This is a genomic window from Micromonospora sp. GCM10011542, from assembly GCF_042650685.1.
Taxonomy (GTDB): Bacteria; Actinomycetota; Actinomycetes; order Mycobacteriales; family Micromonosporaceae; genus Micromonospora.
On the sequence record NZ_JBHSBO010000016.1, the window covers coordinates 111,695 to 166,191 of the forward strand.

Genomic DNA, 54,497 nt, shown 5'->3' on the forward strand with positions numbered 1-54,497 from the left:
TATCGGCCGTCTCCGTCGTCCATCGCGGCGAGCAGGCGGGTGCCGTCGGCCAGGATCACCGTCCACAGTCCTGCCGGTTCCGTGTCGCCGTACAACACGTAGGCGTCGAAGTGGGCGGCGAACCGCTCGGCGAACTCGCGGCGGCCGACTCGGGCGGCCAGTCGGCCCTCGATGCCGACGCTGAAGCCCATCGCGAAGTGACCGCCGACCTGGCGGTAGGTGCAGAAGGCGGCGAACACCACGTGCGCCGGGACGTTCGCCAACTCCTCGGCGATCAGGTCCTCATGGGCCACGAACACCTCGCGCTCGCCGATCTCGAAGCAGTCCAGGAGGAACGCCCGCAGCTCGGTCGCCGGAACCAGGCGGGACGACAGGCCGTCGTAGCCCGTGGCCTCCGCTCGCGTCACGATCACCTCCCCGTGCGGCGCATCGACAGGTCAACGACCGTAGCAGTGCGCACGTCGGCTGGCACCGACGCCGCGTCCGCCTGGCATCAGGTCCGCGCGCCACCCAGGCCGAGCAGGACGGCGAGCCCCAGGGCGCTGCGCGGCGCGTACGGCAGACGCCACAGGCCGCCGTGCGCCGCGCCGTACGCCTCGTCCTGCCACGGTTGGGCCTGTGGGGGGCCACCGGCGCGCAGGTCGTGCACGAGCATCGCGGCCATGAGGGTGTTGCTCGTCGCCGGGTCGAACACCTCGACGCCGAAGCGGTGCGCCCCGGCGTACGCGGCGGCGAGCGCACGGTTGCGTAGCACGGAGCGGGTCCGGGTGGGTGGCGCCACGGTGAACGACACGGTGGCGCCCTCCTCCCGGGCGACGGTGGCCCGCCAGCGTTGCAGCCGCTTGGCCAACGCGTAGTTCGGGCCCTGCTGCGGAACGAGGCTGTCGTTGATGCCCGGGTCGGCGCCCGGCGGATAGTTGCGGTGCAGGAGCCGACCGGCGGAGGCGACCCGTAGCGCCTTGCGGGCGACTCCCCGGCGGGCGTAGCCCTGCTCGGCGTGGAGTACCGCGTCGGCGGGCACGGCGAAGACGTCGGTGGGCGTGGCCAGGAACGCCAGCGCCACGCCGTCGCGGCGCTGCTGAAGGTGTCGGGTGAGGGCGTCGACCGCCATGGCGACCCGCACGTTGGTCGCCCCGTCGGCGTAGACGTAGTTGCCCAGCACGAGCCGTCCGTCGACGCCGAGCAACCACTGGGCGACCTGTGGGAGCCGGTGCAGCAGGTCCGCGCCGGCGTGGGCGGCCAACGCCTGGTCGTCGCCGGCTGTCGTGCCGGGCCGAACCGGCAGGTGCAGTCGGCCGGCGTGGCGGCGGGTGGTGTGCAGCAGGCGTCGCCAGATCTCCGGTCGGGGCAGGTCGACGGCCACGACGTCGCCGCCCCAGCGCAGCAGCGACGGCAGCGGCCCCATCTCGGCGCCCGCGCCGAGCACGACGACCCGCTGGTCGCGCAGGTCCAGCCAGTCCGGGTTCGCGATCACCGCGCCGACCGCCTCGGCGCAGGAGGGCTCGATGACACCGGCGGTGACCCAGGCGTCGAGTCGCCGGCGCAGGTCGTCGCCGCGCAGCCGCCGTCCCCGGTAGGGCAGCGAGAGTTCCCGTTCGGCCTGCCCGGCGCCGGTGACCGTCGCGGTGGCCAGCGGCTCGTGGCCGTCGGGGGACGAGAATGCCTCGCCCAGGCCGGTTTCCCGGCCGTCGTCAGCGACCACCGTCATCCGGGAGTGCAGGGATGCCAGCCCGTCGCGGGCGATGGTGAGCGCGGCGTCGCGGGAGAGCAGCCCCGCCTCGATGAGCCGCCGGAAGTGCCCGAGGTAGCCGTGCCGCCAGTTCGTCTCGTGCTCGGCCGCGCGGGCGCCGACCGGGTCGACGCCACGCAGGGCGTCGGCGACGACGGCGCGGCCGAGCGCGGAGGTGCTGCGCCCTGCGTCAGTCAGGGGAAACACCACACCGCTGGGACCTTCCATGGTCACCGCCCTCCGGTCATCGGCCGTCCTCGGTCAGGGTGCCACTCTGCCGTATCCCGGGCCGACCCGCACGGCTGGTCACGCGCCGCGGATCCAGCGCATTGGTTAAAGAACGCCGACGGGGCGGCGTACGCCGACGGGGTGTCGGTGTACGCCGCCCTCGGGCGGAACGAGCCGGGAGGCGGCCCGTGCTGTCATGGCGGTTATCTCGGGTCGCGGTTGAACTTCGACGTGGACCAGAAGTAGCCGAGCACCGCGAGACCCAGGCACCAGGCGACCGCGAGCCACCCGTTGTGACCGATCCCGGTGCCGAGCAGCAGACCGCGCAGGGTCTCGATGGCGGGCGTGAACGGCTGGTACTCGGCGATCGGCTGGAACCAGCCGGGCATGGCATCGACCGGGACGAAGGCGCTGGACAGCAGTGGCAGCAGGATCAGCGGCATCGCGTTGTTGCTGGCGGCCTCGGCGTTCGGGCTGACCAGGCCCATGCCGACCGCGATCCAGGTCAGCGCCAGGGCGAAGAGGACGAGCAGCCCGAACGCGGCGAGCCACTCCACGGCGCTGGCGTCGGTGGACCGGAAACCGATGGCCACGGCGACGGCGCCCACCAGGACCACACTCATGACCGACTGGAGGACGCTGCCGATGACGTGACCGACGAGCACGGATCCGCGGTGGATGGCCATGGTGCGGAAGCGGGCGATGATGCCCTCGGTCATGTCGGTGGAGACGGACACGGCGGTGCCGATCACGGTGCTGCCGATCGTCATCAGCAGCAGGCCGGGGACGAGGTAGGCGATGTACGCGCGGCGGTCCCCGCCGCCGATGCCCGCGCTCATCGTGTCGCCGAAGATGTAGACGAAGAGCAGCAGCAGCATGATCGGGGTGAGCAGCAGGTTCAGGGTCAGCGACGGGTAGCGCCGCGCGTGCAGGAGGTTGCGGCGCAGCATCGTGGACGAGTCGCGTACGGCGAGGGTGAGGGTACTCATCGGACGGTCTCCTTGGGCTGGTGGGTGACGCGGGCGGCGCCGGTCAGGGCGAAGAACACGTCGTCGAGGTCGGGGGAGTGCACCGTCAACTCGTCGGCCTCGATGCCGGCGGTGTCCAGCCGGTCGAGGATCGCGCGCAGCTCGCGCTGGGTGCCGTCGCTGGGGATCTGCAGGGTCAGCGCCTGGTCGTCGCGCAGGGTGTCGCGCAGCGCGCCGGCGGCGCGCTCGTACGCCGTGGGGTCTTCGAAGCGCAGTTGGACGTGTCCGCCGGGGATGAGTCGCTTGAGTTCCCCGGCGGTGCCCTCGGCGGCGATCGTGCCGTCGTTGAGCACGGCGATGCGGTCGGCGAGCTGGTCGGCTTCCTCCAGGTACTGGGTGGTGAGGAATACGGTGACCCCGTCGAGGACGAGTTCGCGGATGATCTGCCACATGTTGTGGCGGCTGCGGGGGTCCAGGCCGGTGGTCGGTTCGTCGAGGAAGATGATCCGCGGGTTGCCGACCAGGGTCATGGCCAGATCGAGGCGGCGCTTCATGCCGCCGGAGTAGGTGGAGGCGGGCTTGCGCGCCGCGTCGGTGAGGTCGAAGCGCTCCAGCAGGTGTACGGCCCTGCGCCGCCCCTCGCTCTTGGACAGGTGGTGCAGGTCGCCCATGAGCAGCATGTTCTCCTCGCCGCTGATCAGACCGTCGACGGCGGAGAACTGACCGGTGACGCCGATCGCGGCGCGTACCGCCTGCGGGTCGGCGGCGAGGTCATGGCCGCCGACGCGGATGGCGCCCGAGCCGGGGCCGGGGGAGATGAGCGTGGAGAGGATCTTCACGGCGGTGGTCTTACCGGCGCCGTTCGGGCCGAGCAGGGAGAAGATCGTTCCTTCCGGGACGGCCAGGTCGACGCCGTCGAGCACGACCTTGTCGCCGTAGGACTTGCGCAGCCCGTTCGCCGCGATGGCCAGGTTCGTCATGATGAGTGCTCCTTCTCTACAGGCTGCGGGCGGTGATGTCGCCGTGGTCGGTGGTCGCGTGGATGCTCAGGCCGGCCGCGGCGCCGTCGCTGTTCAGCAGCGCGTTGTGGATCCGGCCGTACCCGGTGCCGGCGTCCAGGGAGGCGGAAACCCCGCGGGCGGCGCCGACCGTCACGCCGCCCATCTGGGTACGCAGCACGACCGTGCCGGAGGTGGCCTCGACGACGTGGATGTCACCCTTCATGGTGCTGATCTCCGCGGGGCCGGTGAGGCGGCCGACCGTGACGTCACCGGCGAGGGCGGTGAGGCGGACGCTCGCGGCCTCGTCGATCTTGATCGCGCCGTGCGCGCCGTCGACGGTGACGTCGCCGAGCCGCCCGACGCCCCGGAACTCGGCGGCGGCCGCCTTCGCCTCGACCTTCGAACCGGCGGGCAGCTGCACCGTCACCTCGATGGAGCCGGACGCGCCGAGGATCTGGTTCTTCGCCGACGCCTCGATGCGCAGGACGCCGTCGCCGTACTCCACCCTGGTCTGCTCCGCCGCCTTCACGTCGCGGCCCTTCGAGGCGTTCGCGGGCCGGACCTCGACCGTGGTGTCGGCCCGGTCGGCGGCGATGAACTGCACGCGCCCCGCCGGAATGTCGAGGACCGCGGAGATCGGGGTGGGGGTGTCGAACTTCTGCATCGTGCTCTCCTTCAGCGCTTGTTTCTGACACCGGAAACGCTACGTTGCGTTCGCAAGACAGGCAACGACTTTGTTGCATGCAGCCTGAGTTACCGCAGGTAAAAGGCCATTAATCGTTGCAACGGTTCTGGATTTAACGCAACGCGACCGATCGCGCTCGTTGCATTGGATGACGAGTGAACGCTATGCTGGGGGCATCAACGAAGCGGGAAGGGGAGATCGCGATGCCGGGAGGCAGGCTCACCCAGCAGGAACGCCAGCAGATCGCGCTGGGGCTGGCCGACGGGCTCGCCTACGCCGAGATCGCCAGACGTCTCGACCGCCCCACCTCGACGATCACGCGTGAGGTCATGCGGAACGGCGGGCCCACCGCCTACCGTGCCGAGCTGGCGCACCGCGCCACCGAACGCCGGGCCCACCGGCGCCGGCCGGCCGCTCCCCGAGGGCCGCAGGCGCCCGCGCAGGCCGAGGCCGTGCGCGAGCACGAGGAGGCATTCACCACTCTCCTCATGCAACAGGGCCTGCCCAAGATGATGTCCCGGGTGCTGACCTGCCTCTACACCACCGACGCGGGCAGCCTCACCGCGTCCGAACTCGTCCAACGCCTCCAGGTGAGCCCGGCGTCCATCTCCAAGGCGACCACGTTCCTGGTGAGCCAGGGCCTCATCCGCCGGGAACGCGATGAGCGCCGCCGGGAGCGCTACGTCGCCGACAGCGACGTCTTCTACCAGGGCATGGTCGCCGCCGCCCAGGGCCACGCCCAGCTCGCCGAGACCGCACGGCAGGGCGTCAGCATCCTCGGCCCCGACACCCCGGCCGCCGCCCGCCTGGAGAACATCGCCCGCTTCGTCGACTTCGTCGGCGAGAGCATGCTGCGCGCCGCGGAGCAGGCCCGCGGCATCCTCTACACGAAACCCGGAACGACCGCAGGCAACGACACAGCGGTCACGGATCGGTAGGAGAGCTGCGGGTCAGGCAGCTGCGCCCACGGAACGCCCACCGACCGCAGAAGGCGGCTTCCGCACCGCGGCGAGCGGTGACGGGATGACCAGCTCGACGTTGCGGTCGGCCCGCGTACCACGCCGGAAGTCGCTCCTGTCCTGCCAGTCGTTGGCGGACAGTTCCCGGGAGAGCGCGGCGAGTGCGACGGTGCCCGAGAGCCCGTCCGCGGCGACCGGCCCGCCGTGGTCGACGATGGTGCAGAACGCGGAGAGGGTGCCGTCGAGGTTTTCGACCAGCTCGATGATCCGGGACTGCTCGGGCCAGTCGATGTGAGCCGCGGTGTTGACCTCCCAGAACCCGCCACCGATGACCGCGCCGGCCGGACGTGCATGCGGCAGCACCTCGTTGCGGTGGGTGTGCCCGTTGACCCAGAGAATGACGTTGGGGTAGCGCAGCAGCAGCGCCCGCACCTGCTCACCGCCGATCCGGTCACTGCCGGCCGGTACGTTGTCCATGCTGCGGACAGTGTGGTGACTGAAGATCGCGACGTACTTGTTCGCCCGGCCCGGCCGGGTGACCGTCGCGCCCGACGGTGACAGCCAGCGGCTGCTCGCCGCCTGCAGTTGCCGCTCCAGCCAGGCGTACTGGGCGGGATCGATCGAGCCGTTGGGCCCGCCGGCGCTGTTGACCGTGTCCAGGACGATGCCGCGCATCCGGCCGGCGTCGAAGGTGTAGTACGCGGTGGCGTCGGCGATGTTCGTCCGGGTGAAGCCGTGCCCGACCGGCGTGCCGGTCGTGGCGAAGTGTTCGGCAACGGTGGTGGCCCGGTCCACGATGCGCCGGTCGGGGTCGGGGGTGACGAAACGGCGCCCGCCGGAGGAGAGCATGAGCGCCACCGCGGCCGGGTCCTGGGCGAGCAGCCCGCCGATGAACTGGATCTGAGCCGGGATCGGCGCCGCGAGGATCGACGGTGGCAGGCTGGTCAGCTTCAGCGGGCCGGTGGCCAGCTGTTGCAGCAGCGCAGAGGCGGGCACGTTGCCCTGGACCAGGCCGTCGTGATTGCCGTAGACGGAGTACCAGGGCACGCCGATCCCGGCCGCCCGGAACGGGGCGCGGGCCGCGTCGAGCAGGCCCGGTACGACGGGGAAACCGTAGGCCGCGCTCGCCTGGCCTGCGCCCGTCTCGGGGTGCCAGTAGTACGGATCCGGCACGACGTCGTCCGCCACGCCCTCGTACCGGGTCGGGTCACCGGAGTCGGGCCGGACCACAGCACCGTCGAGCAGGTCGATGTACCAGCGCAGTTCGTTGTGCTGACAGTTGTCGGTGTTGTCGCCGGTGACGACCGCGAACCGCACCGGCGCGCCGGTGAAGGGACCCGAGCGCACCCGCCGCAACTGTCGGATCATGGCGTCGCCCACCTGGGCGCTGAGCAGCTCCTGCGGCCGGTACGCGCTGCTCAGGTCGTCCAGGCCCGGCAGGCTGCCGTACCTGTCGAAGAACTCGAACCGCCCCGGCGACTGCGCGTCGAGCACATGCAGGTCGGACAGTTGCGTGAAGCAGGTCAACACCCGGCCGGTGAAGCGCGCACGCTCGCACGGAGCCCCGCCGAGGTCGGCGCGGACGAGGAACGGCTCACCCTCGGCGAGCCGCAGCCTGGCGTAGCCGCCGGCGCCCGCCGGTCCACGGACGATGGTGTGCTCCAGAGTGGTCCCGGCGATGCGCGGTGCGGGCTTGGCCAACGCCTGCCGGGACGGGAACGGATCGAGGGCGGCGGCACCGGCGCCGCCGAGCATTCCTGCGAGTATCGCTCTCCTGCTGAGCGGCATGATCGCTCTCCTTCCGTCGCGGCGAGCCTCGATGCACGCCGGAAGGGAACCGGCGGCTGTAGCGGCGCCACGGACAGCGTCAGATCAATGGAAGAACGATCGCGCTCGACACCCGCCGGCGCAATAGTCCGAGTTCACTAATCTGGTCGGGTGCTGTCGCAGGTAACGGGCCCGCGCCAGCCACGGGCGAGCGGTGACGTGACGGGCAGACCCGTCGCGTGGACGGGCGACACCGCCTGGTCGCTCGGCAGCGATGATGGGCACGTGCCGTCACTCGTCGAACCGGCCCTGACCGCCGGGGCCATCAACGCCAGACCCCAGCCCCGACTCACCGCGGACGCGGGGCTGGTGCTGCGTCCCTGGCGGGAAGGAGACGCCGAGGCGGTCCGCGCGGCGTTCGACTGCCCGGACATTCAACGCTGGCACGCACGCCGGTTGGACAGTGACGGCGAGGCTCGGCGGTGGACGGCGCAGTGGGCCCGCCGCTGGCAGGCCGAGACGGACGCAAGCTGGGCACTCGTAGGCGATGACGACCGGCCGGTCGGCCAGGTGGGGCTGCGCGGGATCCTGCTGACCGAGGCGTCGGCGCAGCTGTCGTACTGGGTGACGCCCGCCGCGCGGGGCCGGGGGCTCGCGGTCCGGGCGGTCGAGGCGCTGACCCGCTGGTGCTTCGGGCACGCCGAGCTGCACCGGCTCTCCCTGGAGCACTCGAGCGCCAACACCGCCTCGTGCGCCGTCGCCGAGCGGGCCGGCTTCGCCGTCGAGGGAACGCTGCGCGCGGCGGTGCGCCACGCTGACGGTTGGCACGACATGCACGTCCACGCCCGGCTGCGCACCGACCCGCCGGGCGTGGACCGCGCGCCGCGACCGGGTACGACGGTACGGTTCCGGGGGTGAACACGGGAACCACCTTGCGACGGCCGAGCACCGCCACCCTCGACTACTACCTGCTGCACGCGGAGGCGGACGAGGCCCGGGCGACCGGGCTGTGGATCGAGGAGTTCGTCCTCTCCGACGACCTCGGCGCGGCGCGACTGCGCAGCACCGGCTGGGCACCGGGCGACGATGGCTGGTCGAGTTCGGCCGCGTTCGCCCGCGCGATCCGCACCGACCCTGAGCTCCGCGCCCGCGTGACAGCCATCGACCGGGCAACCGCCGAGGCGACGTACCGCAGGCTCGGCGGGGGAGACCTGCCCGACGAGGAGGCGTTGCGCGGCCGGTTCCGCGACGACTCCCCACTGCACTCCGCCGCGCCGCTGCGGCTGGGCACCGGTCCCGACGTGCACCGGGTCCTCTTCGCCGGCGCGCCGGACGCCCACCAGATCGCGCGCCTGAGTGCGCTGCTGCGGCTGGACGGCACCCCGGGCCCCGACGGTGTGCGACCCGGTGTGGTCGGCACGGGACGGCTGCGGGTCGACGACACGAACTTCCGCTGGGACCTGCGACGGCTGGGCCCCGGCATCGCCTGGTGCATCGACGTCCACTCCGAACGACCCGGCGCCGATGCCCTGCGCTGGTTGCTGCGCCAGCTGCTCGACGCGGGTCGCGGCCACGGTCTGCTACCCGTGACGGTCGAGCGCCTCTCCTGAGCGCCACCGCGAGGGTGGTGGCCCGGCGCGGCCCATACCTCCGGCGTCGCCTGATCGGGTGCGAAGATCAGCATAGTCACTCGATCGGAAGGACGACATGCGTTATCGCACTCTGGGCGCCACCGGCACGGTGGTGTCGACCCTTTGTCTGGGCACGATGACCTTCGGCGCGGAGACCGACGAGGCGGGCAGCTTCGCCCAGCTGGACCGGTTCGTGGAGGCCGGCGGCACCTTCATCGACACCGCCGACGTCTACTCCGCCGGCGTCTCCGAGGAGATCGTCGGCCGCTGGCTGCGAGCGCGGCCCGGCCTGCGTGACCGGCTCGTCATCGCCACCAAGGGCAGGTTCCCGATGGGTCCGGGGGCGAACGACGCCGGCCTGTCCCGGGTACACCTCACCCGAGCCCTGGACGCCAGCCTCAAGCGGCTCGGGATCGAGGCGGTGGACCTCTACCAGGCGCACGCCTGGGACCCGCTGACCCCGCTGCCGGAGACGCTGCGGTTCTTCGACGACGCGGTCCGGGCGGGCAAGATCCGCTATGCGGGGGTCAGCAACTTCACCGGTTGGCAACTGCAGAAGGCCGCCCTGCTCACCCAGCACCTCAACCTCACCCCGATCGTGACCGTGCAGCCGCAGTACAACCTGCTGGCCCGGGAGATCGAGTTCGAGGTGGTGCCGGTCTGCGAGAACGAGGGCATCGGCATCCTGCCGTGGTCACCGCTGGGTGGCGGCTGGCTGACCGGCAAGTACCAGCGGGACAGCACGCCCACCGGTGCGACCCGGCTCGGCGAGAACCCGCAGCGCGGCGTCGAGGCGTACGCGGGCCGCAACGCCCAGGACCGCACCTGGCGGGTGCTCGACGCGGTGGGCCAGGTCGCCGGGGAATGCGGCGCGTCGATGTCGGCCGTGGCGCTCGCCTGGCTGGCGGCCCGACCGGCGGTCACCTCGGTGATCCTCGGGGCGCGGACCACGGCGCAGCTCGACGACAACCTGACCGCTGCGGATCTGGTCCTGGATGCGGAGCAGACCCGGGTGCTGGACGAGGCGAGCGCACCGCTGGTCGGTGACTACCCGTACGGCCGGGCGGGTGTGCAGCAGCGGGCACGCGACCTGCCCGTCGGCTGACCAACCCCGCGATCGGGTTGCGCTCACCCGGCAGGATGGCGCGATGAGTGCTGAACCGATCGACCTGTCGCGGGCGCTGGCCGGGTTCGACCAGTTGTGGAGCCCACGGATCGTCACCCGGGTCAACGACTACGACGTGCGGATCGCGAAGGTGGCCGGCGAGCACGTCTGGCACGCCCACGATCACACCGACGAGTTCTTCCTGGTGCTCGACGGGGAACTGCGCATCGCCCTGCGCGAAGGCGCGGACGGCGGTGAGCGGGAGGTGGTGCTACCCCGGGGCGCGGTGTTCGTCGTGCCCCGGGGTGTGCAGCACCGGCCGTTCGCGCCCGAGGGCGCGTCGATCCTGATGTTCGAACCGGCCGGCACGCTCAGCGTCGGTGACCGGCACGATCCGGTGCCGGGGCACGTGGACGCCACCACCGGCCACCGGCTCTAGGCCGCTGAGGGTGCGCCGGCGGGCGCGGCCGGGCGCGGCGCCGGGTCCGCCAGCCAGGTGAGTCGCCGTACGCCGGGCACGAGGGCGGTGCCGGCGCACGCCGCCAGCACCAAAACGCCGGCCACGGCGAGGGGTGCGGACGCGCCGACCGCGTCGGCAGCCAGCGGCGCCAGGGCGTAGCCGAGCGGCATCGCGCCCAGCGAGACCAGCCAGTCGTACGAGGTGACCCGGGCGAGGACCTCCGGCGGGATGTGGTGCTGCACCACGGTTTCCCAGACCGGGTTGAGGTAGCCCAGGGCGGTCAGGGCGACCGCGTAGGCGGCGATGACCGCCGGGGCGGGCGCCGCCGCGGCGAGCAGGAGCAGGGGCGCGGCGTAGCTGGCAAGGCCGAGGTTGGCCAGCAGCACCGGGCGGCGTAGCCGCACCCGCCCGGCCAGCAGCGATCCGGTGAGCATGCCGACCGCGCCGGCCTGCAGCAGCAGCACCCAGGTCGTCTCGCCGCCGAGGCGGTTGAGGGCGATGGCCGGCCCGAGGGTCATCAGCACGGCGGCGGCGCCGTTCCACACGCCGTGCCCGATCAGGCTGGTCCAGTACCAGTCGCGGGCGCGGACCTCGTGCCAGCCGTGCCGCAGGTCGGCCAGGATCGGGCGGCGGGGCACCGGCACGTGCCGGACCCGCAGGACCGCGAGCAGCACGGCGCTGATGGCGAACGACGTGCCGTCGAGGATGAACGCCCAGCCGGGGCCGGCGGCCCAGATGAGCGCGCCGGCCAGTGCCGGGCCGGCGAGCCGGCTGGTGTTGGCGGTGATGCCCAGCAGGGCGTTGGCGCGTTGGCGGGCGGCCGGGTCGACGGTGCCGGCGACCAGTGGGGACGCGGTCGGGATGGCGAACGCCGACGCCGTGCCGCCGAGCGCTGAGGCCAGCACGATGGTGGTCAGCGACGGGTCACCGCCGAGCAGTTCGACGCCGACCGTGAGCTGGGTCGCGCAGCGCACCACGTCGGCGAGCAGGGCGACGCGCCGGGAGTCGAACCGGTCGGCGACGACGCCGCCCAGCGGAAGGAGAAGCAGCCGGGGGACCATCGCCGCGGCGAGGACGACGGCCAGCGCGGCGGTGGAGCCGGTGGCGCGCAGCACGGCGAGGGTCAGCGCGGCGGGCACCACGGCGTCGCCGATGGCGGAGACGGTGCGGCCCAGGAAGAGCAGCCGGAAGGTGCGGGTACGCAGCGGGTGTGTCACCCCGGCAATTTACTTCGACACCGAATTTTTTGGCAACGAATATTTCGGTGCTGAGGTAAGCTGCTGACCGTGACCACCGTTGAGGACTCCGTCGATCGGCACGTCGCGCGCTGGCTGCCGGTGCTGCCCGACCTGGACACGGACGTGGAGGGCGCGGTCACCCGGATGATCGTGCTGACCCGGCACCTGCGCACGGTCAAGGAGCGGGTGCTGGCCGACTTCGACCTGCCGCCTCACGAGTACGACACGCTGCACGCGCTGGCCGGCCGACGGGGCCGGGCCGCGCCCTCGGAACTCGCCGCCGACCTCGCGGTGGCGCCCGCCTCGATCACCGCCCGGGTCGATGGCCTGATCGCCCGGGGCTTCGTGCGCCGGATTCCGTCCACCGTCGACCGGCGACGGGTGGACGTCGAGCTGACCGACGCCGGACGGGCCGCCTGGCACGGCGCGATGGACGTCTGCGCCGCGGAGGAGCACCGCCTGCTCGACGCGCTCAGCCCGACGGAGCGGCGACTGCTGTCCGACCTGCTGCGCCGGGTGCTGCTCGTCACCGAGCAGCCGAGCGGCTGACCACCCACGCCGGAAAACGCCTCGCGCCGCCCGTACCCCCCTGGCAGGGTGACCGGCGTGGCAGCTGATGCTCTGGCCGGGGCCCTGGCCGACGACGGACGGCGACGGATCTTCGCGGTGATCGTGCTGGGCGCGGACAGCGCCGCCCGGGTCGCCGAGCGCACCGGCCTGCCGACGCGCGTCGTGCACACCGGCGTGCGCCGGCTCACCGACGCGGGTCTGGTCACCGGCTCCGACGGCGCGCTCGCGGTCGACGAGGCGGCACTGCGCGCCGCGGCACGCGAGCGCCGTCCGGCCGACGACACCGAGCCGGGCGGGGACAAGGTGCTGCGCACCTTCCTGCGCGGCGGGGTGCTGGTGGGTCTGCCCGCGCAGCCGAGCCGGCGGCGGGTCCTGCTCGCCCACATCGCCGACCGGTCGTTCGAGCCCGGGGTCCACTATCCGGAGCGAGCGGTGGACGAGGCACTGAAGCCGTGGTGCGCCGCCGGCGGATCGGACCACGTGACACTGCGCCGCTACCTCATCGACGAGCTACTGCTGACGCGGGAGCGCGGGATCTATCAGCGTTGCTGATTGTTTAAACCGCGAACGATTTGGTCGCGGACCATCTTGTTAGCCTCGGTGCATGACCTCGTGCTCGCCCGCCGGCGGTCCGCCGGACCTGATGTTCCTGCTCTCCTGGGCGAGTCACGCGCTGCAGGCCGAGCACGCCGCCGGCCTGGCCGAGCTGGGCATCTCACCCCGGGCCCACTACGTGCTGGCGCAGGCCCGGGCCGGGAACCTGACCCAGCGCGAGATCGGCGAGCGGTGCGGGGTGGACAAGACGACCATGGTGGTCACGCTCGACCAACTGGAGCAGGCCGGCCTGGCCCAGCGCCGGCCCTCGCCGACCGACCGGCGGGCCCGGCTGGTGGCGGTGACGCCGGAGGGGGAGCGGGTCCTGGAGCGGGCCCGTGAGGTCGTGCGGGGGATCCAGGACGAGGTGCTCGCCAGCCTGCCGGAGCAGGACCGGGAGGCGTTGCTGCGCGCGCTCGCCACACTGGTCGGCGGCCGGCTGGCCACCACGGCAGCGCACGCTCCGGGGGGACGCGCCGCCTGCTAGTTCAGATAAAGATAGTCCCGGACGGAACTATCTGCTACGGTCTCACTCGTATCCGCCGATCGAGGAGGCCTCCCATGAGCGCGACCGTCGAACCCGCCGTCACCACCTCAACGCTGCGCCGGCGCGCGCTGGGCGTGGCCGCCGCCGTGCTGGCCTGCGTGGTCCTCTGGACCGTCGGCCGGGCGGCCGGAGTGGACTACACCGTCGAGAGCCCGGGCCAACCGGCGATGGTCATCGGGCTCGGCCCGGTCATCACGATCTCGCTGGCCTCGACCCTGGTCGGCTGGGCCGCGCTGGCCGTGCTGGAGCGCGTCACCCGGCGGGGCACGCTCATCTGGACCGTCCTGGCCGCCCTGGTGGCGCTGCTCTCCCTCCTCCCGCTGGCCGGCGTCGAGGCGAGCACCGGCGCCAAGCTGGCACTCGGCGCGATGCACGCCGCCGTCGCGGTCGTGCTGATCGCCCTGCTGCCGAACCGCACGCGATAGCACGACGGGGCCGAAACCCCGTTGACCGGCGAGTGATGATCAAGGCGTGACCACCACCGTGCGAGCCGACTGGGCGATGACCGTCGCGCCCCCCGACCACCCGGACGCGGCCACCCTGCTGCGCGAGTACATGACCGAGATGGTGGTCCGCTACCACCGCCGCCCGGCGCTGCCCGGCGAGGTCGACGAGGCGCTCGCCGAGATGCCCAGCGACGACCTGATGTCCCCGAGCGGCCTGCTCCTGCTCGCCTCCCACGGCGGCGAGCCGGCCGGCTGCGCCGGGCTGCGGTGGAAGCCCGACTGGGCGGAGCTCACCCGCGTGTACGTCCGCCGCGCGCACCGCGGCACCGGAGGCGGGGCGGCGCTGCTGTCGGCGGTCGAGGAGCACGCCCGGGCCGCCGGGGCGGACCGGATCAGGCTGGACACCCGCCACGACCTGGTCGAGGCCCGCGCCCTGTACGCCCGGCACGGCTACGTCGAGATCCCGGCCTACTCCACCGGCCCGTACGCCGATCACTGGTTCGAAAAACTGCTCCGCCGAAGTTGACGACCGCCGCCGGTCGCGCTAAATACAGAAGAGGAAGTTGAGTCACCCCGACTCAACAAGACACCTTCGGCCAGGAGAACCGAGGAGGCACGGCCATGTTGATGCGTACCGACCCGTTCCGCGAGATCGACCGGCTCGCCGAGCAGTTCTTCGGTACCACCGCCCGTCCGGCGATGATGCACCTGGACGCGTACCGCGACGGGGACTACTTCTACGCCGCGTTCGACCTGCCCGGCGTCGACCCGGACACCATCGACTGCACCGTCGAGCGCAACGTGCTCACCGTGCGGGCCGAACGGCGCCGGCCCACCGGCGACAACGTCGAACTCGTCGCGGCGGAACGCCCGATGGGCACCTTCACCCGGCAGCTTTTCCTGGGTGACACCCTCGACACCGACAAGCTCGAGGCCGGCTACGAGAACGGGGTGCTGACGCTGCGCATCCCGGTCGCCGAGCGGGCCAAGCCGCGCCGGGTGACCATCACCGCCAACGGCAACGGGCGCAAGGAGATCAACGCCTGATCGACTCCCCGGGTGGGTCGGCCGGTGCGGCCGGCCCACCCGACGGGTCGGGATACAGCGCGGCGAGCGCGCGGGCGGTCTCGACGAAGCGTTCCCGCAGCTCCGCCGGGGCGAGCACCTCGACCTCGGCGCCGAGCTTGAGCAGCTCGATGTGACCGTGCTTCAGCGACTCGATCGGCACCGTCGTGGTGAGCCACCCGTCTGCGTCCGGTGTGCCGGCCGCCTCGTGCGCCGCGCGGCTCATCGCCGGCGCGAACACGTACGAGGTCAGTGCCAACGCCGCCACGGTCATCCGTACCTCGGCCTCGGCGCGGTAGACGCTGCGCTCGTAGCGGTCGGCGTGCTCCTGCCAGCAGCGGGCCAGGTCGAACCCGGCCGGGCGCTCGGCCCGCCCGGGCAGCACGGTCAGCTCCAGGATCGCCCCGACTCGGTAGGTGCGCTCCTGCCCGTCCGCGGCGGCCACCAGGTACCAGCGCCCGGCCTTGAGCACCAGCCCGAGCGGGTCCAGGGTGCGGGTCACCTCCCGGGGCACCTGCCAGCGGCGGTAGCGCACCACGACCCGGCGGTCCTCCCACACCGCGCCGGCCAGGGCGGCCAGGTGCGGCGTCGGCTCCGGCTCGCGGAACCAGCTCGGCGCGTCCAGGTGGAAGCGCTGCCGGACCCGCCCACCCCGGTCGGCCAGATCCGCCGGAAGGGCGGCGCGCAGCTTCAACTCGGCCGTGGTCAGCACCGACCCGAGGCCCAGCTCGGCGGCCGGACCCGGCATGCCGGCCAGGAACAGCGCCTCCGCCTCGTCGGCGGTCAGTCCGGTCAGCCGGGTGCGGTAGCCCTCCACCAGGCGGTACCCGCCGGCCGGGCCGCGCTCGGCGTACACCGGCACCCCGGCGGCCCCCAGCGACTCGACGTCGCGGTAGACCGTCCGGACCGACACCTCCAGCTCCGCCGCCAGCTCGGGCGCGGTCATCCGCCCCCGGGTCTGCAGGAGCAGCAGCAGGGAGACCAGTCGACTGGCACGCACGGCCTGACGGTAGCCGGCGCCGGGCCGGGGGTGCCGGCGCGCCTACCCGGCGAACCCACCCGGAGCTGAGAACCTTTTTCACATGGTGTCTCCCGACGCTCCGGTGCTCGCCCGCCCGTCCGCCATGCCCGCCCTACCGGGCGGGCCGATGGACGTGACCGAGGCGTGGCTACGCAACCGGCGGCTGTCCGAGCACACCCGCGACGCGTACCGGCGCGACGTCGCCGGATGGCTGACCTGGTGCGCCGGGCGGGAGGTGGACCCGCTGCGGGCCAGCTTCCTGCACGTCAACGAGTACGCCCGGACGCTGGAGTCGACCCTCGCCGCGCGCAGCGGCCGGCCCCTGACCCCGGCCACCGTGGCGCGGCGGCTCTCCGCCCTGTCCAGCTGGTACGACTTCCTGGTCAAGCTCGGCGCGGTGGCGGCGAACCCGGTCTCCGGCGCCGACCGGCCCCGCATCGACCGGGACCACTCCGCCACCGTCGGCCTCACGCCGGAGGAGGTGGACGCGCTGCTCGCCGCGGCCGACGCCGACACCGGCCCCACCGCCGCCCGCAACCGGGCCGCCATCGCGCTCCTGGCCGACCTGGGCCTGCGCGTCGGCGAGCTGATCTCGCTGGACCTGACCGACCTGGGCACCGAACGGGGGCACCGCAGCGTGCGTTTCGTCGGCAAGGGCGGCAAGCCGCGCCGCCGCGCCCTCACCCCGGGCACCGCGTACGCGGTGGACGCGTACCTGGCCGAGCGGGCCGCCACAACCGGCATGCCGGTGCCGGAGCTGACCGGCCCGCTGCTGGTCACCGCCACCGGGGCCCGACTGGACCGGCACTCGGTGTTCCGGCTGGTCCGCCGGCTGGCTCGGGCCGCGGGCATCCCGGCCTGGGCGAAGCTGTCCCCGCACTCGCTGCGACACGCCTTCGCCACCACCGCCCGCTCCGAAGGCGTGCCGTTGGAGGACGTGCAGGACGCGATGGGGCACGCCGACCCACGTACCACCCGCCGCTACGACCGGGACCGGCACAACCTCGACCGCGACCCGGCGTACGCGGTGTGGGCGGCCCGGTCGCGCCGTCGCGGCTGAGCGTCACACCCGCGCCGTACGGTCGGTCGATGCGACATGGTCTGGAGATCTGCTGTGGTGGCCCCGATCTTGGGGTGTCCACTCTGGTCGAGGTGGGTGAGCTGGCCGAGCGGGCCGGCTGGGACGGGGTGTTCCTGGAGGACTACCTGATCCACCACGCCGGCGAGGACCCGCCGACCTACGACCCGTGGCTGGTGCTGACGGCGATCGCCGGGCGCACCAGCCGGGTGCGGCTGGGCACCACGGTGACCGCGTTGCCGCGCCGCCGCCCGGCGAAGCTGGCCCGGGAGGTGCTCACCCTCGACCACCTCAGCGGCGGGCGGGCCACCGTCGCGGTGGGCGTCGGTGATCCCGCCGACCGGGGCCTGGCCGCGTTCGGCGAACCCGTCGAGCTGAAGGTGTGCGCCGGCATGCTCGACGAGGGCCTCGACCTGCTGACCGGGCTGCTCAGCGGGGAGCCGGTCACCCACCGGGGTGAGCACTATCGCGCCGACGGTGTGGCCCTGCGGCCCGCGCCGGTGCAGTCTCCCCGGGTGCCGGTCTGGGTCGGCGGCAGCATGCAGGCCGGCGCGGTACGCCGCCGGGCGGCCCGCGCCGACGGCATCGTTCCGTACAAGCTCACCGACACCGGGGAATGGTCCGACTTCACCCCCGACGAGGTGCAGGCGCTGGTGGCGGCCATGCCGGCGACGCGCGCCGATGGCGCGCCGTTCGACGTGGCGGTCGGCGGCCGCCGGCGACGCCCGGACGAGCGCGCCGAGCGGGCCTACCTCGGGGAGTTGGCCTCCGCCGGAGCCACCTGGTGGCTGGAGTACGTCCCGGCCGGTGACCCGGCGACGATGCGGGCCGCGGTGGCCCGCGGCCCGCTGCGCTGATCTGTGGCGACGCCCGCCCGGTCGGACCGCGCGGTCGCCCCCTCGGTCGACCGCGCGACCGCCCCGGTCAGCCCTGCGGACGGGGGCAGATGCAGAACGGCTGCCCGATCGGGTCGATGAGCACCATCCACCGTTCGCCGCCCGGCTGGAACTCCGGCTTCGACGCGCCCGCGGCGACGAACTCCTTCTCCGCCACCGCGAGGTCGTCGACGTAGAGATCCAGGTGATAGCGCTTCTGCCCGGCCGGGTCCGGCCAGGCCGGCGGCTGGTAGCCCTCGACCAGACCGAAGCCGATGGAGGCGCCAGGGCCGCTGATCATCGCGTACTCGGCCTGGCTGTGGGTGATCTCCCAGCCGAGCAACCCGTGGTAGAAGGCGGCGTGCGCGGCAGGGTCGGAGCTGTCGAGGTTGACCATGGCGAGGTCGGCGGTTGCTGTCATGCCCGCAGTCTGCCGCCGGTACCTGCCAACCCCTGTCAGGTACGCCGGCGCGGCGTCAGCAGAGCAGGTCCAGGTGGTGGTGGGCGTCCTCGGCGATCTCCTCGTGCCGCAGCCACCGCCGCGCCCACAGCCGGGCGGCCAGCTCGGCCTGCTCGTCACCCCACGCGGCGTGCTCCACCAGCAGCGCGGTGGTCAGCGCGTACGCCAGGCGCAGCGCCAGGCCGCGTGCACCGGCCAGCACGGCCGCGCCACCCGGGTCGGCGCTCACCCCGGCGACGGTGTCGCGCAGCTCGGCGGTGACCGTGGCGAGGGTGTCGGCCAGCGCCGGCGACAGCGGCCGGGCCAGGTCCACGGCGGCGGTGAGCCGCTGCAGCAGCGGCGCCCCGGCGTCCTCCCGGGTCAGCGCGCGCAGCACGTCCAGGGCCAGCACGTTGGTGGTGCCCTCCCAGATCGGCAGCACCTGCGCGTCGCGCAGCAGCCGGGGCACGCCGGTGTCCTCGACGTAGCCGGCGCCGCCGAAGCACTCCACGTACTCGCTGGCCGAGCCGACGGCGAGCCGACCGGTGGCCAGCTTCGCCAGCGGGGCGACGATGCGCAGCTCGGCGGCGGCGGCCGGGTCGGCGCCGACCTCCACCCGGCCGAGCAGCGCGAACGCGTGCCCGGCCAGCGCGAACGCGCCCGCCGCGTCCACGGCGAGGGTGCCCAGGGTGGCCCGGTGCAGCGGGGACGCCGACAGCGGCCCGCCGGCGACGTGGCGCGTGTCGGCGTACGCCCGGGCGTAGGCCAGGCCCCGGCGCATTCCGCCGGCCGCCGCGGCGGCGTTGTGCACCCGGGTCACCACCACCAGGGTCATGGCCCGGACCAGGCCGGGCACCGCCGGGTCGCCCAGCGGCAGCGCGTACGCGTCGCGCAGGGCGATCTCGGCGGTGGGCAGCGCCCGGGTGCCGAGCTTGTCCTTGAGCCGGTGCACGGTGATGCCCGGCGCGGGCGCGTCCGGCGCGGCCCCGCCGGCCAGCGGCGAGTCGGCGGCGTAGCGGGGAACCAGGAACGGGGTGAGCACCCGGCTGCCCCGGCCGGCGCCCTCCGGTCGGGCCAGCGCCACCGCCATCGCCGCGTCGGCGGCCGAGCAGAACCACTTCTCGCCGGTCAGCCGCCATGAGCCGTCGGCGGCGGGCCGGCCGATGGTGGTGGAGCGGCCCAGGTCGGAGCCGCCCTGCGACTCGGTCATCCACTGCCCGCTGGTGATCGCGGTGGCCGGGTCGGTCGAGACCAGCCGGGGCAGCCAGGCGTCCCGTACGTCGGCGTCGACCTCGGGGAGGCTCAGCAGCGCCGCCGCGCCGTCGGCCATCGCCACCGGGCAGGAGAACACCGCCGACTCGGGACCGTACAGGTGCAGCAGGGCGTGTTGCACGACCCGCGCGGCGGCGCCCCAGGTGCCCCGGGCCTCGGGCAGGTAGGGCAGCGCGACCACGGCGTGCCGGGCGGCGGCGGCCCGCTGCGCCTGCCAGCCCGCGGAGGTGTGGATGCGGTCCACCCGGGCGCCCCACGGGTCGTAGCGGACCAGTGCCGGCGGGTGGGCTTCGGCGTCGGCGTGCGCGGCGCGCAGCGGGCCGGTGACGTCGGCGGCGAGGTCGGCGAGGCGGCCCTTGGCGGCGGCGTGCCCCGCCGGGCCGAGGTGACGCTCCAGCCAGGATCGCAGCAGGCTGTCATCGGCGTACGGGTCGGCCGGCGGGGTCACCGGCTGCACGAAGCGGGTCATCGGCGGGCTCCTGGCACATGCTCGGGGGTGTGCGCCGACGGTAGACGATGCGTGGCCGCTCGGAACAGGCCACGCGGCCGGCCGATTTTCGGCATGTAGCGCTGCGGCCCGGTGCTGTTCTCTACGGTCGGTAGGCGTGGGTGCCGGGCAGTCGTGGAGCCGACCGGCCCGGCGGCGCCGCCCGATGCGCACCGGGCTGGCCTTCGCCGGGTTCGGGGTGGCGCTGTGCTGCGTCGGGGTGGCCGGGTTGGGCGCCTGGAACCTGCAGACGGTACGCGGGGCCGCCGGCCCGGTCCGGGAGACCGCCGACGGGTTCCTGCGGGAGGTGACCGCCGGGGACACCGCCGGGGCGTACGAGCGGCTCTGCGCCGACGCGCGTGGCCGCTGGAGCCCGATCGGCTTCACCAGTTGGGTACGCACCCCACCGGTGGTCAGTGACTACGAGATCACCGACGTGTCGGTCGCCACCGAGGGTGGACGCCCGCGCGGCACCGTGACGGTGCGGTTGACCCGCGACGGCGGGGTCAGCGAGGAACGGCGGCTGCCGGTGGTGCGCGAAGGCGACGACTGGCGGGTGTGCGGTGACCCGTTCTGAACCACCGCTCGACGAGCCGGTACGCCGTCGGCTGCTGCGCCAGCGCCAAGGGGTGGAGCCGACCACGTCCACCGAACTGTTCTTCGACCTGGTCTACATCTTCACCGTCACCCAGCTGTCGCACTACCTGATCGAGCACCCGACGTGGCGCGGTGCCGCGCGGACGGGGCTGCTGCTGGCGCTGGTGTGGTTCGTCTGGGTCTACACCGCCTGGGTGACCAACTGGCTGCAACCGGACCAGGCGCCGGTGCGGGCGCTGCTGCTCGCGCTGATGCTGGGCAGTCTGCTGCTGTCGGCCGCGATTCCGGAGGCGTTCGGCGAGACCGGCCTGCTCTTCGCCCTGGTCTACGTGGCCGTGCAGGTGGGCCGTACCGCGTTCGGGTTGTGGGCGGTGCAGGGGCATCCGTGGCTGAGCGGCGGGTTCCAGAAGACGCTGCTGTGGTTCGGCGGCACGTCGGCGTTGATGGTGCTCGGAGGGTTGGCCGGCGCTGGCGTACGGGAGGCGCTGTGGGGGGCGGCCATCCTGCTCGAGCTGATCGGCCTGTCGACCGGGTACCCGGTGCCCCGGTTGGGGCGCAGCCGCACCGAGCAGTGGGAGGTGGAGGGCGGGCACCTGGCCGAGCGGTGCCAGGCGTTCATCCTGATCGCCCTGGGTGAGTCGATCCTGGTCACCGGGAGCACCCTCGCGCAGCGGCTGGACCTGGAGACCTCGGGGGCGTTCGTGCTGGCCTTCGCCGGGTCGGTGGCGCTGTGGTGGGTGTACTTCGCCCGCTCGGCGCCGGCCGCGACCGCGGTGATCGCGCGGGCCGGTACGCGCACCGGCGGACTGAGCCGGGTGGCGTTCAACTACCTGCACCCGGTGATGGTCGCCGGCATCATCGTGACCGCCGCGGCCGACGAGCGGTTGCTGCGTGAGCCGGGCGCGCCGACCGGCACCCTCACCGCGCTGTTCACCCTCGGCGGCCCGGCGCTGTTCCTCGCCGGGCACGGCGCGTACAAGGCGGTGCTGTGGCGGGCCCGGCCGACCAGCCGGCTGGTGGCGGTGGTGGTGCTGCTGGCGCTGATGCCGGTGTGCGTGGGCCTGGCGGTGCCCGTCGCGGTGTGCGCGGCGCTGGCGACGGCGGTGACCGTCGCGGTGATCGTGGCCGACCGGTTCCGGGTGCGCGCTCAGCGGTCGGTGGTCGCCGGGCCGAGGTCGCCGCTGCGGTAGTGCCGCCGGCACAGCACCTGGTAGCGCACGTCGGCGCTGTCCATGGTGTCGCCGATGACGACCTGCGCGCCCTCGCGGACCACCCGTCCGCCGACCACCCGGGCGTTGAGCAGCCCCTCCCGACCGCACCAGCACAGCACCTCGACCTGGATGCGGGCGACCTCGTCGGCCAGTTCGAAGAGTCGCTGCGCGGCGGGGAACAGGCAGGAGCGGAAGTCGGTGGCCAGGCCGAAGGCGTACACGTCCACGTCGTAGCTGTCCACCAGGTCGGCCATCTGCTCGACGTGCGCGACGCTGTAGAAGCTCGCCTCGTCGCAGATCAGGTAGTCCACCCGGACGCCCTCGGCCCAGGTGTCGCGGACCAGGGTGCGCAGGTCGAGGGAGTCGGTGACCTCGATCGCCTCGTGGGCCAGGCCGATGCGGGTGGTGATCTTCGGGCCCAGCGACCGGTCGATGCGGGTGGTGACCAGGCCGCGGCGGCCCTGCCGGGAGTGGTTGTGGTTCATCTGCAACGCCATGGTCGACTTGCCGCAGTCCATCGGACCCCAGAAGAACTTCAGCGCCGCCGCGTGCAGCGGTCGGCCGTCCACGCCCCGGGCGGCGGCGCAGCCGGCGCGGGTGTGGTCCGGGCCGGGCAGCGGGCGGGCCAGGCAGGTCAGGGCAGCGGCGTCGTCGGTCACGTCGGGGCAGCCTAGTCCATCGACCCGGCCCGATCGGGGCGGTCAGAGCACTCGGGGCGGGGTGTTCCCGGCGGCGACGATGGCCCGGCGGATCGGCACGGCCAGCAGGAGCAGGAAACCGACCACGAAGAAGATCAGCAGTGAGACCAGGCCCACCCGGTAGGAGGCGGTGAGCTGGAACACCAGGCCGAACGCGAGGGGCCCGAGCCAGCTCGTGCCCTTGTCGCTGATCTCGTAGAAGCCGTAGTACTCGCCCTCCTTGCCGGCGGGGATGAGCTGGCTGAACAGCGACCGGCTCAGCGCCTGGCTGCCGCCCAGGACCAGACCGATTCCCGCGCCGAGGATCATGAACGGCACCGGCTTCTCGGCGGGCAGCCGGAACGCGGCGATGATCACACCGGTCCAGAGCACCAGACTGAGCAGCACCGTCTTCCAGGCGCCGACGCGCCGGGCCAGCGCGCCGAGGCTCAGCGCGCCGCCGAAGGCGAGGAACTGCACCAGCAGGATGGTGACGATCAGGGTGCTCTGCTCCAGCCGCAGTTCCTCGGTGCCGTACTGGCTGGCCAGGGTGATGACGGTCTGGATGCCGTCGTTGTAGACCAGGAAGGCGAGCAGGAAGAACAGGGTCAGCGGGTACGCCTTGACCTCCCGCAGCGTCCGGCCGAGCTGCCGGAACCCGTCGGTGAGCACGTTGCCGCCGACGCGAGCCGCCAGCGCCGCCGCGGTGGGGCGCTCGCGCAGCCAGCGCAGCGGCACCAGGGTGAACGCCGCCCACCACACCCCGGCGGACACGATCGACCAGCGGGCCAGGTCCAGGGTGCGCTGCGGGTTGTCGTCCTCGCTGAGCAGGGTGACCGCGACCAGGTTCAGCGCCAGCAGCAGGCCGCCGCCGAGGTAGCCCAGCGCCCAGCCGCGGCTGGAGATGCCGTCGCGCTCGTCGGGGCCGCCGAGCTGCGGCAGGAACGAGTTGTACACCACGAGAGCCGCGCCGAAGGAGATGTTGGCGATCAGGAACAGCGCCCCGCCGAGCAGGTAGCGGTCGCCGGTCACGAAGGCCATCGCGATGGTGGCGCCGGCGCCGGTGAACGCGGCGCCGGCGAGCAGCCGCTTCTTGTGCGCCGACCGGTCGGCGATCGCCCCGATCACCGGCAGCACGAACACGGTGAGGAACACCGACAGCGAGATCAGATACGGGTAGTAGGAGCCGGCGGCGACCCGGATGCCCAGCGGGTGCACGTACCCGTCGCAGTCGTCCGCGCCGAGTTCGCAGCCGGCGGCCAATTCGGCGACGGTGGTGAGGAACGGGCCGAGGAAGACCGTGATGACGGTGGTCTGGAACGCCGAGTTGGCCCAGTCGTAGACGTACCAGCCGGTGCGTTCACGGCGGGTGCTCGCCGGGGTGTCGTCCACCGTGGGGGTCACGGTCTCGGCCATCGGTGGTTCCTTCGACGCTCAGGCGGCCCAGTGGCCGCGGCTGCGGTAGACGTCGCGCAGCACGCCGACGTGATCGGTCATGATGCCATCCACACCACGATCCAGTAAGTCGTGCATCTGGGCGGGTTCGTCGATCGTCCAGACGTGCACCTGCAGGCCGATGCGGTGGCAGTAGTCGAGGAACCGGCGATCCACCACGGGCACCCGCCCGTAGCGCGGAGGCACCTGCGCGGCGACCACCGACGGGGGCAGCCGCAGCGGGCGCCCGTGCAGCGAGGCCAGCCGCAGCCGGGCGACCCCGCGCATGCCCAGGCCGGTGGCGACGCGTCCTTCGGTGAGTGCGCGCAGCCGGGTCAGCCGGGCGTCGCTGAACGAGGCGAGCAGCACCCGGTCGGCGGCGCCGGCCCGGGTCACGGTGGCCACCGTCGGCTCGACGCCGCCGTCGGCCTTGACGTCGATGTTGAAGCGGACCCGCGGCCAGGCGCCCAGCACCTCGTCGAGCCGGGGTACGACGGCGGCGCCGCCGACCCGCACCGAGGCCAGGTCGGCCCAGCGCAGGTCGGCGATGCGTCCCGCCTCGCCGGTGACCCGTTGCAGCGTCGGATCGTGGAAGATCACCGCCACCCCGTCGGCGGTGGCGTGCACGTCGGTCTCCACGTACCGGTAGCCCAGCCCGATGGCCCGGGCGAACGCCTCGGTGGTGTTCTCGTCACCGTCGGCGGCGCCGCCGCGGTGGGCGAAGGCCAGCGGCGCGGGCGCGTCGAGGTAGCCGGGTCGGGTCGGCACGCGAGGCAGTATGCCTGCCGCCGGTGCAGCGGCGGTGACCTGCCGGCGACAATCAGCTCTGGGGCACCGGAGCGCCGGTGTGTCCGTCGAGCACCTGCCGCTCGCCAAGGGGTTCGTCGAGCGTCACGTGCAGGGTGAGCGGCTCGGCGTAGTCGCCGCCGGTCCAGAGCATCGGCTGCCGCGCGGTCACGTGCAGCACCACCCGGTCGCTGGCCTCGTCGGCGTCGACGCGTACGAGCTCGAAGTCGGGGTGCAGGTCGACGTACACCAGCAGCAACAGTGGGTCGAAGGTGGTGTCGAAGGAGATGACAGCCAGGTCGAACTCCTCGGACTGACGGACGGCGAAGAACCCGCCGGTCAGCACGACCGCGGCCACGGCGAAAGCGAGCGCGGCCCGACGGCCCCTGGCGAGGCTTCGCACCATCGAGCCAGCGTCGCACGGCAGTGGCGCGCGCCGCGACCCCGTCGTACCGCGCGGCGGTTCTCAGGCCAGCCAGCCGCCGGTCAGGCGGGCGACCGCGCCGCCGTCGGTGTCGGCCAGCTTGACCCCGACGAACTGCCGGGCGGCGTCGGAGGTCTGCACCCGCACCGGCGGGGCGGGGTCGGCCAGGGTGGCGACCACCACCGCGGCGGCGTCCGCCGACGACTGCGCGGCCGCGAACGCCTGCCCGGTACGCGCCAGGTACGCCCGCAGGGCCGGCCCGTACACCCCGGCGGCGGCGATGGCCGCCTCGGCGTCGATGTCGATGTTGGAGACGAACTCGCTCGCCACGGCGCCCGGCTCGACGACGGTGACCCGTACGCCGGTGGTCGCGGCGAGCGGGGCGAGGGATTCCATGAACCCCTCGACGGCGAACTTGGCCGCGCAGTAAGCCTCGTTGAACGGCTGCCCGACGACCCCGCCGACGCTAGAGACGGTGACCAGGCGGCCGCGGCTGGCGCGCAGGTGCGGCAGGGCGGCGTGGCTGACGTGCAGCACGCCGAAGAAGTTGACCTCCATGACGGCGCGCACCTCGTCGACGCTCTCCTGCTCCAGGGTGCCGACGTGCCCGGCGCCGGCGTTGTTGACCACCGCGTCGAGCCGGCCGTACGCCGACATCACCTCCGCCACGCACGAGTCCACCGCCGTGGGTCGGGTGACGTCGAGCCGGCGTACGTCGATCAGGTCGGCGACGCCGGCGCTGTCGGCGGCGTCGCGCAGCCGCTCGGCGCGGCCGGGGTCGCGCATGGTGGCCACGGTGCGCCAGCCGGCGCGGGCGCAGCCCAGCGCGATCTCCAGCCCGATGCCGGTGGACGTGCCGGTGATCAGCACCGTCTGCTCGCTCATGTGCTCCTGCTTTCGTGGTGGGCGCTTGCGGGCAGAGTCTCATCGTTCGAGCGCGCTCGAAGGCAAATCCGCGCCGGTTGCCGCCGTCCGGGGAGATCTACTAGGTTCGGTGCCGTGACTGCCGGGTCGGCCATGGGCCACGAGCGGACAGGGCACCCGGCGAGCGCGTGAGCCCGGGGCGGGCCCGGGGCCCGCCGCTGCTTCGCCACCCGCCGAGCGGGTCCCCCCTTTCCGGGGCACCCGCGAGCTGCCTCTCGTCGCACCCGCGACTCATGGGCGCTCCTTCGCGCGCGCCGTCGCCCCGTGTGGCCGACGGGCCCGCCCCTGTCCTCACCTTCGGTCCGCCGCGGCGGATCCACCCTTGCGGGAGTCACATGTCGAACAACGTCAATCAGCAGGTCATCGAGGAGTTCCGCGCCAACGGCGGCCGGGTCGGTGGTTGGTTCGAAGGAGCGCGGTTGCTCCTGCTGACCACCACCGGGGCTCGCAGCGGGCATCCGCACACCACGCCGCTGGGCTATTTGCCCGACGGCGGCGAACGGGTCCTGGTCATCGCCTCGGCCGGCGGGGCGCCCCGCGATCCGCAGTGGCTGCGTAATTTGCGCGCCGATCCGCTGGTCACCGTGGAGGACGGCGTCTTCACCTACCGGGCCCGCGCCGAGGTGCTCGCCGGGGGCGAACGGGACGCCGTCTTCGCCCGGGCGGCGCAGGCGGACCCGGGCTGGGCCGACTACCAGCGGCGGTCCGGGCGGGTGCTGCCCGTGGTGGCGGTCACACCGCTGCCGGGGCCGCCCACCCCGTCGGCCGGCTCGCCGGGTGCGGCGCTGACCAGCGTGCACGACGCGTTCCGGCGGGAGTTGGCGCTGATCCAGCAGGAGGTCGAGCGGGGCGCCGGCGCGGTGGGCGCGCAGCTGCGGGTGAACTGCCTGACGCTGTGCCAGGGGTTGCGCAACCACCACCGGGGCGAGGACGAGCGGCTCTTCCCCTGGCTCGCGCAGGGGCGGCCGGAGCTGGGCGCGGTGTTCGACCGGCTCGCGGCCGAGCACCGGGCGATGGCGGTGCTGCTCGACGAGCTGCGCGCCGTCCTGAGCGCCCCGAGCGTCGGCCAGGAGGTGCTGCGCCGCGAGGTGGGCCGCCTCACCGACGAGGTGCGCGCGCACCTGGCGTACGAGGAGGAGCAGGTGCTGCCGCTGCTGGAGGCTTCGGCCTGAGCCGGGCCGGTCAGGGCTGGCCCGAGGGCCGGCCCGACCGGCGTCGGTGCACCCGACTGAGGTCGGCGGGGCGGCCCGGGTCGACGTGCCGGGGCAGGTCGGGTTCGTCGGGGCGCAGCGGGGCCAGGTTGTCGGTGAGCGCGTCGATGATCCGGTCGGTGGCCCGTCGGGCCGCGCCGGGGGTGGCGGCGGCCACCTCGCCCAGGTCGACGGGCGGGCCGAAGTGCACCCGGATCACCGGGCGGCGCCACAGCGCGCGGGCGGCGCCGCGCAGCATTCCCCTGGGCGCCCGGTAGGGCAGCACCTCGTGGGCGCCCCACTGGGCGACCGGGATGACCGGGGCGTCGCAGGCCAGGGCGAGGCGGGCGGCGCCGGTCTTGCCGCGTTCGGGCCACATGCCGGGGTCCAGGCCGATGCGACCCTCGGGGTAGATGAGGATCACCGAGCCGCCTGCGACGGCGGTGGCGGCGTCGTCGAGGGCCCGGTGCACCGCGTTGGTGCCCCGGTCGACGCGGATGTGCCCGGCGCGGCGCATGGCGGCGCCGAGCACCGGGGCGCGGAACAGGCCGGCGGTGGCCATGATCCGGGGGGCGACACCGCGGGTCTGGCAGGCCGCGGCCATGACCACCGGATCGAACGGGCTGATGTGGTTGGCGGCCAGCACCAGCGGGCCGCGGCGCAGGTGCTCGGGGACGTCGCCGGTGACCTCGAGGCGGGCCAGCAGGCCGACCAGGGCCCGGGCGAGCAGCTGAGCGCCGCGCCAGATCAGCGGCGGTTGCCAGGTGGAGTGCGCGGTGTCCATCAGCGCGCCATCGTCGCACGCGCCACCGGGGTCGCGAGGGCGGGTCGGCGGGTTGCGGCGGGGTCGGTCGGCGTGCCGGGCGGCCGGGGTGATCAAGGTCATTGGTCCCGGGCGCATTCGGGCCACCTGACCCTGCCGATTCGTCTACGACGAGCAGTAGTATTTACTACGTCTCGTAGTATGAGCAGCTGGGGGTTTCAGGTGGACGCGTTGGACGTCGCCCGGTGGCAGTTCGGTGTCACCACCGTCTACCACTTTCTCTTCGTACCGCTGACCATCGGCCTGTCCGTGCTGGTGGCCATCCTGCAGACGCTGTGGCACCGCACCGGCAACGAGCGCTACCTCAAGCTCACCAAGTTCTACGGCAAGCTGTTCCTGATCAACTTTGCCATGGGTGTGGTCACCGGCATCGTGCAGGAGTTCCAGTTCGGCATGAACTGGAGCGACTACTCCCGCTTCGTCGGGGACATCTTCGGCGCGCCCCTGGCCATCGAGGCGTTGGTCGCGTTCTTCCTCGAGTCGACCTTCATCGGCCTGTGGATCTTCGGCTGGGACCGGCTGCCCAAGCGGGCGCACCTGGCCAGCATCTGGGCCGCCGCGATCGGCACCAACCTCAGCGCCTACTTCATCCTCGCCGCGAACTCCTTCATGCAGAACCCGGTCGGCTACCGGATCAACCCGGACACCGGTCGCGCCGAGCTGACCGACTTCCCGGCCGTGCTGACCAACAAGGTCGCCCTGGTCACCTTCCCGCACACCCTGGCCGGCTCGTTCCTGGTCGCCGGGTCGCTGATCGTGGCCGTCGGCCTGTGGCACGTGATCCGCAACCGCGACTCGGCCGACACCGGCGCCTACCGCTTCGCCACGAAGTTCGGCTCCTGGGTCGTCCTGGTCGCCTCCGCCGCCGTGCTGTTCACCGGCGACATCCAGGGCAAGATCATGACGGACGTGCAGCCGATGAAGATGGCCGCCGCCGAGGGTCTCTACACCACCGAGAGCCCGGCGTCGTTCTCCGTGCTCACCGTCGGCAGCCTGGACGGCAGCCGCGAGGTGTTCGCCATCAAGATCCCGTACCTGCTGTCGTTCCTCGGCACCGGCGACCCCCACGGCACCGTGCAGGGCATCAACGACCTGCAGGCCCAGTACGCCACCCAGTACGGCGCCGGCAACTACGCCCCGATCATCCCGGTCACCTACTGGAGCTTCCGCTTCATGATCGCCTTCGGGATGGCCGCCGCCGCGATCGCCCTGCTGGTGCTCTGGAGCCAGCGCAAGGGCCGCACGCCCACCAGCAAGTGGCTGCTGCGCGTCGGGCTGGCCATGCCGGTGCTGCCACTGCTGGCCAACTCCTTCGGCTGGATCTTCACCGAGATGGGCCGCCAGCCGTGGATCGTCTTCGGCGAGATGCTCACCCGCAACGGCGTGTCCCGCAGCGTCTCGCTGGCCGAGGTGCTCACCTCGTTCACCGCCTTCACGCTCATCTACGCCACCCTCGCCGTGATCGAGGTCAAGCTGCTGCTGCGCTACGCCAAGGCCGGCGTGCCCGACGTCAGCGAAGAGCACCCCATCGACGACACCCACGACGACGCCGAGCGTCCGCTCGCCTTCGCCTACTGATCACCGGAGCCTGCCGTGGACCTCACCACCATCTGGTTTCTCCTCATCGCCGTCCTGTTCACCGGCTACTTCATCCTGGAGGGCTTCGACTTCGGCGTCGGCATGCTGCTGCCCGTGCTCGGCCGCGACGACCGCGAGCGCCGCGTCCTGATCAACACCATCGGCCCGGTGTGGGACGGCAACGAGGTGTGGCTGATCACCGCCGGCGGCGCCATGTTCGCCGCCTTCCCCGAGTGGTACGCCACCCTCTTCTCCGGCTTCTACCTGCCGCTGCTGCTGATCCTGCTGGCGCTCATCATCCGCGGGGTGGCCTTCGAATACCGGCACAAGCGCCCGGAGGAATCCTGGAAGCGCCGCTGGGACACGGCGATCATCGTCGGCTCGGTCGTGCCGGCGATCCTGTGGGGCGTCGCGTTCGCCAACATCCTGCGCGGCGTGCCGCTCGACGGCGACCACGAGTACGTCGGCGGCCTGCTCGACCTGCTCAACCCGTACGCCCTGCTCGGCGGCGCGACCACCCTCGCGCTGTTCGCGACCCACGGCGCGGTGTTCCTGGCCCTGAAGACCACCGGCGACATCCGTGCACGCGCCGGCGCCCTCGCGGTGCGCCTCGGCGTCGGCGCCGCCGTGCTGGCGGTGGCGTTCCTGACCTGGACGCTGACCATCCGCTCCAGCGCGGCCGCCGTGGTGCTCGCCGTCGCTGCGGCGCTCGCGCTGCTCGGTGGCCTCGCCGCCGCCCGGGCCCGCCGGGAGGGCTGGGCGTTCACCGGCACCGCCGTGGCGATCGGTCTCGCGGTGGCCACCCTGTTCGCCGCGCTGTTCCCGAACGTGCTGCCGTCGACCCTGGACGCGGCTGGCACGCTGACCGCCACCAACGCCGCCTCCACCCCGTACACCTTGAAGATCATGACCTGGGTGGCGGTGATCTTCACCCCGGTCGTGCTGGGCTACCAGGGCTGGACGTACTGGGTGTTCCGCAAGCGCATCGGCGTGGCCAACATCCCGCAGCACTGACCGGCGCGGGGTGCGGGGCCCGGGAGGGCTCCGCACCCCGCGCTTATTCGGCGGCCGGCGAAGATCCATCCCGCTATCGTGTGCCGATGCCCACCACCGTGCGTGAACTCACCGCCGACGACCTCACCCCGGCGTGGGATCTGGGCCGCCTCGCCTTCGGCTCCGACCCGCAACCACCCCCGCACGCCAACCGCGTGGTGCCGGGCATGGCCCGCTACGGCGCGTTCGACGACACCGGCCGGCTCGTCGGCAAGGCCGTCGACCTGCACCACGAGCAGTGGTGGTCGGGCCGAGCGGTGCCCGCCGCCGACGTCGCGGGCGTGGCCGTCGCCCCCGAGGCACGCGGCCGCGGTGTGGCCCGCGCCCTGCTCACCGCCCTGCTACGCGGCGCCCACGAGCGCGGCGCGGCCGTCAGCGCGCTCTATCCGACCGTCAGCGCCCCCTACCGGGCCTGCGGCTGGGAGGCCGCCGGCGTCCTGCGTACCGTCGACCTGGCCACCGCGGCGCTGCCCCGCCACCGGCCCGACCCCCGGTTGACCGTGCGCGCCGGTACGCCCGCCGACCTGCCCGCCGTCACCGCCCTCTACGAGCGCGTCGCCCGACACCGCAACGGCATGCTCACCCGCCGAGGCTCGCTGTTCGACTTCTACGCCGCCGACGGGGGCCTGCCCGAGGACGGGCTCACCCTCGTCGAAGCCGCCGGTGACCTGGTCGGCTACGCCAGCTGGACACGCGGGCGCGGCTACGGCGCCGACTCGGTGCTCACCGTCCCCGACGCCCTGGCCGTCACCGCCGAGGCGGCCCGGGAACTCGTCGGCGTGCTGGGCAGTTGGGCCAGCGTCGCCCCGACCCTGCGGCTGTGCCCGCTCGACGGCGACGCGGTGGGCGTGCACCTGCCGCTGGAGGCGGTCCGCGAGCACGAGCGTGACCTGTGGATGCACCGGCCCGTCGACGTGGCCCGGGCGGTGAGCGCGCGCGGCTGGCCCGCGCACACCCGCGGCAGTGTCGACTTCACCCTCACCGACCCGCTGGCCGAATGGAACACCGGCACCTGGCGGCTGACCGTGTCCGACGGCGCGGCCGAGCTGACCCGGATCACCGGCGAGGCGGCCCTGCGGCTGAGCGTGCGTGGCTTCGCCCTGCTGTACAGCGGCGCCGCCAGCGCCCGCTCGGTCGCCCAGGCCGGCCTGCTGCACGGCGACCGCGTCGACGCCCTGGACCTGCTGGGCGCCGGCGGGCCGGCGCACCTGCTCGACTACTTCTGACCGGTCGACCCACGGACGCGCTCACCGGCCGGCGGGCTTCTTGACCAACTCGATCTGCCTGATGTCGGGGTATCCCGGCCACCGGGTAACCCCGACATCATGGAAACCGAGTTGATCTGTCTCCGCGCGACCCGACACGGCCTCGTTACGCCGGGGTGGATGCGAGTTCGGCGTCGGCGCGCTGGGTGACCAGGTTCAGCACGCGCGCCGCGGTGCCCATTTCGTCGGCGGGGATGTCCGCGTACAGCCGAGCGGTGAGGGTGGCGACGGCGTCGCGGATGCGACCCTGCACCGCCCGACCGGCCTCGGTGAGCCGCACCTGCGGCCGTTCGCCAGCCGCCACAGGGCCGGCCACCTGGTTCCCCGCGTCGCTCGCGGTCGCGAGGTCGGCGGCGACGAGTCGGGCGAGCACCGCGTGTGCCGCCGAGTCGTCGATCTTCAAGGTGCTGGTCATCCCGCGTACGAGCCGCGCGCGGTCGACGGCGCCGTCGGCGAGGACGTTGAGCGCGGCCACCTGCGGGAAGTCGACGCCGAGGGGTGCGACAGCGCGTTCGAGCAGGGCCCGGGTGGCGTAGTGGGCGCGGCCGATGACCTGGCCGTTGAGGTTCGGAACGGTGGACATGACGCCTCCTCTGGATAACGTTGGCCTGGCCAACGTTGGCGACGCCAACGTAACATGGATCGTGGGTCGAGCCAACGATTTCTGGTAGGCTGCGCCCCATGGAGTCCAGCGCCCCGCAGTCACCCGCCGGGCTGCGTACCACCCCGAGCTGGCTGCTCACCCAGACTGCGAGCCACGCCGCCCGCCTGATCGGCGAGGGCTTCGCCGCTCACGACCTGCGCGGCTACCACTACCGGCTACTCGCCGCCCTGGCCGAGCTCGGCCCGGCCAGCCAGGCCGAGCTGGGCCGTCGTTGCGGCATCGACCGCAGTGACGTCGTGCAGGCCCTCAACGACCTGGCCGACCGGGGGTTCGTCGTGCGCGCCCCGGACCCGGCCGACCGCCGCCGCAACGTCGTCAGCCTCACCGCCCCCGGCCGCGCCCAGCTGCGCCGGATGGGGGAGACCCTGGACCGCGTGCAGAGCAACCTGCTCGCTCCACTGTCCACCGCCGAACGCGACGAGCTGACCCGCCTGCTCATCCGCCTGCTCGACCACCACACCGCGACGCGCTGACCGGCGCCCCCGCCCGGCCCGCCTTGATCGACACGACCTCCATGAAGTCGGGGTGTCCCGGTCGCCGGGACGCCCCGACTTCATGCAAACGGAGTCGATCAACGTGCCGCCGCGCCGGTCAGCGCGCGTCGCGCAGCTCCGCCAGCCGCGCCTCGATCTCGGCCAGCTCCGCGCGCAGCTTCTCGGCCTGCTGCTCGGCCTCGGCACGCTCGGAGGACAGGATCTGCTCCACGGCCTCCTGCACCCCCGGAACGTCAACCAGCGCCACCATCCTCAGCGCCTCCGCGGGCTTCACCACGTACGGCTTCGCGAGCGCCTTGCTGCCCTGCTGCGCCGCGACCGTCCACTCGCCCTCGGCGTACGCCAGCGTCACCGTCAGCCCGGCCGGGCCCTTGGGCTTGGCCGCCTTCACCGCCCGCCGCGCCGGCGCCTTCTCCACCTGCTCCACCTTCGGCTCCTCCCGTCGCGGCGCCGGCACCCGCGGCGTGTCCAACACGAACTCCGGCTCCACCGCCGCCGGCGGCTCCGGTGCCGGCTCGGGCTTCGGCTCGGTCACCCGACGACCGGCGCCCTTGGGCGCGACCGCCAGGTCGGCGGGGGAGAACGGCAACTCGTCGCGGCCGAAGCGCACCACCACGAACTCGTCCGACGCCTCCGGGTCGGTCAGCTCCACCACCTGACCGACCTGGCCGGCGATCTGCCCCGCCGAGGCGGTGAACACCACCCTGGGCCGGCGACCCGCCGCCAACGCCTCGCGGATGCTCTGCACCTCGTCAGTGGACAAACCCTGGCCGGCATCCATCGCAACCCTCTTCCGTACACCTGTTTGATTGCTGAATTGATACCAGCCGGCTGCGACACCCACCGAACGGGGTACGGGCCCGCTCAGCCGCCCAACGCCCGCAACGCCCGGTCGGCGTGGTCGTTCATGCTGACCTCACTGTGGATCACCTCGACGATCCGCCCGTCCTGGCCGATCACGAACGTCATCCGCTTCGTGCTCAGCGGCCCCAGCGGCAGCCGCCGACGCACCCCGAACCGGTCCGCCACCGCACCGTCCGGATCCGACAGCAACGGATAGTCGAACCCGTGCAGCCGGGAGAACTCCGCCTGCTTCGCCACCGGATCGCGGCTGATGCCGACCCGGGACGCGCCCACCGCCGCGAACTCCGCCGCGAGGTCGCGGAAGTGACAACTCTCGGCCGTGCACCCGCGGGTCATCGCCGCCGGGTAGAAGAACAGCACCACCGGCCCGGTCGCCAGGAACTCCGACAGCCGCCGCGGCGTGCCCGTCTCATCCGGCAGTTCGAAGTCCCGCACCACGTCCCCGACGCCCACACCCGCCACCGCGCACCTCCGTTTATCGTCGTCCGACGAGCCGTGAGCGTAAGCGATCAGTCCCAGAGCGCGGCCACCTCGTCGGCGACCCCCGCGGCCTGCGCCCGCCCCGCCCGCGCCGCACCGGCCCGCCGGGCCGGATCCAGCACGTTACGGCCGATCGCCGCGCGCGCCGCCGCGTCCGGCGACACCACCACCACCGTCGCCCCACCCGCCCGCAACGCCGCCACCTGCGCCGCCAACCGTGGCATCGGCCCGAACGCCGCCGTCGTCGGCGCCACCACCAGCACCCGCCGTGCGCCCGCCGCAAGGTCCGCGTTCACCGCCGAGCGCATTCCACCATCGACGTAGCGGCGCTCGCCGATGGTCACCGGCGGCCACACCCCGGGCACCGCGCAGCTCGCACCGACCGCGTCCACCAGCGACACCCCGCTGTCGGCGTCGAACACCACGAACTCACCGGAGGACGCCTCGACCGCCGTCACCAGCAGCCGCCGCGCCGGCCACTCCCGCGCCGGCAATCGGGCCTCGATCACCGCCCGCCGCGACGCCTCCGACGGGGTACGCGCCGCCACCGCCATCGCCCCCACCCGAGCGCGCGCCCGCACCGGGTCGCGGGAACGCCCACCCGCCCACACCAACCGGGCCACCGCCACGAACCCCAGCCGCGCCGGCACCTCACCCGACGGCGGCGCCAACTGCGCCTCGTACAGCTGCTCCAGCGGCACCCCCGAGCACACCTGCGCGCCCACCACCGAGCCCGCCGACGTGCCGACGACCAGGTCCGCGTCGGTCACCGGCACACCCTGCTCCGCCAGCCCCGCCAGCAGCCCCAACTCCCAGGCCACCCCGGTCACCCCGCCACCACCGAGCACCAGCGCCCGCTCCATGTGACCCTCCTCCTCCGACATCGACACGCGTCGGTCACGGTAGCGTCGGCGCGGCCGCAACGCAGCGTCGCCGCAGGCGACCCGGGCAGGGGAGAGGCACCTTGACACCCGTCACCGTCATCACCGGGGGTGGCCGCGGCATCGGCGCGGCCACCGCGCGCCGCCTCGCCCGCGCCGGACACCACATCGCCCTGTGCTACCGGCGGGACCACGACGCCGCGAACGCCGTCCTGGCCGACCTGCACGCAACGGGCCGTCAGGCCATCGCGGTACCCGCCGACACCACCGACCCCGACCAGGTGGTCGCCCTGTTCGACGCCGCCGCCCAGCTCGGACCGCTCACCGGCCTGGTCAACAACGCCGGCGTCACCAGCCCGATCGGCCCCTTCACCGAGCTGCGCGTCGACGACCTGCGCCGGGTCGTCGACGTCAACCTCATCGGGTACGTCCTCTGCGCCCAGCAGGCCGCCCGCCGGATGAGCGCCGGCGGCGCCATCGTCAACGTCTCCTCCGCCGCGGCCACCCTCGGCAGCCCCGGCGAGTACGTCCACTACGCCGCCGTGAAGGCCGCCACCGACACCCTCACCGTCGGCCTGGCCAAGGAACTCGCCCCGCGCGGCATCCGGGTCAACGCCGTCGCCCCCGGCATCGTGCGCACCGACATCCACGCCGACTCCGGCGTACCCGACCGCGCCGACACCGCCGCCGGGCGCATCCCGCTGGGCCGCGCCGGCGAACCCGACGAGGTCGCCGGCGCCATCGCGTGGCTGCTGGGCCCGGACGCCTCGTACACCACCGGCGCGGTGCTGCGCGTCTCCGGCGGCCTCTGACCCCGCCCGCCACCGGGACGGGCACACCGGGCACCGCCCTGGCCGCCGCGGTGCCGGTCGAGCTGCCCCAGATCTGGGGCAGCTCGACCGGCACGCAGCCTCTTGTTCCAACCGACCCCGGTGACTTGCGGCGTTGCAGGACAGCGACGGTCGGGTGCGCCCTGGGCGAGAAGGGTGGGCGCTGCCTGTTCCGAGCCTGTCAGCTGGTGAACAGCTTCGCCGCCGTGATCGCCGTCTGCGCCACCCCGTAACCGAGCAGCACGGCCACCACCAACCATGAGATCCACAACCGGGCCTGCTGCCCGCCGCCGTCGCTCATCGCGTGCCGCTCCTCTCCGCCGCCACCGACTCCGTACCCGTATCGCCGTTGCGGCCGCCGGCCGGCTCGTGGAACCGCTCCGGCACCGGCCGGATCAGCAGGTTCGCCACGAAGCCCACGGCCAGCACCCCGACCATGGTGAACAGCGCCGGCCGGTACGCCGCCGCCGTCAACGTGCCGGGTTTGCCCTCGGCGTCGAGGAACCCGTTGACGATCAGCGGACCCACGATCCCCGCCGCCGACCACGCGGTCAGCAGCCGACCGTGGATCGCGCCCACCTCGAACGTGCCGAACAGGTCCCGCAGGTACGCCGGCACCGTGGCGAATCCGCCGCCGTAGAACGACAGGATCACGCACGCCAGCAGCACGAACAGTGCCGTCGCGGTCTGCCCGACCAGGGCCAGCAGCGCGTACAGCACCATACCCACACCCAGGTACACCAGGTAGATCGGCTTACGCCCGATCAGGTCCGACGTCGACGACCACGCGAACCGGCCGGCCATGTTGAACAGCGAGAGCAAGCCGACGAAGCCGCCGGCCGCCGCCACCGACACCGCCGAGGTGCCGTTGTCCCGGAAGAAGTCCTGGATCATCGGGCTGGCCTGCTCCAGGATGCCGATGCCCGCCGTGACGTTGCAGAACAGCACCACCCACAGCAGCCAGAACGAGCGGGTCCGCACCGCGTTCGCCGCCGACACGTTCGCCGTGGTGACCAGCGGCTTCGACGCCACCGTCGCGGGATCGAACCCGGCCGGACGCCAATCCGGGGCGGGCACCCGCACGTTCACCACCCCGAACATCATGATCACGAAGTAGCCCAGCCCGAGCGTCACGAACAACCACACCAGCGCGCTGCCCGACGCCGTCGATCCGGCGTTGGCCGGGTCGTAGCCGGGGTCGTAGAACGACAGCAGCTGCCGCGACAGGGGAGAGGCCACCATCGCACCGCCCCCGAATCCCATGATCGCCAACCCGGTGGCCAGGCCCGGCCGGTCCGGGAACCACTTGATCAACGTGGAGACGGGAGAGATGTACCCGATGCCCAGGCCGATGCCGCCCAGCAGCCCGTAGCCCAGGTACAGCAGCCACAACTGCTTCGTGGCGATGCCCAGCGAGCCCACCAGGAAGCCCGCGGCCCAAAAGCAGGCCGAGACGAACATCGCCTTACGCGGCCCGTTCGCCTCCACCCATGTTCCGGCGACCGCCGCCGACAACCCCAGCATCACGATCGCGATGCTGAAGATCACTCCGATCGCCGTCTGACTGGCGTCGAAGTGGGCGATCAACGAGTTCTTGTAGACGCTTGTCGCGTAGACCTGACCGATGCACAGATGGATGGCCAGCGCCGCCGGCGGGATCAGCCAGCGGCTGTAACCCGGCGGCGCAACGGTGTGGTGACGATCGAGCGCGGAAAGCATGGCGTGCTCCCTCTGGCGATGTTGCGGGAAAGCTTCCCCGCCTCATGCCCCCGCCCACCACCGGCGGCAAACCCGATCAGCGCCGGACGGTCGCTGTGCTGAGCCGAACGGTCGCTCCCGTCGCCCATACGACGAGAAACCCGCCGCCGCGTCGCGCGAGAGCTGATCAGCGTTCGCGCGGGCGCTGATCAGCGTCGCGGTGCTCCCGGCACCGATGCCGGGCCGTCCGTTACCGCAGGGCCGGGGGGTGCCAGCCACCGGCGAGCGCGACCGCGTCGGCCGGCCCCCAGCTGCCCTTGTCGTACGTCTGGATGTGCCCGGGCAGGTCCAGGATCGGCTCGACGATGCGCCACTCCTGCTGGATCGTGTCCTTGCGGGCGAACCGCAACTGCTGGCCGTCCATCGCGTCGTCGAGCAGGCGCTCGTACGCCTCCTGACGGTGACCGAGGGCCGCACCGAAGTCGACCGACAGGTCCACCGGACGGCTCGCCACCTCCACCCCGGGTGTCTTCGCCTGGATCGACATCGTGATGCCGTCTCCACGCCCCAGCCGGAAGCGCAGCAGGTTCGCCGCCGTCCGCGTGCCGTCCTCGGCCCGGATGAGGGCCTGCCTCGGCTGCTTGAACTCGACGACGACCTCGGTGGCCGTCCCGGGCATGAACTTGCCGGTGCGCAGGTAGAAGGGCACCCCCGCCCAGCGCTTCGAGTTGACGTTCAGCCGGGTGGCGACGAACGTCTCGGTCTCCGAGCCCGGCGCGACACCGGGCTCGTCGCGGTAACCGGCGTACTGTCCCCGCACGGTCGTCTCCGGCGAGAGCGGCTCGATGTGCCGCAGCACCGCGACCTCCTCGTCGTGGAACGCCTCGGCGTCACCGGTGACCGGCGGTTCCATGGCGATCAGGGCCACGACCTGCAGCATGTGGTTCTGCAGGACGTCGCGGGTGGCGCCCACCGTGTCGTAGAAGCCGGCGCGGCCCTGGGTGCCGAAGGCCTCGGCGAGCGTGATCTGGATGTTGTCGATGTGCTCGCTGTTCCACAGCGGCTCGAACAGCCGGTTGGCGAACCGGAAGGCGTAGAGGCTCTCGACGGACTCCTTGCCCAGGTAGTGGTCGATCCGGAAGATGCGCTCCGGGTCGAAGGCCGCTCGCAGGGTGCGGTCCAGCTCGTGCGAGGAGCGCAGGTCCCGGCCGAACGGCTTCTCCACGATCACCCGACCGCGGGCGGCCAGGCCGACCGTCGCCAGGCCGTCGATGACGGAGCCGAAGACCGCGGGCGGGATCGCCAGGTAGAAGACGGGACGCTCGGCGCCCCGCAGGCGCTCGGCCAGCCGCTGGTAGGTGGTGGGGTCGGCGTAGTCGCCGGAGATCATCGAGAGGTTGCCCGCGAGCGCGTCGAAGGTCTCGTCGTCGATCTCGTCGTTCGCCTCGGCCACCGACTTGCGGGCGGTGGTGACCAGTTGCTGGTCGTCCCAGGGCGAGCGGGCCACCCCGATCACCGGGACGTCGAGGCGGTTGCGCCGGGTCAGCTCGTAGAGGGCGGGAAACAGCTTCTTCGAGACGAGGTCGCCCGTCACGCCGAACAGCACTACCGCGTCCGATCGCTGGTGCATGGCACTTCCATCCGATCCTGTGACCTGATCTTCCGTTCGGGGAACCGCCCGCTGCGCCCCGCAATTCCCCCCGGACGGGCCAGCGTGAGAACGGCGACAGGACCCCGTGGGGCCGGGACCCGGGACCTGACCGAGGTATGCCACCCCGTCCGGCCGGGTAGGCACCCGCGTGCAAAGCGGACGCATCGGTGAGCACGGTTTCCTGGCCGACGGTCGCAGCGCGGCCCTGGTGGACCGCGCCGGATCGGTGAACTGGTGGTGCCCGCTGCGCTTCGACGGCCCGTCCGTCTTCGGACGGCTGCTCGACGACGACGCCGGGCACTGGTCGATCCACCCCGACGACGAGTTCACCTCGAAACGGTCATATCTGGACGACGCTCTCGTCCTGCGTACCGTCTTCACCACCCGGGGCGGCAGCGTCGCGCTGACCGACGCCCTCGCGCTGGAGCCCGGCGCGCGCGGCCACGAGATCGGCCTGCGCTCACCGCGGGTGCTCAGCCGCGTGATCGAGGGGCTCTCCGGTGAGGTGCCGGTGCGGCTGGACTACCGGCCGAGGTTCGAGTACGGGCGGGTCACCGCGTACCTGACCGGACACGACGGCCACATCGACGCGACCGCCGGCGCCTGCCGGCTCAGCCTGCGCGGCGACGTCCCGCTGGTGGGCGCGCGCGGTGACGCCACCGCGACCTTCACCGTGCGGGCCGGCGACACCTACGGCTTCACCCTCGGGCACGCGCCGACCTACGACTCCGACCCACCCGCGCTGCCCGACGCCGAGCAGGTGGTGGCCAACGCCGTCGCGGGGTGGCGTTCCTGGGCCGACCTGCACCGGGACCAGTACCGCGGCCTGTACCGCCACGAGGTGCGGCACAGCGCCATCATCCTGCAGGGGATGACCTACCGACCCAGCGGCGCGATCGTCGCCGCCGCGACCACCTCGCTGCCGGAGCAGCTGGGTGGGGACCGCAACTACGACTACCGCTACGTCTGGGTGCGCGACTTCAGCTTCACCCTCCAGTCGCTCTGGCGGGCGGCCTGCCCCGACGAGGCCAACCGGCAGTTCGCCTGGGTCGCCCGCGCGATGGGGGACATCGGCGACGAACAGGTTCCGATCATGTACGGGGTGCAGGGGGAGCGTGACCTCACCGAGCACCGACTCGGCCACCTCTCCGGCTACGCCGACAGCGGACCGGTCCTCGTCGGCAACGACGCCTGGAAGCAGCGGCAGTCCGACGTGCTCGGCGAGATCCTCGACGCCGCCTGGCTGATGCGTCACTACCTCGACCCGATGGCGCCCGACGTGCACCACCTGCTGCGGGCCCTCGCGGAGCAGGCGGCGCGCCACTGGGAGCGCCCGGACGCCGGCATGTGGGAGGCCCGCGACGCCGAACGGCACTACGTCTCGTCGAAGCTGCAGTGCTGGACGGCGCTGGATCGGGCCGTCCGCTTCGGCTCCCGCCTCGGCTGCCGGGCCGACGTGGCCCGCTGGGCCGCCGTCCGGGACGAGATCCGCGAGGCCATCCTGACCCGGGGCTGGCACGAGCGGCTCGGCACGTTCACCGGGGCGTTCGACTCCGACCACCTGGACGCCTCGGTCCTGATGATGCCGCTTGTCGACTTCCTGCCGGCCGACGACCCACGGATGCGCTCCACCATGAGCGTCATCGAGCGCGAGCTGTCCCACGACGGGCTGCTGCGCCGCTGGGACGGCGACCCGGCTGGCTTCGTCATCTGCTCGTTCTGGCTGGTCAGCTGCCTGGCGCTGGCCGGCGAGGTGGACCGGGCCGACCAGCTGTTCCGCCAGCTCACCGCCCGGGTCAACGACCTGGGGCTCTACGCCGAGCAGATCGACCAGGTCACCGGGGAGCACCTGGGCAACTTCCCGCAGGCCTTCTCGCACATCGGGCTGATCAACGCCGCCGGCTGGCTCACCGAGGCCGCCGAGCGGCGCGCCGCCGCGGGCCAGCCGCGACAACCCGTGCCGGCCGGCACGGGACGGACGGAGGGAGCACGCTGATGACTGGACGCCTCGAAGGACGAACCGCCCTGATCACCGGCTCGGACTCGGGCATCGGGCAGGCCACCGCCATCGAGTTCGGCCGCGAGGGCGCCGACGTGGTGGTGCACTACCTGCACGACCACGCCGGCGCCAACCACACCAGGGCCAAGGTCGAGGAGGCCGGCCGGCGGGCCGTCGTGGTGCAGGGTGACATCAGCGTCGAGCACCAGGTCGAGGCGATGTTCGACGAGGCGGTGGCGGCGTTCGGCACGCTGGACATCCTGATGAACGACGCCGGGGTGGACGCCTCCGGCATCCCGGTCGCCGACCTGGACACCGAGACCTGGGACCGTGCCATCCGGACCAACGTCTACGGCACGTTCTTCTGCTCCCGGCGGTTCGTGCAGCACCGTCGCGACCAGGGTGGGCGCGGAAAGATCATCAACATCACCTCCATCCACCAGGAGGTCGCGCGGGCCGGCGGCGCGGACTACGACACCAGCAAGGGCGCCATGCTGGAGTTCGCCAAGAGCCTCGCCCTGGAGGTCGCCCCGATGCACATGAACGTCAACAACATCGGCCCCGGCATGGTGCTCACCCCGTTCAACCAGCGGGCCATCGACGACCCGAAGTACCTCGAGGAGCAGGTGCAGAGCATCCCCTGGAAGCGCGCCGCCGAACCGCAGGAGATCGCGAAGCTCGCCGTCTTCCTGGCCAGCGACGACGCCGACTACGTGACCGGCTCGACGTACTTCATGGACGGCGGCCTGATGCAGAACCAGGGTCAGGGCGCCTGAGGACAGCTCGATCACCGCGCCACCGTCCGGGCGGATTTCGAGGTTTGCGCCGTTTCTGGGGATTTTGGGGCGAGCACTGGTTGAGGATGGGCGCAGGATCAGCCGAGGCCACACGAGCCCGGCACGCCGCCGCCACCGCAGGGGAGAGAAGCCGACAGCATGGACATGAGGCTCGAGTTCATCGTGCTGCCCGTCGCCGACGTGTCACGGGCCAAGGCCTTCTACACCTCACTGGGGTGGCGGGAGGACGCCGACATCGGCGAGGGCGACGCCCGGGTGGTGCAGTTGACACCGCCCCGGTCCGACTGCTCGATCATGCTCGGCCCCAGCCTCACCTCGGCCGCCCCCGGCTCGCTGGACGGCCTGTACCTGGTCGTGAACGACGTCGAGGCGGCCCGGACCGAGCTGATCGGCCACGGCGTCGACGTCAGCGAGGTCTTCCACGTCGCCGGCGGCGGGCTGCCCCTCGCCAACGGCCAGAAACGCACCCCGGGACTCGCGCCGAAGCGGGCCAGCTACTTCTCCTTCGCCTCCTTCAACGACCCCGACGGCAACGGCTGGTATCTGCAGGAGGTCACCACGCGACTCCCGGGCCGGCTGTGGTGAACACCAGACCAGCGCACCTCACGAGAGGGAAGTGCTCGTATGCCAGCGACCTATGACTCGACAGCCGACCTGGCCGCCGCACTGCGCCGGGCGGCGGCTGCCCACGGTCACTACGAGGAGGAGATCGGGCACGCCGACCCCAGGTGGCCCGACTGGTACGCGCAGTTCATGATCGACGAGAGCACCGAGCCCTCCGAGCAGACGGCGACGAAGGGCAACACCTGACGCACCGCCCGCGGTTCGGGGGACCGCCCACCCGCGACGCGACGTACGATCGCGCATGTGACCAGCCGACCCGACCCGGCGCAGCGTCTGAGCGACCTGGCGCGGTTGCGCCGGGTCCGTGACCGCATCGACCGGGAGTACGCGCAGCCCCTGGACGTCGAGGCGCTCGCCCGTGGCGTGCACATGTCGGCCGGGCACCTCAGTCGCCAGTTCCGCCTGGCCTACGGCGAGGCGCCGTACGCGTACCTGATGACCCGGCGCATCGAGCGCGCCATGGCGCTGCTGCGCCGGGGCGACCTGAGCGTCACCGAGGTCTGTTTCACGGTCGGCTGCTCGTCGCTGGGCACGTTCAGCACCCGTTTCACCGAGTTGGTCGGCGTGTCGCCCAGCGCCTACCGCCGCGACGCGACCGGCGCGACCGCCGGGATGCCGGCGTGCGTGGTCAAACAGGTGACCAGACCGATCAGGAATCAAGAAGCGCCCCGCACGGCGCCGCACCTAGCCTGATCGCCATGGACATCACCATTCACACCACCGCCCTCCCGCACGTCGACCCGGACGCCTCGCTGGCCTTCTACCGCGACGTCCTCGGCTTCGAGGTCCGCAGTGACGTCGGGCAGGGCAAGATGCGGTGGATCACCGTCGGTCCGGTGGACCAGCCCGGCACGTCGATCCTGCTGGCGCCGCCGGCCGTCGACCCAGGGATCACCGAGGACGAACGCCGCATGATCAGCGAGATGATGGCCAAGGGCACCTACGGGTGGATCCTGCTGGCCACCCGCGACCTCGACGCCACCTTCGAGAAGATCCAGTCCGGCGACGCCGAAGTCGTCCAGGAGCCGATCGAGCAGCCCTACGGCATCCGCGACTGCGCCTTCCGCGACCCCGCCGGCAACCTGGTCCGCATCCAGGAGCTGCGCTGACCCCCCGGGCCGACCCCGCGGCCCGCCCCACAGATGGAGACACGATGAGCATGGCCACGGACACCCCGTCGCCCGTGCACGACGCCGACAGCCACGACCTGATCCGCGTGCACGGCGCGCGCGTCAACAACCTCAAGGACGTCAGCGTCGAGATCCCGAAGCGCCGACTGACGGTGTTCACCGGCGTCTCCGGCTCGGGCAAGAGCTCACTGGTGTTCGGCACCATCGCCGCGGAGTCCCAGCGGATGATCAACGAGACCTACAGCGCCTTCGTGCAGGGCTTCATGCCGACGCTGGCGCGACCCGAGGTCGACGTCCTCGAAGGGCTGACCACCGCGATCATCGTCGACCAGCAGCGGATGGGCGGTGACGCCCGTTCCACGGTCGGCACCGCCACCGACGCCAACGCCATGCTGCGCATCCTCTTCAGCCGACTCGGCAAGCCGCACATCGGCTCACCGCAGGCGTTCTCCTTCAACGTCGCCTCGATCAGCGGAGCCGGCGCGGTCACCATCGAGCGCGCCGGACAGACCGTGAAGGAACGTCGCAGCTTCACCGTCACCGGCGGCATGTGCCCGCGCTGCGAAGGCCGGGGCTCCGTCACCGACTTCGACCTGTCCGCGCTGTACGACGACAGCAAGTCCCTCAACGAGGGCGCCCTCACCATCCCCGGCTACAGCACCGACGGCTGGTTCGGCCGCATCTTCAACGGCTGCGGCTTCTTCGACCCGGACAAGCCGATCCGCAAGTTCACCAAGAAGGAACTGCACGACCTGCTCCACAAGGAACCCACCAAGATCAAGGTCGACGGGATCAACCTGACGTACGAGGGGCTGATCCCGAAGATCCAGAAGTCGTTCCTGTCCAAGGACGTCGACGCGCTGCAACCCCACATCCGCGCCTTCGTGGAACGCGCCGTGACCTTCACGACGTGCCCCGAGTGCGACGGCACCCGCCTCACCGACGCCGCCCGATCCTCGAAGATCAACGGGATCAACATCGCCGACGCCTGCGCCATGCAGATCAACGACCTCGCCGACTGGGTACGCGACCTGCGCGAACCGTCCGTCGCACCGCTACTGACCGCGCTCCAGCACACCCTGCAGTCGTTCGTCGAGATCGGCCTGGGCTACCTCAGCCTCGACCGGCCGTCGGGCACGCTCTCCGGCGGCGAGGCCCAACGCACCAAGATGATCCGCCACCTCGGCTCCGCGCTCACCGACGTGACCTACGTCTTCGACGAGCCGACGATCGGCCTGCACCCGCACGACATCCAGCGGATGAACAACCTGCTGCTGCGCCTCCGCGACAAGGGCAACACCGTCCTGGTCGTCGAGCACAAGCCGGAGGCCATCGCGATCGCCGACCACGTCGTCGACCTCGGCCCGCGCGCCGGCACCGAGGGCGGCGAGGTCGTGTTCGAAGGCACCGTCGAAGGACTGCGGGCCAGCGGCACACTCACCGGGCGACACCTGGACGACCGCGCGTCCCTCAAGCCGTCGGTACGGACACCCTCCGGAACACTGGAGGTACGCGGCGCCAACACCCACAACCTGCGCGACGTCGACGTCGACATCCCACTCGGCGTGCTGGTCGTCGTCACCGGAGTCGCCGGCTCCGGCAAGAGCTCCCTGATCCACGGCTCGGTGTCGCGGCGCGACGGGGTGGTGGCGATCGACCAGGCGCCGATCAAGGGCTCCCGCCGCAGCAACCCCGCCACCTACACCGGGCTGCTCGACCCGATCCGCAAGGCGTTCGCCAAGGCCAACGGCGTGAAACCGGCACTGTTCAGCGCCAACTCCGAGGGCGCCTGCCCCACCTGCAACGGCGCCGGGGTCGTCTACACCGACCTGGCGATGATGGCCGGCGTCGCCACCACCTGCGAGCAGTGCGAGGGCAAGCGGTTCCAGGCGTCGGTACTCGAATACCACCTCGGCGGCCGCGACATCAGCGAGGTCCTCGCGATGTCGGTGATCGAGGCCGAGGAGTTCTTCGGCGCCGGCGACGCCCGCATCCCCGCGGCCCACGCCATCCTGCGACGCCTGTCCGACGTCGGCCTCGGCTACCTCAGCCTCGGCCAGCCGCTCACCACGCTCTCCGGCGGCGAGCGGCAGCGGCTCAAGCTGGCCACCCACATGTTCGACAAGGGCGGCGTCTACGTCCTCGACGAGCCCACCACCGGCCTGCACCTCGCCGACGTCGAACACCTGCTCGGCCTGCTCGACCGGCTCGTCGACGCCGGCAAGTCCGTCATCGTCATCGAGCACCACCAGGCGGTCATGGCGCACGCCGACTGGATCATCGACCTCGGGCCCGGCGCCGGCCACGACGGCGGCCGGATCGTCTTCGAGGGCACACCCGCCGACCTGGTCGCCGCCCGCTCCACCCTCACCGGCGAACACCTCGCCGCCTACGTCACCACCTGACCCATGCGGGTCTTCCGGGGAGTACCCCCGAAAGACCCGCAACTCGGCAGCCGTCGGTACCCTCAGCTGCCGACGTGGTACCGACTGGTGATCGAGACGCGGTTGAATGCATTCATCACGGTCGCCAGCCAGGCGACGGCCGAGATCTGCTCCGCGGTGAGTACGTCCGCGGCGGCATCGAAGTCCTCGTCGCTGACGTGTCCCTGCGCAACGAGTGTGATCGCCTCGGTCAGGCGCAGAGCGGCCCTGTCGGTCTCAGAGAAGTAATCGGTCTCCTCCCAGGCGGGCAGCACGGCGATCCGATCGGGGCTTTCGCCCTTCTTGAGGGCGTCGCGGGTGTGCATGCGCAGGCAGAACGCGCAGCCGTTGATCTGCGAGGCGCGGATCCTCAGCAGCTCGACCAGCAGCGGGTCGAGCCCCGCTGCGGCGGCGGCCTCATCCACCTTCGACGACAGGGCGATGAGCGCCTTGTAGGCGGCCTGGTGCTGCTCGCCGATGTTGACGCGCTGACGTTCGGTCATGGTTCCTGTGATCCGTTCGTATGGCCCGGGCCGCGCCCCTCGGGCACGTCCTGGTGGCGGTGAGTGTTCTGGTAGGCGCAGAGTTCGGGCAGCGTGCTGCCCCCGCGCTATGGCGTCGGGTCGTCGACCTTGAGCTTGTCTCCGGTGTTGGAGACGAAGACGACCAGGAGCTTTGCTGGCTGGGTCTGGCTGACGTTCTCGGTCAGGACGTGGTCGGTGCCCGGCTGCTCGACCCAGTTCTCGCCCTGGTGATAGGTGGTCACGGGCTTGTCGTCCAGCTTGCTGCGCACGGCGCCTTCGAGGACGTAGGCGTAGACGAACGCTTGGCCGTGCCGGTGCGGCGCCGCGCTCGCGTTAGGCGGAAGTTCGACGACCGCCGAGGTGAACGTCTTACCCGTCACATCCGGGAGGGCCTGCTGGAGCAGCGGCCTGAGGGATTCGGCGGGGCGCGCCGATACCGATGCCGATGCTGCGGCCGTGGCCGGTCCCTCGGCGTGGGCGGGCCGGTCGGAGGTCGAGCAGGCCGTGGCCGCAGTCAGCGTGGCGACAGCCAGGAGGCCAGCGGCGATACCGGCGTTGCGGCCCCGCACAGTGATGGCGTGCATAGAGGTCCTTACTGGGGAGGGGGCGACTCGAGCACATGGCCCGCTCGCGGGCAGGGCTCATGGCGGTTACAGGCGGATGGATCCCATCTGCAGGAGTGATCCCACCTGCTCACGCTGTTCTTCGTCGCCCGTTTCGCGTTCTCATCAGGGAGACGAGGTAGCCCCTCCGGGTGTGACAGCTCAGACGCGCGCGAGTTTGTCGGGATTGAGGACCCTGCGGTACGCGCTGATCAAACCGTCGGTGATCTGCACCGTGTCGACGGAGTAGACCCGGCCTCCCCGGTAGGACACGAGGGCGAGCTCGCCGCCGACCTCGGCGAAGTCGATGCGGTCCGGGTGCCACTGGTGTCCCGTACGCACCATGACCTCGGCGACGCGCTCGCCGCCGTGGATGAGCTTGCGTGCCGCGAAGGCCTTGTCGCCGCCGTCGGTGACGTAGACGGCGTCCGGGTGCAGGAGCCTGACCAGGCCGGCCAGGTCCCCGGCCTCGTAGGCGGCGCGGAAGGCCGTGAGGACGCGTTCGCGCTCCGCCTTCGACGCCTGCGGCGTGGACTGCTTCGCGTTGGCCACCCGCCGTCGTGCCCGCGAGGCGAGCTGCCGAGCACTGGGCACGGAGACGTCCAGCACGTCGGCGATCTGGCCGAACTCAAGACCGAAGACGTCGTGTAGGACGAACGCCACCCGCTCCGGCGGACTCAGCTCCTCCATGATCAGCAGCATCGCCGAACTGACGGACTCGTCGACGAGTACGGGCTGTGACGCGTCCGGCCCGGTCAGCAGCGGCTCCGGCAGCCACGGCCCGACATAGGTCTCCCGGCGGAAACGGGCACTCTTGAGGATGTCGTACGACCGCCGCGCGGCCACGGTCACCAGCCAGGCCTGCAGGTCACCGATGTCCCGCAGATCCGCTCCGGCCGCCCGCAGCCACACGTCCTGGGCCACATCCTCGGCATCGGCCACACTTCCCAGCAGCCGATAGGCCACACCGAAAACCGCAGGCCGGTACCTCTCCCATCCGGCTCCGAGCGGGTCCTCCTGCTCCGACCGTTCGGGTCCCCGCCAGTCACCCATGAAGATCGCAACCTCCTCCAGCCTGCGGACCAGCGTAGCTATCCGAACTCGGGATCTTGCGAGAAAGCCCTGTGGGAGCGAGCCAGGTCGCTCAGACACGGCAGCCGGCAGTCGTGATCAAGCTGAGGTGAACGGTGCCGGCTGAGGTGTGCCAGCGGGACGTCGGGGAGTGAACGCGGGGGAGAGGTGTCGACGAATGGTGTGAGCGGATCGCCCCAGGTCCTGCCGGTCGCGCAGGACGAGCCGATCGGCTCCATCGATCTGGATCCATGCGACCTGATGCGACAGCTTCCAGACTGTCTTGCGGCGCCGCGAATGACGAAGCTCCTCGCAGGTTGAGCGGGGCACTCTCGCCGTTCACGCATCGGCGCGAACAGGGTGGGTGCCCGCGTCCGTTGTGAGCGTCGCAGGGGCCGGATTCCGAGCAGCCGACACGCGCTCACGCTGCGGTGACGCAGGCTGGAGCGGTCCGCGCAGCGCTCGTACCGATTCGATAATGTACATTATGTAAAGTCGCGCGATTTGGCGATCCCCTCGGAAGGGGCGGACAGGTGCGTCTCGATCAGCGCGACGCGCTCGCTCACCGGGCCGGCGGGCACGTCGACCAGCCGGTGCCCGTACGCCTCGTACACCCGCTCGTGCAGACGGGCGAAGGCCAGCGCCTCGGCGTAGTCGATCCGGCGTGCGGCCGTACGCCGGATGAAGCCCAGCGGGCCGACCAGGAACACCGATCGCTGGTAGGTCTGCTGGCCGGTGATCCGGTCGAGCTCGGCGGCGAGGTCGGGCCCGACCGGCCGGCCCAGGTGACGGGCCAGCGCCAGCGTGCACAGTGGTGACCGGTCGTGGATCTGCACGGCCCCGCGCGCGTCGGCCGTGGTCCGGCGTCGGTGCTGCAGTCGGGCAACGGCGTCGACGAACCCCGGTTCCCGCCAGGGCTCGGCGTACCCCTGCGCCTGCCGGGCTGCGATGACGTCCGTGGCCGCCTCCCGCACCACCAGATGACCCCGACGCCGCAGCGCCTCGAGCAGCGTGGTCTTGCCCGCCCCCGGGGCTCCGGTCAGGACGTAGCGCCGGTGTCCGGTCATCGCGCTCCCCCTCTCCCCCTTGCCGGCCAACGCGAAAAAGCTGCATAATATCCCTTATGCAGCACAAACAGGACGAATCGCTTGAAGCACTGATTGAGGAGTTCCTGACCGCTCGCGCCACCCGTAAGCCCTCCCCGCACACTCTGGCTGCATACCGGCGCGACCTGCACGCGGTGGCCGCCCTGATCGTCACCGACGACGCCACCACTCCCCTCCCCCTGGACGAGTTGTCGATCACCGGGCTCTCCCCCCGGGTGATGCGTGCGGCGTTCGCCCGGTTCGCCGCCCCGCGGGCTGCCGCTTCGGTGCACCGGGCCTGGTCCACCTGGAACAGTTTCTTCACGTTCCTGGTGGCGGAGGGCGTGGTGGCGGGCAACCCGATGCCGGCCGTGGACCGGCCTCGCGCGCCGCTCCCCCAGCCGAAGCCGTTGCGGGGCGCGGACACCCCCGAGGTGCTGCTCGCCTCGGTGGCCCGGGAGGACGGGCGGCAGCGTGACCCGTGGCCGGAGCGGGACGTGGCGGTGCTGGCGTTGGCGCTCTGCGCCGGGCTGCGGCTGTCGGAGTTGCTGGCGCTGCGGGTCGGCTCGTTGGCCGGCCGGGCGGGTGAGCGGCGGGTCGAGGTGGCCGGAAAGGGTGGGCGTCCCCGGGTGGTGCCGATCGAGCCGGACCTGGACGCGGTGCTGGGTTCCTACCTGGACAGTCGGTCGCGTCGGTTCGGCACCCGCAGCGTGCGGCCGGACGCGCCGCTGCTGGTGGATCGCCGTGGTGAGCCGCTGCGCCGGGGCGGCTTGCAGTATCTGGTGGAGTCCTGTTACCGGCGGGCGGGCATCGGTGACCGGGTGCCGCGGGGGGCTCGGTTGCACGCGCTGCGGCACACGTTCGCCACCCGGCTGGCCGAGGATGGGGCGAGTGCGGCGGAGATCATGCGGCTGTTGGGGCATGCGTCGTTGGCGTCGTCGCAGACGTACATCGAGGTGACCGCCGGGCAGCAGCGCGAGGCGGTCCGGTCCAACCGCACCAACCAGGCGCTGGCCGGCCTGTTCGGCGTCCCGGGCGGTGGCTGACCGAGGCGTTCACGGCTGCGGGGCCGTTGTCCCGGTGCTGGTCATCGAGTAGATGGCCAGGTCGTGAGCCTCGCGTCCGTCCTTCTCGGCCACGGGCAGTGTGCCCTCGCGCTGGTAGCCGGCCTTCTCGGCCACCCGTAGGGACGCCATGTTGTCGAGGCGGGAGTGCAGTTGGACCCGGCGCATTCCGCCGTCGGTGAGCGCCCACTGTCCGACGGCCCGGGCTGCTTCGGTCGCACAGCCACGGCCTCGCTGGCTGGTGTGTGTTCCGTAACCGATCTCGGTGCGGCCAGTCGCCCAGTCGGTGTCCCGCAGTCCGATGCTGCCGACGATCGTGCCGGTACTCCGCTCGACTATGGCCAGGTGTAAGCCGTCGCCGCTCGATCGCCGCCGCGGCAGCGTCTCCGCCAGCCACCGGTCGACGTCGGCGAGTGTGTCCGGGGAGCCCGGTGGCAGTGCCGTTCGATCTCCGGCCGCCACGAACGCCGCCACGGCTGCGGCGTCCTGCGGCCCGAACTCACGTATCTCGAACCGGGGGGAAATGATCTTCACTGGAGGAAACATGGCGCACACCATAGCCCTCGGACGGTGCGCGGCGGCGGGATTTTGCGAGCAGCTCGCGGCCGTGGTCAGTGGGCGCGGTGTCCGGTGCCGTCGGCGGTGGTGGGCAGCGGCCCGAGCACCGTGTTGACGATGTGGATGCGGGCGTTGGCGGCCTGGTAGTCGGCGCAGACGGCGTCGGCCTTGTCGCCGAAACGGGTGCTCGCGGCGGTGCGGGTGACGGTGAGGGTGGCGCCGTCGAGGGTGGTGGCGGTGCCGGCGGCGGCGAGGTCGTCGAGGGTGTGGGTGCCGGCGATGAGGTGGGCTTTGAGCAGCGTGCGGAGCTTGTCGTGGTCCCGGGTCATGAGGGTGTCCCAGGTGTCGTCGGAGAACTTGGCGAGGAAGGCGTCGTCGGTGGGCGCGAGGAGGGTGACGCCGTCGCGGTCGAGGTCGGCGAGGAGTCCGCTGGTGCGTAGGGCCGCCTCGAAGGTGGTGAGGGTGGGCATCCACCGCAGTGCCGTGTCGACGGGTTGTCCGGCGAGGTAGGTGGGGTTGCCGGGCTCGTCGCCGGTGGGCAGGGCGGCGCAGAGCGGCCCGCTGATCTGGGCGGCGACTGCTGTGGTGTCGGGCCGGTCGGGGTCGCCGGTGCAGGCGGTGGTGGTGAGCAGCAGGGCTGCGGCCAGGAGGGCGGCGGCGCGCAGCCGGGTGCGGGTGCGGGGGTACGACACGACGGCCTCCTGGGGTGTGGCTGGTGGTGCCGGCAGGGCGGTGGTTCTCCGCCCTGCCGGCACGGTTCACCGGGTGGGTGTCACAGGGTGGCGCACTGGCCGGTGCGGGGGCCGGTCACGGTGTTGGGGATGTTGAGGTTGATCGGTGCGGGGGTGTTGCCGTCGCAGGCCAGCGGGCCGGTGACCCGGTTGCCGACGAGCAGCGGGGTGTCGGTGCCGGTGCGGTTGGCGGACAGCTCCACCGGGCCGGCGACGGTGACGTCGATCAGGGAGACCGCGTCGGTGGTGCCGGTGATGCGGACCGGGCCGGTGACCTTGCTGTCGGCGAGCATGACGCCGGCAGCGCCGGTGGCGTTGACGGGTCCGGTGATGGTGGTGCCGGTGGTGACGAGCGCGGCGCCGGGTCGGACGGTGACCGGTCCGGCGATGGTGGCGCCGGCCGCGCAGGTGAACCCGGTGACGGTGAGCGCGCCGGTGCGCTGACCGGTGAGGGTCGGGTAGATCCGTTCGCCGTCGGTGAGGTTCTCCACGCCCTGCCCGTCGAGCAGCAGCGGGATCAGGCCGCGTTCGGGCTGGTTGAGCGGGACGTAGTAGCCGTCGCCGGTCTTGACGACCTTCCAGCCGTGTGCGGCGATGCGGTCGGCGACGGTGGTGCCGGCGCCGCCGGGTCCGTCGGTGCGGGCGCCGCGGTACTGCTCTTCGGTGAGCTTGTAGGCGCAGGGCGCGTTGTCGAGGATGAGGTTGGCCGGCGGTGCGTCGATCGGCGGCGGGCTGTCGCCGGGGTGCGGTGCCGGGTGGGCGGGGATGGGCCGGGAGCCGCGGAACACCAGCCGGCCGGTGTTGGCGGCCTGGAACTCGATGGCTTCGGCGCGGGCCTGGTTGATGTCGCCGACGTGGGCGCGGTGGTAGTCGAGGAACTGCTGGAAGGTCCACAGGGCGGAGAAGGTCTTGCGGCGCCGGTTGTTGGCGGCGTTGCCTTCGTCGGGGCGGGTCTGTCCGCCGGAGCTGCGCAGTTCAAGCAGCGAGTTGACGACGTTCTTGAGCCCGAGGGTGTTGCGGAGGATGGTTTCCTCGCTGAGGCCGACGTTGCCGCCGCCCTCGCAGCCGTACGGGCAGGGCCACCAGCCGTCGACGGCGCCCTTGCCGTACATGTGGCCTTCGATCATGTCCTGCGACTCGTCGAAGATCGACTGTGCGACGTTCTGGTGCCGTGGCGGCAGCATGGGCAGGTCACCGGCGCGGGAGTTGCCGAACTCGTGGCCGTCGTAGCCGGCGATGGGCCGGTACTCGCGGATCATCCTGACGTACGCGGCGGTCTCCGGCTGGCGGATCAGCGAGTAGTCGCGGTTGAGGTCCTGGCCGGTGGAGTTGCCGCGGGTGTTGGCGGCGCGGCCGTCGCCGTTGATGGTGGGGACGATCAGGACGGTGGTGTGGCTGAGCAGGTCGATGGTCCGCTGGTCGGTGCTGAAGGCGAGCTGGCGGGCCATGATGAGGCAGGCTTCGCGGTCGCCGGGTTCGTTGCCGTGCACGTTGCAGTTGATGGCGACGGGTGAGGTGGCGGCGACGGCTGCCGGGGTGGCCGGCGGGGTCGGGTAGCCGATGACGAACATGTTGATCGGCCGGTTCAGCACCGTCCGGCCGATCTCCACGACGCGTACGCGGTCGCTGAGCTGGTCGATCGCGGCGGTGTAGGCGTACTCGTCGGTGTCGCTGGTGTACTGGGCGGCCCTGGTGGTCTCCCACTGGGTGCGCAGTTGCTCGCCGGGCGTTTCGGGGTTGCCCCACGGGCTCGTGGTGGTGCCCACCACGGGTGCGGAGTAGGGCTGTTCGGTGGTGCCGGTTCGGGCGCGTACCCGCCAGCTGAACCGGTCGCCGGGGTTGAAGCCGGCGTCGGCGAAGGTGGGCGACTGTTGGTTGATCTGTCGGTTGGGGCGCCAGACGCCGACGATGGTGGGGGTGCCGGTGGGGGTGCCGGCGGCGTCGACGAGGGTTCGTTCGATCTGGTAGTCGGTGGCGCCGTCGACGGGCTGCCAGGCGAGGGTGGCGTACCCGTCGGCCTGGCGGACGGTGACGTTGGTGACCTGGTTGGGTTCGGCCGCCTGCTGCGCGTTCGCCGGTGCGGCGATGGTGGTGAGGCTGGCGGCGAGCAGTGCGGACAGTGTGATGAGGATGGTGCGTGGCCGTCTCATGTGGCCTCCATGGCGAGGACTGATTGACCTTGACCGGGTTTCGGCCAGCA

The 54,497-nt window shown here is 72.3% G+C and carries 58 protein-coding genes (1 of these 58 cut by a window edge); 29 read left to right on the forward strand and 29 right to left on the reverse strand.

Annotated elements, in window-relative coordinates; translation table 11 throughout:
• The 5 genes from ACFOW4_RS05440 to ACFOW4_RS05460 form a co-directional block, all read right to left on the reverse strand.
• Positions 1 to 407: the 5' portion of a hypothetical protein gene (locus ACFOW4_RS05440; RefSeq protein ID WP_377525072.1), read on the reverse strand. 79 nt of this gene lie to the left of the window's left edge; 407 of the gene's 486 nt are visible here — the first part of the coding sequence; it begins with the start codon at positions 405 to 407; the stop codon falls past the left edge of the window.
• A gap of 86 nt (positions 408 to 493) precedes the next feature.
• Positions 494 to 1,936, reverse strand: coding sequence for a hypothetical protein (locus ACFOW4_RS05445; RefSeq protein WP_377525074.1), 1,443 nt, complete (start codon positions 1,934 to 1,936; stop codon positions 494 to 496).
• A 224-nt stretch (positions 1,937 to 2,160) separates the two neighbouring features.
• Positions 2,161 to 2,946, reverse strand: a complete 786-nt coding sequence (locus tag ACFOW4_RS05450; protein WP_377525075.1) for an ABC transporter permease — start codon at positions 2,944 to 2,946, stop codon at positions 2,161 to 2,163.
• Entirely contained in the window at positions 2,943 to 3,905 is a 963-nt protein-coding gene (locus ACFOW4_RS05455) for an ATP-binding cassette domain-containing protein (RefSeq protein ID WP_377525077.1), read from the reverse strand. The genes ACFOW4_RS05450 and ACFOW4_RS05455 overlap by 4 nt, the downstream gene beginning before the upstream one ends.
• Positions 3,906 to 3,921: 16 nt before the next feature.
• The gene (locus ACFOW4_RS05460) at positions 3,922 to 4,590 is read right to left on the reverse strand and encodes a DUF4097 family beta strand repeat-containing protein (protein WP_377525078.1); all 669 of its coding nucleotides are present in this window, start codon (positions 4,588 to 4,590) and stop codon (positions 3,922 to 3,924) included.
• A 224-nt stretch (positions 4,591 to 4,814) separates the two neighbouring features.
• On the opposite strand from ACFOW4_RS05460, the gene ACFOW4_RS05465 reads away from it, so the two are divergent.
• A complete protein-coding gene (locus tag ACFOW4_RS05465; RefSeq protein ID WP_377525080.1) occupies positions 4,815 to 5,549 on the forward strand; it encodes a helix-turn-helix domain-containing protein in 735 nt (244 codons plus the stop codon).
• 12 nt (positions 5,550 to 5,561) lie between these two features.
• Here ACFOW4_RS05465 and ACFOW4_RS05470 read toward each other — a convergent pair whose 3' ends face one another.
• On the reverse strand, positions 5,562 to 7,358 hold the full coding sequence (locus ACFOW4_RS05470; RefSeq protein ID WP_377525081.1) for a TIGR03767 family metallophosphoesterase: 1,797 nt from the start codon (positions 7,356 to 7,358) through the stop codon (positions 5,562 to 5,564).
• A gap of 198 nt (positions 7,359 to 7,556) precedes the next feature.
• On the opposite strand from ACFOW4_RS05470, the gene ACFOW4_RS05475 reads away from it, so the two are divergent.
• The 4 genes from ACFOW4_RS05475 (at position 7,557) to ACFOW4_RS05490 (ending at position 10,512) form a co-directional block, all read left to right on the forward strand.
• Positions 7,557 to 8,255 carry a GNAT family N-acetyltransferase gene (locus tag ACFOW4_RS05475; protein WP_377525083.1) on the forward strand — a complete coding sequence of 233 codons (699 nt, stop codon included), beginning with the start codon at positions 7,557 to 7,559 and terminating at the stop codon, positions 8,253 to 8,255.
• Complete coding sequence (locus ACFOW4_RS05480; protein ID WP_377525085.1) at positions 8,252 to 8,947, forward strand: hypothetical protein; 696 nt, start codon at positions 8,252 to 8,254, stop codon at positions 8,945 to 8,947. The genes ACFOW4_RS05475 and ACFOW4_RS05480 overlap by 4 nt, the downstream gene beginning before the upstream one ends.
• A 97-nt stretch (positions 8,948 to 9,044) precedes the next feature.
• Positions 9,045 to 10,073, forward strand: coding sequence for an aldo/keto reductase (locus ACFOW4_RS05485; RefSeq protein WP_377525087.1), 1,029 nt, complete (start codon positions 9,045 to 9,047; stop codon positions 10,071 to 10,073).
• 43 nt (positions 10,074 to 10,116) lie between these two features.
• Positions 10,117 to 10,512 (forward strand): cupin domain-containing protein, encoded by a 396-nt coding sequence (locus ACFOW4_RS05490; RefSeq protein WP_377525088.1) that lies wholly within the window; start codon positions 10,117 to 10,119, stop codon positions 10,510 to 10,512.
• Here ACFOW4_RS05490 and ACFOW4_RS05495 read toward each other — a convergent pair.
• Positions 10,509 to 11,750 (reverse strand): MFS transporter, encoded by a 1,242-nt coding sequence (locus tag ACFOW4_RS05495; protein WP_377525090.1) that lies wholly within the window; start codon positions 11,748 to 11,750, stop codon positions 10,509 to 10,511. The two genes, ACFOW4_RS05490 and ACFOW4_RS05495, sit on opposite strands and share 4 nt — an antisense overlap.
• A 69-nt stretch (positions 11,751 to 11,819) precedes the next feature.
• Here ACFOW4_RS05495 and ACFOW4_RS05500 point away from each other — a divergent pair, with 69 nt between their 5' ends.
• The 6 genes from ACFOW4_RS05500 (at position 11,820) to ACFOW4_RS05525 (ending at position 14,975) form a co-directional block, all read left to right on the forward strand.
• Positions 11,820 to 12,320, forward strand: a complete 501-nt coding sequence (locus ACFOW4_RS05500; protein WP_377525091.1) for a MarR family winged helix-turn-helix transcriptional regulator — start codon at positions 11,820 to 11,822, stop codon at positions 12,318 to 12,320.
• Positions 12,321 to 12,377: 57 nt separating this feature from the next.
• Positions 12,378 to 12,893 (forward strand): DUF2087 domain-containing protein, encoded by a 516-nt coding sequence (locus ACFOW4_RS05505; RefSeq protein ID WP_377525093.1) that lies wholly within the window; start codon positions 12,378 to 12,380, stop codon positions 12,891 to 12,893.
• 52 nt (positions 12,894 to 12,945) lie between these two features.
• Complete coding sequence (locus ACFOW4_RS05510) at positions 12,946 to 13,422, forward strand: MarR family winged helix-turn-helix transcriptional regulator (RefSeq protein WP_377525094.1); 477 nt, start codon at positions 12,946 to 12,948, stop codon at positions 13,420 to 13,422.
• 74 nt (positions 13,423 to 13,496) lie between these two features.
• A complete protein-coding gene (locus ACFOW4_RS05515) occupies positions 13,497 to 13,907 on the forward strand; it encodes a DUF6069 family protein (RefSeq protein ID WP_377525095.1) in 411 nt (136 codons plus the stop codon).
• Between the two features lie 46 nt (positions 13,908 to 13,953).
• Positions 13,954 to 14,454 (forward strand): GNAT family N-acetyltransferase, encoded by a 501-nt coding sequence (locus tag ACFOW4_RS05520; protein WP_377525096.1) that lies wholly within the window; start codon positions 13,954 to 13,956, stop codon positions 14,452 to 14,454.
• 95 nt (positions 14,455 to 14,549) lie between these two features.
• Positions 14,550 to 14,975 (forward strand): Hsp20/alpha crystallin family protein, encoded by a 426-nt coding sequence (locus ACFOW4_RS05525; protein ID WP_377525098.1) that lies wholly within the window; start codon positions 14,550 to 14,552, stop codon positions 14,973 to 14,975.
• Here ACFOW4_RS05525 and ACFOW4_RS05530 read toward each other — a convergent pair.
• Positions 14,965 to 15,993, reverse strand: a complete 1,029-nt coding sequence (locus ACFOW4_RS05530; RefSeq protein ID WP_377525099.1) for a helix-turn-helix transcriptional regulator — start codon at positions 15,991 to 15,993, stop codon at positions 14,965 to 14,967. The genes ACFOW4_RS05525 and ACFOW4_RS05530 overlap by 11 nt on opposite strands.
• A gap of 82 nt (positions 15,994 to 16,075) precedes the next feature.
• On the opposite strand from ACFOW4_RS05530, the gene ACFOW4_RS05535 reads away from it, so the two are divergent.
• Together ACFOW4_RS05535 and ACFOW4_RS05540 are read left to right on the forward strand one after the other, a co-directional pair.
• Positions 16,076 to 17,074 carry a tyrosine-type recombinase/integrase gene (locus tag ACFOW4_RS05535; protein ID WP_377525100.1) on the forward strand — a complete coding sequence of 333 codons (999 nt, stop codon included), beginning with the start codon at positions 16,076 to 16,078 and terminating at the stop codon, positions 17,072 to 17,074.
• A 29-nt stretch (positions 17,075 to 17,103) separates the two neighbouring features.
• Entirely contained in the window at positions 17,104 to 17,949 is an 846-nt protein-coding gene (locus ACFOW4_RS05540) for an LLM class flavin-dependent oxidoreductase (RefSeq protein ID WP_377525102.1), read from the forward strand.
• 67 nt (positions 17,950 to 18,016) lie between these two features.
• Here the strand turns inward: ACFOW4_RS05540 and ACFOW4_RS05545 are convergent, their stop codons facing one another.
• Together ACFOW4_RS05545 and ACFOW4_RS05550 are read right to left on the reverse strand one after the other, a co-directional pair.
• Positions 18,017 to 18,388: a VOC family protein gene (locus ACFOW4_RS05545; RefSeq protein ID WP_377525103.1), complete on the reverse strand. Its 372-nt coding sequence runs from the start codon at positions 18,386 to 18,388 to the stop codon at positions 18,017 to 18,019.
• A 55-nt stretch (positions 18,389 to 18,443) separates the two neighbouring features.
• Positions 18,444 to 20,147, reverse strand: a complete 1,704-nt coding sequence (locus tag ACFOW4_RS05550; RefSeq protein WP_377525105.1) for an acyl-CoA dehydrogenase family protein — start codon at positions 20,145 to 20,147, stop codon at positions 18,444 to 18,446.
• 184 nt (positions 20,148 to 20,331) lie between these two features.
• Between ACFOW4_RS05550 and ACFOW4_RS05555 the strand changes: the two genes are divergently transcribed.
• The gene (locus ACFOW4_RS05555) at positions 20,332 to 20,742 is read left to right on the forward strand and encodes a hypothetical protein (RefSeq protein ID WP_377525219.1); all 411 of its coding nucleotides are present in this window, start codon (positions 20,332 to 20,334) and stop codon (positions 20,740 to 20,742) included.
• Positions 20,729 to 21,952, forward strand: a complete 1,224-nt coding sequence (locus tag ACFOW4_RS05560; protein ID WP_377525106.1) for a low temperature requirement protein A — start codon at positions 20,729 to 20,731, stop codon at positions 21,950 to 21,952. The genes ACFOW4_RS05555 and ACFOW4_RS05560 overlap by 14 nt, the downstream gene beginning before the upstream one ends.
• On the opposite strand, the gene ACFOW4_RS05565 is transcribed toward ACFOW4_RS05560, so the two are convergent.
• Genes ACFOW4_RS05565 through ACFOW4_RS05585 form a run of 5 tightly spaced genes read right to left on the reverse strand, consistent with a single transcriptional unit; the run spans position 21,910 to position 26,179 of the window.
• On the reverse strand, positions 21,910 to 22,632 hold the full coding sequence (locus tag ACFOW4_RS05565) for a thymidine kinase (RefSeq protein WP_377525108.1): 723 nt from the start codon (positions 22,630 to 22,632) through the stop codon (positions 21,910 to 21,912). The genes ACFOW4_RS05560 and ACFOW4_RS05565 overlap by 43 nt on opposite strands.
• A 42-nt stretch (positions 22,633 to 22,674) precedes the next feature.
• Positions 22,675 to 24,066, reverse strand: coding sequence for an MFS transporter (locus ACFOW4_RS05570; RefSeq protein WP_377525109.1), 1,392 nt, complete (start codon positions 24,064 to 24,066; stop codon positions 22,675 to 22,677).
• Between the two features lie 18 nt (positions 24,067 to 24,084).
• Positions 24,085 to 24,852: a glycerophosphodiester phosphodiesterase gene (locus ACFOW4_RS05575; RefSeq protein WP_377525111.1), complete on the reverse strand. Its 768-nt coding sequence runs from the start codon at positions 24,850 to 24,852 to the stop codon at positions 24,085 to 24,087.
• Between the two features lie 52 nt (positions 24,853 to 24,904).
• On the reverse strand, positions 24,905 to 25,276 hold the full coding sequence (locus ACFOW4_RS05580; protein ID WP_377525112.1) for a hypothetical protein: 372 nt from the start codon (positions 25,274 to 25,276) through the stop codon (positions 24,905 to 24,907).
• A 60-nt stretch (positions 25,277 to 25,336) separates the two neighbouring features.
• Positions 25,337 to 26,179 carry an SDR family NAD(P)-dependent oxidoreductase gene (locus ACFOW4_RS05585; protein WP_377525114.1) on the reverse strand — a complete coding sequence of 281 codons (843 nt, stop codon included), beginning with the start codon at positions 26,177 to 26,179 and terminating at the stop codon, positions 25,337 to 25,339.
• A gap of 374 nt (positions 26,180 to 26,553) precedes the next feature.
• Here ACFOW4_RS05585 and ACFOW4_RS05590 point away from each other — a divergent pair, with 374 nt between their 5' ends.
• Positions 26,554 to 27,390: a nitroreductase/quinone reductase family protein gene (locus tag ACFOW4_RS05590; protein ID WP_377525115.1), complete on the forward strand. Its 837-nt coding sequence runs from the start codon at positions 26,554 to 26,556 to the stop codon at positions 27,388 to 27,390.
• A gap of 10 nt (positions 27,391 to 27,400) precedes the next feature.
• On the opposite strand, the gene ACFOW4_RS05595 is transcribed toward ACFOW4_RS05590, so the two are convergent.
• Positions 27,401 to 28,192 (reverse strand): lysophospholipid acyltransferase family protein, encoded by a 792-nt coding sequence (locus ACFOW4_RS05595; RefSeq protein ID WP_377525221.1) that lies wholly within the window; start codon positions 28,190 to 28,192, stop codon positions 27,401 to 27,403.
• Positions 28,193 to 28,393: 201 nt separating this feature from the next.
• Here ACFOW4_RS05595 and ACFOW4_RS05600 point away from each other — a divergent pair, with 201 nt between their 5' ends.
• The 3 genes from ACFOW4_RS05600 to eis all read left to right on the forward strand — a co-directional run bounded on the left by ACFOW4_RS05600 (position 28,394) and on the right by eis (position 32,088).
• A complete protein-coding gene (locus tag ACFOW4_RS05600; protein ID WP_377525223.1) occupies positions 28,394 to 29,809 on the forward strand; it encodes a cytochrome ubiquinol oxidase subunit I in 1,416 nt (471 codons plus the stop codon).
• Positions 29,810 to 29,824: 15 nt separating this feature from the next.
• Positions 29,825 to 30,823 (forward strand): cytochrome d ubiquinol oxidase subunit II, encoded by a 999-nt coding sequence (gene cydB, locus ACFOW4_RS05605; protein WP_377525117.1) that lies wholly within the window; start codon positions 29,825 to 29,827, stop codon positions 30,821 to 30,823.
• An 86-nt stretch (positions 30,824 to 30,909) separates the two neighbouring features.
• A complete protein-coding gene (gene eis / locus ACFOW4_RS05610; RefSeq protein ID WP_377525118.1) occupies positions 30,910 to 32,088 on the forward strand; it encodes an enhanced intracellular survival protein Eis in 1,179 nt (392 codons plus the stop codon).
• A 145-nt stretch (positions 32,089 to 32,233) separates the two neighbouring features.
• Here the strand turns inward: eis and ACFOW4_RS05615 are convergent, their stop codons facing one another.
• Positions 32,234 to 32,710, reverse strand: coding sequence for a hypothetical protein (locus ACFOW4_RS05615; RefSeq protein WP_377525120.1), 477 nt, complete (start codon positions 32,708 to 32,710; stop codon positions 32,234 to 32,236).
• A 98-nt stretch (positions 32,711 to 32,808) separates the two neighbouring features.
• Between ACFOW4_RS05615 and ACFOW4_RS05620 the strand changes: the two genes are divergently transcribed.
• On the forward strand, positions 32,809 to 33,264 hold the full coding sequence (locus ACFOW4_RS05620; protein WP_377525122.1) for a MarR family winged helix-turn-helix transcriptional regulator: 456 nt from the start codon (positions 32,809 to 32,811) through the stop codon (positions 33,262 to 33,264).
• 118 nt (positions 33,265 to 33,382) lie between these two features.
• Here ACFOW4_RS05620 and ACFOW4_RS05625 read toward each other — a convergent pair whose 3' ends face one another.
• The 3 genes from ACFOW4_RS05625 to ACFOW4_RS05635 form a co-directional block, all read right to left on the reverse strand.
• On the reverse strand, positions 33,383 to 34,066 hold the full coding sequence (locus tag ACFOW4_RS05625; protein ID WP_377525124.1) for a hypothetical protein: 684 nt from the start codon (positions 34,064 to 34,066) through the stop codon (positions 33,383 to 33,385).
• 83 nt (positions 34,067 to 34,149) lie between these two features.
• Positions 34,150 to 34,611: a peroxiredoxin gene (locus ACFOW4_RS05630; protein WP_377525125.1), complete on the reverse strand. Its 462-nt coding sequence runs from the start codon at positions 34,609 to 34,611 to the stop codon at positions 34,150 to 34,152.
• 47 nt (positions 34,612 to 34,658) lie between these two features.
• Positions 34,659 to 35,492, reverse strand: a complete 834-nt coding sequence (locus tag ACFOW4_RS05635) for a patatin-like phospholipase family protein (protein WP_377525224.1) — start codon at positions 35,490 to 35,492, stop codon at positions 34,659 to 34,661.
• A gap of 101 nt (positions 35,493 to 35,593) precedes the next feature.
• Here ACFOW4_RS05635 and ACFOW4_RS05640 point away from each other — a divergent pair, with 101 nt between their 5' ends.
• On the forward strand, positions 35,594 to 36,322 hold the full coding sequence (locus tag ACFOW4_RS05640) for an SDR family oxidoreductase (protein WP_377525127.1): 729 nt from the start codon (positions 35,594 to 35,596) through the stop codon (positions 36,320 to 36,322).
• A 315-nt stretch (positions 36,323 to 36,637) separates the two neighbouring features.
• On the opposite strand, the gene ACFOW4_RS05645 is transcribed toward ACFOW4_RS05640, so the two are convergent.
• On the reverse strand, positions 36,638 to 38,059 hold the full coding sequence (locus tag ACFOW4_RS05645; protein ID WP_377525128.1) for an OFA family MFS transporter: 1,422 nt from the start codon (positions 38,057 to 38,059) through the stop codon (positions 36,638 to 36,640).
• 229 nt (positions 38,060 to 38,288) lie between these two features.
• Positions 38,289 to 39,668, reverse strand: a complete 1,380-nt coding sequence (zwf, locus tag ACFOW4_RS05650) for a glucose-6-phosphate dehydrogenase (protein WP_377525129.1) — start codon at positions 39,666 to 39,668, stop codon at positions 38,289 to 38,291.
• Positions 39,669 to 39,837: 169 nt separating this feature from the next.
• Here zwf and ACFOW4_RS05655 point away from each other — a divergent pair, with 169 nt between their 5' ends.
• The 7 genes from ACFOW4_RS05655 (at position 39,838) to ACFOW4_RS05685 (ending at position 46,644) form a co-directional block, all read left to right on the forward strand.
• Positions 39,838 to 41,685, forward strand: coding sequence for a glycoside hydrolase family 15 protein (locus ACFOW4_RS05655; protein WP_377525131.1), 1,848 nt, complete (start codon positions 39,838 to 39,840; stop codon positions 41,683 to 41,685).
• Positions 41,685 to 42,464, forward strand: coding sequence for a glucose 1-dehydrogenase (locus ACFOW4_RS05660; RefSeq protein ID WP_377525132.1), 780 nt, complete (start codon positions 41,685 to 41,687; stop codon positions 42,462 to 42,464). Before ACFOW4_RS05655 ends, ACFOW4_RS05660 begins: the two co-directional genes overlap by 1 nt.
• A 159-nt stretch (positions 42,465 to 42,623) precedes the next feature.
• A complete protein-coding gene (locus ACFOW4_RS05665) occupies positions 42,624 to 43,070 on the forward strand; it encodes a VOC family protein (RefSeq protein ID WP_377525134.1) in 447 nt (148 codons plus the stop codon).
• Positions 43,071 to 43,109: 39 nt separating this feature from the next.
• Positions 43,110 to 43,295, forward strand: a complete 186-nt coding sequence (locus tag ACFOW4_RS05670) for a hypothetical protein (protein ID WP_377525135.1) — start codon at positions 43,110 to 43,112, stop codon at positions 43,293 to 43,295.
• Positions 43,296 to 43,352: 57 nt separating this feature from the next.
• A complete protein-coding gene (locus ACFOW4_RS05675) occupies positions 43,353 to 43,802 on the forward strand; it encodes a helix-turn-helix transcriptional regulator (RefSeq protein WP_377525137.1) in 450 nt (149 codons plus the stop codon).
• A gap of 5 nt (positions 43,803 to 43,807) precedes the next feature.
• Positions 43,808 to 44,218, forward strand: coding sequence for a VOC family protein (locus ACFOW4_RS05680; RefSeq protein ID WP_377525138.1), 411 nt, complete (start codon positions 43,808 to 43,810; stop codon positions 44,216 to 44,218).
• Between the two features lie 44 nt (positions 44,219 to 44,262).
• A complete protein-coding gene (locus ACFOW4_RS05685; protein WP_377525140.1) occupies positions 44,263 to 46,644 on the forward strand; it encodes an ATP-binding cassette domain-containing protein in 2,382 nt (793 codons plus the stop codon).
• A 62-nt stretch (positions 46,645 to 46,706) separates the two neighbouring features.
• On the opposite strand, the gene ACFOW4_RS05690 is transcribed toward ACFOW4_RS05685, so the two are convergent.
• The 4 genes from ACFOW4_RS05690 to ACFOW4_RS05705 form a co-directional block, all read right to left on the reverse strand.
• On the reverse strand, positions 46,707 to 47,165 hold the full coding sequence (locus ACFOW4_RS05690; RefSeq protein ID WP_377525141.1) for a carboxymuconolactone decarboxylase family protein: 459 nt from the start codon (positions 47,163 to 47,165) through the stop codon (positions 46,707 to 46,709).
• 107 nt (positions 47,166 to 47,272) lie between these two features.
• Positions 47,273 to 47,770 (reverse strand): cupin domain-containing protein, encoded by a 498-nt coding sequence (locus tag ACFOW4_RS05695; protein ID WP_377525143.1) that lies wholly within the window; start codon positions 47,768 to 47,770, stop codon positions 47,273 to 47,275.
• Positions 47,771 to 47,950: 180 nt separating this feature from the next.
• Positions 47,951 to 48,841, reverse strand: coding sequence for an RNA polymerase sigma factor SigJ (gene sigJ / locus ACFOW4_RS05700; RefSeq protein WP_377525144.1), 891 nt, complete (start codon positions 48,839 to 48,841; stop codon positions 47,951 to 47,953).
• A gap of 503 nt (positions 48,842 to 49,344) precedes the next feature.
• The gene (locus ACFOW4_RS05705) at positions 49,345 to 49,926 is read right to left on the reverse strand and encodes an AAA family ATPase (RefSeq protein WP_377525146.1); all 582 of its coding nucleotides are present in this window, start codon (positions 49,924 to 49,926) and stop codon (positions 49,345 to 49,347) included.
• Positions 49,927 to 49,982: 56 nt separating this feature from the next.
• Here ACFOW4_RS05705 and ACFOW4_RS05710 point away from each other — a divergent pair, with 56 nt between their 5' ends.
• Entirely contained in the window at positions 49,983 to 50,990 is a 1,008-nt protein-coding gene (locus ACFOW4_RS05710; protein ID WP_377525147.1) for a tyrosine-type recombinase/integrase, read from the forward strand.
• A 9-nt stretch (positions 50,991 to 50,999) separates the two neighbouring features.
• Here ACFOW4_RS05710 and ACFOW4_RS05715 read toward each other — a convergent pair whose 3' ends face one another.
• From ACFOW4_RS05715 to ACFOW4_RS05725, 3 genes are all read right to left on the reverse strand, one after another.
• Positions 51,000 to 51,554 carry a GNAT family N-acetyltransferase gene (locus ACFOW4_RS05715; protein WP_377525148.1) on the reverse strand — a complete coding sequence of 185 codons (555 nt, stop codon included), beginning with the start codon at positions 51,552 to 51,554 and terminating at the stop codon, positions 51,000 to 51,002.
• 65 nt (positions 51,555 to 51,619) lie between these two features.
• Positions 51,620 to 52,258, reverse strand: a complete 639-nt coding sequence (locus ACFOW4_RS05720) for a fasciclin domain-containing protein (RefSeq protein ID WP_377525150.1) — start codon at positions 52,256 to 52,258, stop codon at positions 51,620 to 51,622.
• A gap of 80 nt (positions 52,259 to 52,338) precedes the next feature.
• The gene (locus tag ACFOW4_RS05725; RefSeq protein WP_377525151.1) at positions 52,339 to 54,447 is read right to left on the reverse strand and encodes a M14 family zinc carboxypeptidase; all 2,109 of its coding nucleotides are present in this window, start codon (positions 54,445 to 54,447) and stop codon (positions 52,339 to 52,341) included.
• Positions 54,448 to 54,497: the final 50 nt, after the last annotated feature.

Excerpts from the sequence above, each read along its gene's own strand:
- ACFOW4_RS05550 (WP_377525105.1), bottom strand. The coding sequence starts at position 20,147 with ATGACCCGCTTCGTGCAGCCGGTGACCCCGCCGGCCGACCCGTACGCC.
- zwf (WP_377525129.1), bottom strand. The coding sequence starts at position 39,668 with ATGCACCAGCGATCGGACGCGGTAGTGCTGTTCGGCGTGACGGGCGAC.
- ACFOW4_RS05465 (WP_377525080.1), top strand. The coding sequence starts at position 4,815 with ATGCCGGGAGGCAGGCTCACCCAGCAGGAACGCCAGCAGATCGCGCTG.
- ACFOW4_RS05625 (WP_377525124.1), bottom strand. The coding sequence starts at position 34,066 with ATGGATGCCGGCCAGGGTTTGTCCACTGACGAGGTGCAGAGCATCCGC.
- ACFOW4_RS05725 (WP_377525151.1), bottom strand. The coding sequence starts at position 54,447 with ATGAGACGGCCACGCACCATCCTCATCACACTGTCCGCACTGCTCGCC.
- ACFOW4_RS05540 (WP_377525102.1), top strand. The coding sequence starts at position 17,104 with ATGCGACATGGTCTGGAGATCTGCTGTGGTGGCCCCGATCTTGGGGTG.
- ACFOW4_RS05635 (WP_377525224.1), bottom strand. The coding sequence starts at position 35,492 with ATGGAGCGGGCGCTGGTGCTCGGTGGTGGCGGGGTGACCGGGGTGGCC.
- ACFOW4_RS05595 (WP_377525221.1), bottom strand. The coding sequence starts at position 28,192 with ATGGACACCGCGCACTCCACCTGGCAACCGCCGCTGATCTGGCGCGGC.
- ACFOW4_RS05680 (WP_377525138.1), top strand. The coding sequence starts at position 43,808 with ATGGACATCACCATTCACACCACCGCCCTCCCGCACGTCGACCCGGAC.
- ACFOW4_RS05715 (WP_377525148.1), bottom strand. The coding sequence starts at position 51,554 with ATGTTTCCTCCAGTGAAGATCATTTCCCCCCGGTTCGAGATACGTGAG.
- ACFOW4_RS05615 (WP_377525120.1), bottom strand. The coding sequence starts at position 32,710 with ATGTCCACCGTTCCGAACCTCAACGGCCAGGTCATCGGCCGCGCCCAC.
- ACFOW4_RS05705 (WP_377525146.1), bottom strand. The coding sequence starts at position 49,926 with ATGACCGGACACCGGCGCTACGTCCTGACCGGAGCCCCGGGGGCGGGC.
- ACFOW4_RS05710 (WP_377525147.1), top strand. The coding sequence starts at position 49,983 with ATGCAGCACAAACAGGACGAATCGCTTGAAGCACTGATTGAGGAGTTC.
- sigJ (WP_377525144.1), bottom strand. The coding sequence starts at position 48,841 with ATGGGTGACTGGCGGGGACCCGAACGGTCGGAGCAGGAGGACCCGCTC.
- ACFOW4_RS05450 (WP_377525075.1), bottom strand. The coding sequence starts at position 2,946 with ATGAGTACCCTCACCCTCGCCGTACGCGACTCGTCCACGATGCTGCGC.
- ACFOW4_RS05585 (WP_377525114.1), bottom strand. The coding sequence starts at position 26,179 with ATGAGCGAGCAGACGGTGCTGATCACCGGCACGTCCACCGGCATCGGG.
- ACFOW4_RS05490 (WP_377525088.1), top strand. The coding sequence starts at position 10,117 with ATGAGTGCTGAACCGATCGACCTGTCGCGGGCGCTGGCCGGGTTCGAC.
- ACFOW4_RS05510 (WP_377525094.1), top strand. The coding sequence starts at position 12,946 with ATGACCTCGTGCTCGCCCGCCGGCGGTCCGCCGGACCTGATGTTCCTG.
- ACFOW4_RS05695 (WP_377525143.1), bottom strand. The coding sequence starts at position 47,770 with ATGCACGCCATCACTGTGCGGGGCCGCAACGCCGGTATCGCCGCTGGC.
- ACFOW4_RS05470 (WP_377525081.1), bottom strand. The coding sequence starts at position 7,358 with ATGCCGCTCAGCAGGAGAGCGATACTCGCAGGAATGCTCGGCGGCGCC.
- ACFOW4_RS05570 (WP_377525109.1), bottom strand. The coding sequence starts at position 24,066 with ATGGCCGAGACCGTGACCCCCACGGTGGACGACACCCCGGCGAGCACC.
- ACFOW4_RS05555 (WP_377525219.1), top strand. The coding sequence starts at position 20,332 with ATGCGCACCGGGCTGGCCTTCGCCGGGTTCGGGGTGGCGCTGTGCTGC.
- ACFOW4_RS05690 (WP_377525141.1), bottom strand. The coding sequence starts at position 47,165 with ATGACCGAACGTCAGCGCGTCAACATCGGCGAGCAGCACCAGGCCGCC.
- ACFOW4_RS05590 (WP_377525115.1), top strand. The coding sequence starts at position 26,554 with ATGTCGAACAACGTCAATCAGCAGGTCATCGAGGAGTTCCGCGCCAAC.
- ACFOW4_RS05665 (WP_377525134.1), top strand. The coding sequence starts at position 42,624 with ATGGACATGAGGCTCGAGTTCATCGTGCTGCCCGTCGCCGACGTGTCA.
- ACFOW4_RS05535 (WP_377525100.1), top strand. The coding sequence starts at position 16,076 with ATGGTGTCTCCCGACGCTCCGGTGCTCGCCCGCCCGTCCGCCATGCCC.
- ACFOW4_RS05485 (WP_377525087.1), top strand. The coding sequence starts at position 9,045 with ATGCGTTATCGCACTCTGGGCGCCACCGGCACGGTGGTGTCGACCCTT.
- eis (WP_377525118.1), top strand. The coding sequence starts at position 30,910 with ATGCCCACCACCGTGCGTGAACTCACCGCCGACGACCTCACCCCGGCG.
- ACFOW4_RS05455 (WP_377525077.1), bottom strand. The coding sequence starts at position 3,905 with ATGACGAACCTGGCCATCGCGGCGAACGGGCTGCGCAAGTCCTACGGC.
- ACFOW4_RS05670 (WP_377525135.1), top strand. The coding sequence starts at position 43,110 with ATGCCAGCGACCTATGACTCGACAGCCGACCTGGCCGCCGCACTGCGC.
- ACFOW4_RS05525 (WP_377525098.1), top strand. The coding sequence starts at position 14,550 with ATGTTGATGCGTACCGACCCGTTCCGCGAGATCGACCGGCTCGCCGAG.
- ACFOW4_RS05580 (WP_377525112.1), bottom strand. The coding sequence starts at position 25,276 with ATGGTGCGAAGCCTCGCCAGGGGCCGTCGGGCCGCGCTCGCTTTCGCC.
- ACFOW4_RS05685 (WP_377525140.1), top strand. The coding sequence starts at position 44,263 with ATGAGCATGGCCACGGACACCCCGTCGCCCGTGCACGACGCCGACAGC.
- ACFOW4_RS05620 (WP_377525122.1), top strand. The coding sequence starts at position 32,809 with ATGGAGTCCAGCGCCCCGCAGTCACCCGCCGGGCTGCGTACCACCCCG.
- ACFOW4_RS05515 (WP_377525095.1), top strand. The coding sequence starts at position 13,497 with ATGAGCGCGACCGTCGAACCCGCCGTCACCACCTCAACGCTGCGCCGG.
- ACFOW4_RS05660 (WP_377525132.1), top strand. The coding sequence starts at position 41,685 with ATGACTGGACGCCTCGAAGGACGAACCGCCCTGATCACCGGCTCGGAC.
- ACFOW4_RS05460 (WP_377525078.1), bottom strand. The coding sequence starts at position 4,590 with ATGCAGAAGTTCGACACCCCCACCCCGATCTCCGCGGTCCTCGACATT.
- ACFOW4_RS05545 (WP_377525103.1), bottom strand. The coding sequence starts at position 18,388 with ATGACAGCAACCGCCGACCTCGCCATGGTCAACCTCGACAGCTCCGAC.
- ACFOW4_RS05645 (WP_377525128.1), bottom strand. The coding sequence starts at position 38,059 with ATGCTTTCCGCGCTCGATCGTCACCACACCGTTGCGCCGCCGGGTTAC.